At 66.1% G+C, this 56,737-nt stretch carries 48 protein-coding genes and 1 tRNA gene (1 of these 49 cut by a window edge); 26 read left to right on the forward strand and 23 right to left on the reverse strand.

Annotation, left to right across the window (positions count from 1 at the left end):
• The 6 genes from KBI52_RS27585 to KBI52_RS27610 all read right to left on the reverse strand — a co-directional run.
• Nucleotides 1-173: GTP-binding protein (locus KBI52_RS27585; protein ID WP_305797871.1), on the reverse strand; the 173-nt coding region annotated here is incomplete at its 3' end.
• Between the two features lie 140 nt (nt 174-313).
• The gene (locus KBI52_RS27590; RefSeq protein ID WP_210812382.1) at nt 314-1,240 is read right to left on the reverse strand and encodes a metal ABC transporter substrate-binding protein; all 927 of its coding nucleotides are present in this window, start codon (nt 1,238-1,240) and stop codon (nt 314-316) included.
• A gap of 25 nt (nt 1,241-1,265) precedes the next feature.
• Nucleotides 1,266-2,132, reverse strand: a complete 867-nt coding sequence (gene aztB, locus KBI52_RS27595; RefSeq protein WP_173946055.1) for a zinc ABC transporter permease AztB — start codon at nt 2,130-2,132, stop codon at nt 1,266-1,268.
• Nucleotides 2,133-2,144: 12 nt separating this feature from the next.
• Nucleotides 2,145-2,894, reverse strand: coding sequence for a zinc ABC transporter ATP-binding protein AztA (gene aztA, locus KBI52_RS27600; RefSeq protein ID WP_210812383.1), 750 nt, complete (start codon nt 2,892-2,894; stop codon nt 2,145-2,147).
• A gap of 3 nt (nt 2,895-2,897) precedes the next feature.
• Nucleotides 2,898-3,059: a hypothetical protein gene (locus KBI52_RS27605; RefSeq protein WP_173946057.1), complete on the reverse strand. Its 162-nt coding sequence runs from the start codon at nt 3,057-3,059 to the stop codon at nt 2,898-2,900.
• Between the two features lie 262 nt (nt 3,060-3,321).
• A complete protein-coding gene (locus KBI52_RS27610) occupies nt 3,322-4,899 on the reverse strand; it encodes a glucan biosynthesis protein (protein WP_173946071.1) in 1,578 nt (525 codons plus the stop codon).
• Between the two features lie 170 nt (nt 4,900-5,069).
• On the opposite strand from KBI52_RS27610, the gene KBI52_RS27615 reads away from it, so the two are divergent.
• The 3 genes from KBI52_RS27615 to KBI52_RS27625 all read left to right on the forward strand — a co-directional run bounded on the left by KBI52_RS27615 (nt 5,070) and on the right by KBI52_RS27625 (nt 8,770).
• A complete protein-coding gene (locus KBI52_RS27615; RefSeq protein ID WP_173946072.1) occupies nt 5,070-6,023 on the forward strand; it encodes a TAXI family TRAP transporter solute-binding subunit in 954 nt (317 codons plus the stop codon).
• A gap of 87 nt (nt 6,024-6,110) precedes the next feature.
• On the forward strand, nt 6,111-8,402 hold the full coding sequence (locus KBI52_RS27620; RefSeq protein ID WP_173946058.1) for a TRAP transporter permease: 2,292 nt from the start codon (nt 6,111-6,113) through the stop codon (nt 8,400-8,402).
• A complete protein-coding gene (locus KBI52_RS27625; RefSeq protein ID WP_173946059.1) occupies nt 8,402-8,770 on the forward strand; it encodes a DUF1850 domain-containing protein in 369 nt (122 codons plus the stop codon). Before KBI52_RS27620 ends, KBI52_RS27625 begins: the two co-directional genes overlap by 1 nt.
• Here the strand turns inward: KBI52_RS27625 and KBI52_RS27630 are convergent.
• Complete coding sequence (locus KBI52_RS27630; protein WP_173946073.1) at nt 8,767-8,964, reverse strand: hypothetical protein; 198 nt, start codon at nt 8,962-8,964, stop codon at nt 8,767-8,769. The two genes, KBI52_RS27625 and KBI52_RS27630, sit on opposite strands and share 4 nt — an antisense overlap.
• Nucleotides 8,965-9,112: 148 nt before the next feature.
• On the opposite strand from KBI52_RS27630, the gene KBI52_RS27635 reads away from it, so the two are divergent.
• Complete coding sequence (locus KBI52_RS27635) at nt 9,113-10,711, forward strand: gamma-glutamyltransferase family protein (RefSeq protein ID WP_210812384.1); 1,599 nt, start codon at nt 9,113-9,115, stop codon at nt 10,709-10,711.
• Here the strand turns inward: KBI52_RS27635 and KBI52_RS27640 are convergent.
• Both KBI52_RS27640 and KBI52_RS27645 read right to left on the reverse strand, forming a co-directional pair.
• Nucleotides 10,708-11,724, reverse strand: a complete 1,017-nt coding sequence (locus KBI52_RS27640; protein WP_210812385.1) for a nickel/cobalt transporter — start codon at nt 11,722-11,724, stop codon at nt 10,708-10,710. The two genes, KBI52_RS27635 and KBI52_RS27640, sit on opposite strands and share 4 nt — an antisense overlap.
• Nucleotides 11,715-12,356 carry a DUF1007 family protein gene (locus KBI52_RS27645; RefSeq protein WP_173946062.1) on the reverse strand — a complete coding sequence of 214 codons (642 nt, stop codon included), beginning with the start codon at nt 12,354-12,356 and terminating at the stop codon, nt 11,715-11,717. Before KBI52_RS27645 ends, KBI52_RS27640 begins: the two co-directional genes overlap by 10 nt.
• A 209-nt stretch (nt 12,357-12,565) precedes the next feature.
• Between KBI52_RS27645 and KBI52_RS27650 the strand changes: the two genes are divergently transcribed.
• Both KBI52_RS27650 and KBI52_RS27655 read left to right on the forward strand, forming a co-directional pair.
• Nucleotides 12,566-16,066, forward strand: a complete 3,501-nt coding sequence (locus KBI52_RS27650) for an indolepyruvate ferredoxin oxidoreductase family protein (protein WP_210812386.1) — start codon at nt 12,566-12,568, stop codon at nt 16,064-16,066.
• A 134-nt stretch (nt 16,067-16,200) separates the two neighbouring features.
• A complete protein-coding gene (locus tag KBI52_RS27655; RefSeq protein WP_210812387.1) occupies nt 16,201-16,962 on the forward strand; it encodes a DUF2243 domain-containing protein in 762 nt (253 codons plus the stop codon).
• 72 nt (nt 16,963-17,034) lie between these two features.
• On the opposite strand, the gene KBI52_RS27660 is transcribed toward KBI52_RS27655, so the two are convergent.
• Both KBI52_RS27660 and ung read right to left on the reverse strand, forming a co-directional pair.
• Nucleotides 17,035-18,243 carry an amino acid aminotransferase gene (locus KBI52_RS27660; RefSeq protein ID WP_247654695.1) on the reverse strand — a complete coding sequence of 403 codons (1,209 nt, stop codon included), beginning with the start codon at nt 18,241-18,243 and terminating at the stop codon, nt 17,035-17,037.
• A gap of 106 nt (nt 18,244-18,349) precedes the next feature.
• The gene (ung, locus tag KBI52_RS27665; RefSeq protein ID WP_210812388.1) at nt 18,350-19,057 is read right to left on the reverse strand and encodes a uracil-DNA glycosylase; all 708 of its coding nucleotides are present in this window, start codon (nt 19,055-19,057) and stop codon (nt 18,350-18,352) included.
• Nucleotides 19,058-19,254: 197 nt separating this feature from the next.
• Between ung and KBI52_RS27670 the strand changes: the two genes are divergently transcribed.
• The 5 genes from KBI52_RS27670 (at nt 19,255) to KBI52_RS27690 (ending at nt 25,898) form a co-directional block, all read left to right on the forward strand.
• Nucleotides 19,255-20,766 carry a bifunctional UDP-sugar hydrolase/5'-nucleotidase gene (locus tag KBI52_RS27670; protein ID WP_247654696.1) on the forward strand — a complete coding sequence of 504 codons (1,512 nt, stop codon included), beginning with the start codon at nt 19,255-19,257 and terminating at the stop codon, nt 20,764-20,766.
• A 234-nt stretch (nt 20,767-21,000) separates the two neighbouring features.
• Nucleotides 21,001-23,208 carry a sensor histidine kinase gene (locus KBI52_RS27675; protein ID WP_210812389.1) on the forward strand — a complete coding sequence of 736 codons (2,208 nt, stop codon included), beginning with the start codon at nt 21,001-21,003 and terminating at the stop codon, nt 23,206-23,208.
• 142 nt (nt 23,209-23,350) lie between these two features.
• Entirely contained in the window at nt 23,351-24,412 is a 1,062-nt protein-coding gene (gene hemH, locus KBI52_RS27680; RefSeq protein ID WP_173946067.1) for a ferrochelatase, read from the forward strand.
• A gap of 59 nt (nt 24,413-24,471) precedes the next feature.
• A complete protein-coding gene (locus KBI52_RS27685) occupies nt 24,472-25,452 on the forward strand; it encodes an SPFH domain-containing protein (protein WP_173946068.1) in 981 nt (326 codons plus the stop codon).
• Nucleotides 25,449-25,898, forward strand: coding sequence for an NfeD family protein (locus KBI52_RS27690; RefSeq protein ID WP_173946069.1), 450 nt, complete (start codon nt 25,449-25,451; stop codon nt 25,896-25,898). The genes KBI52_RS27685 and KBI52_RS27690 overlap by 4 nt, the downstream gene beginning before the upstream one ends.
• On the opposite strand, the gene KBI52_RS27695 is transcribed toward KBI52_RS27690, so the two are convergent.
• The gene (locus tag KBI52_RS27695; RefSeq protein WP_173946070.1) at nt 25,899-26,894 is read right to left on the reverse strand and encodes an SIS domain-containing protein; all 996 of its coding nucleotides are present in this window, start codon (nt 26,892-26,894) and stop codon (nt 25,899-25,901) included. It lies immediately after the preceding gene.
• A gap of 54 nt (nt 26,895-26,948) precedes the next feature.
• Nucleotides 26,949-27,815, reverse strand: coding sequence for a UTP--glucose-1-phosphate uridylyltransferase (locus KBI52_RS27700; protein WP_210812424.1), 867 nt, complete (start codon nt 27,813-27,815; stop codon nt 26,949-26,951).
• A 347-nt stretch (nt 27,816-28,162) separates the two neighbouring features.
• Between KBI52_RS27700 and KBI52_RS27705 the strand changes: the two genes are divergently transcribed.
• Together KBI52_RS27705 and KBI52_RS27710 are read left to right on the forward strand one after the other, a co-directional pair.
• Nucleotides 28,163-29,389 carry a lytic murein transglycosylase gene (locus KBI52_RS27705; protein WP_210812390.1) on the forward strand — a complete coding sequence of 409 codons (1,227 nt, stop codon included), beginning with the start codon at nt 28,163-28,165 and terminating at the stop codon, nt 29,387-29,389.
• Between the two features lie 57 nt (nt 29,390-29,446).
• Complete coding sequence (locus KBI52_RS27710; RefSeq protein ID WP_210812391.1) at nt 29,447-30,691, forward strand: DUF459 domain-containing protein; 1,245 nt, start codon at nt 29,447-29,449, stop codon at nt 30,689-30,691.
• Between the two features lie 71 nt (nt 30,692-30,762).
• On the opposite strand, the gene KBI52_RS27715 is transcribed toward KBI52_RS27710, so the two are convergent.
• Together KBI52_RS27715 and gltB are read right to left on the reverse strand one after the other, a co-directional pair.
• On the reverse strand, nt 30,763-32,184 hold the full coding sequence (locus tag KBI52_RS27715) for a glutamate synthase subunit beta (RefSeq protein ID WP_173948077.1): 1,422 nt from the start codon (nt 32,182-32,184) through the stop codon (nt 30,763-30,765).
• A gap of 18 nt (nt 32,185-32,202) precedes the next feature.
• Entirely contained in the window at nt 32,203-36,864 is a 4,662-nt protein-coding gene (gltB, locus tag KBI52_RS27720; RefSeq protein WP_210812425.1) for a glutamate synthase large subunit, read from the reverse strand.
• Nucleotides 36,865-37,594: 730 nt separating this feature from the next.
• Between gltB and KBI52_RS27725 the strand changes: the two genes are divergently transcribed.
• Nucleotides 37,595-38,671 (forward strand): low specificity L-threonine aldolase, encoded by a 1,077-nt coding sequence (locus KBI52_RS27725; RefSeq protein WP_210812392.1) that lies wholly within the window; start codon nt 37,595-37,597, stop codon nt 38,669-38,671.
• Nucleotides 38,672-38,834: 163 nt separating this feature from the next.
• On the opposite strand, the gene KBI52_RS27730 is transcribed toward KBI52_RS27725, so the two are convergent.
• Nucleotides 38,835-39,293 (reverse strand): Hsp20 family protein, encoded by a 459-nt coding sequence (locus KBI52_RS27730; protein ID WP_173948075.1) that lies wholly within the window; start codon nt 39,291-39,293, stop codon nt 38,835-38,837.
• Nucleotides 39,294-39,481: 188 nt separating this feature from the next.
• Between KBI52_RS27730 and KBI52_RS27735 the strand changes: the two genes are divergently transcribed.
• Nucleotides 39,482-40,543, forward strand: a complete 1,062-nt coding sequence (locus KBI52_RS27735) for an alpha/beta fold hydrolase (protein ID WP_210812393.1) — start codon at nt 39,482-39,484, stop codon at nt 40,541-40,543.
• Here the strand turns inward: KBI52_RS27735 and hisN are convergent.
• On the reverse strand, nt 40,463-41,245 hold the full coding sequence (gene hisN / locus KBI52_RS27740) for a histidinol-phosphatase (RefSeq protein WP_173948073.1): 783 nt from the start codon (nt 41,243-41,245) through the stop codon (nt 40,463-40,465). The genes KBI52_RS27735 and hisN overlap by 81 nt on opposite strands.
• A 117-nt stretch (nt 41,246-41,362) precedes the next feature.
• Here hisN and KBI52_RS27745 point away from each other — a divergent pair, with 117 nt between their 5' ends.
• A complete protein-coding gene (locus KBI52_RS27745; RefSeq protein WP_173948072.1) occupies nt 41,363-42,622 on the forward strand; it encodes an MFS transporter in 1,260 nt (419 codons plus the stop codon).
• A gap of 218 nt (nt 42,623-42,840) precedes the next feature.
• Here KBI52_RS27745 and KBI52_RS27750 read toward each other — a convergent pair whose 3' ends face one another.
• Nucleotides 42,841-43,731, reverse strand: coding sequence for an N-formylglutamate amidohydrolase (locus KBI52_RS27750; RefSeq protein ID WP_173948071.1), 891 nt, complete (start codon nt 43,729-43,731; stop codon nt 42,841-42,843).
• Between the two features lie 174 nt (nt 43,732-43,905).
• On the opposite strand from KBI52_RS27750, the gene cpdR reads away from it, so the two are divergent.
• The 5 genes from cpdR to KBI52_RS27775 all read left to right on the forward strand — a co-directional run bounded on the left by cpdR (nt 43,906) and on the right by KBI52_RS27775 (nt 46,267).
• A complete protein-coding gene (cpdR, locus tag KBI52_RS27755; RefSeq protein WP_036361886.1) occupies nt 43,906-44,262 on the forward strand; it encodes a cell cycle two-component system response regulator CpdR in 357 nt (118 codons plus the stop codon).
• An 89-nt stretch (nt 44,263-44,351) separates the two neighbouring features.
• Nucleotides 44,352-44,426 (forward strand) — tRNA-Val (locus KBI52_RS27760).
• A gap of 44 nt (nt 44,427-44,470) precedes the next feature.
• Nucleotides 44,471-44,596, forward strand: coding sequence for a type B 50S ribosomal protein L36 (gene ykgO / locus KBI52_RS27765; protein ID WP_009763379.1), 126 nt, complete (start codon nt 44,471-44,473; stop codon nt 44,594-44,596).
• Between the two features lie 69 nt (nt 44,597-44,665).
• Nucleotides 44,666-45,271: a M48 family metallopeptidase gene (locus KBI52_RS27770; protein WP_210812394.1), complete on the forward strand. Its 606-nt coding sequence runs from the start codon at nt 44,666-44,668 to the stop codon at nt 45,269-45,271.
• Between the two features lie 15 nt (nt 45,272-45,286).
• Entirely contained in the window at nt 45,287-46,267 is a 981-nt protein-coding gene (locus tag KBI52_RS27775; protein WP_210812395.1) for an alpha/beta fold hydrolase, read from the forward strand.
• On the opposite strand, the gene pyk is transcribed toward KBI52_RS27775, so the two are convergent.
• The 3 genes from pyk to KBI52_RS27790 all read right to left on the reverse strand — a co-directional run bounded on the left by pyk (nt 46,258) and on the right by KBI52_RS27790 (nt 49,298).
• Nucleotides 46,258-47,694, reverse strand: coding sequence for a pyruvate kinase (pyk, locus tag KBI52_RS27780; RefSeq protein WP_173948084.1), 1,437 nt, complete (start codon nt 47,692-47,694; stop codon nt 46,258-46,260). The two genes, KBI52_RS27775 and pyk, sit on opposite strands and share 10 nt — an antisense overlap.
• Nucleotides 47,695-47,696: 2 nt before the next feature.
• The gene (locus tag KBI52_RS27785) at nt 47,697-48,158 is read right to left on the reverse strand and encodes a DUF1036 domain-containing protein (protein WP_173948068.1); all 462 of its coding nucleotides are present in this window, start codon (nt 48,156-48,158) and stop codon (nt 47,697-47,699) included.
• A gap of 201 nt (nt 48,159-48,359) precedes the next feature.
• Nucleotides 48,360-49,298, reverse strand: a complete 939-nt coding sequence (locus KBI52_RS27790) for a DMT family transporter (RefSeq protein WP_210812396.1) — start codon at nt 49,296-49,298, stop codon at nt 48,360-48,362.
• Nucleotides 49,299-49,409: 111 nt separating this feature from the next.
• Here KBI52_RS27790 and KBI52_RS27795 point away from each other — a divergent pair, with 111 nt between their 5' ends.
• The 5 genes from KBI52_RS27795 (at nt 49,410) to KBI52_RS27815 (ending at nt 53,974) form a co-directional block, all read left to right on the forward strand.
• The gene (locus tag KBI52_RS27795) at nt 49,410-50,249 is read left to right on the forward strand and encodes an N-formylglutamate amidohydrolase (protein WP_210812397.1); all 840 of its coding nucleotides are present in this window, start codon (nt 49,410-49,412) and stop codon (nt 50,247-50,249) included.
• 4 nt (nt 50,250-50,253) lie between these two features.
• Entirely contained in the window at nt 50,254-50,559 is a 306-nt protein-coding gene (locus KBI52_RS27800; RefSeq protein WP_210812398.1) for a DUF1244 domain-containing protein, read from the forward strand.
• A 61-nt stretch (nt 50,560-50,620) separates the two neighbouring features.
• Nucleotides 50,621-50,878, forward strand: a complete 258-nt coding sequence (locus tag KBI52_RS27805; RefSeq protein WP_173948064.1) for a DUF2312 domain-containing protein — start codon at nt 50,621-50,623, stop codon at nt 50,876-50,878.
• A 986-nt stretch (nt 50,879-51,864) separates the two neighbouring features.
• Nucleotides 51,865-53,013, forward strand: coding sequence for a plasmid replication protein RepC (repC, locus tag KBI52_RS27810; protein WP_173948063.1), 1,149 nt, complete (start codon nt 51,865-51,867; stop codon nt 53,011-53,013).
• Between the two features lie 100 nt (nt 53,014-53,113).
• A complete protein-coding gene (locus tag KBI52_RS27815) occupies nt 53,114-53,974 on the forward strand; it encodes a DUF1989 domain-containing protein (protein WP_210812399.1) in 861 nt (286 codons plus the stop codon).
• A 63-nt stretch (nt 53,975-54,037) separates the two neighbouring features.
• Here the strand turns inward: KBI52_RS27815 and KBI52_RS27820 are convergent, their stop codons facing one another.
• Both KBI52_RS27820 and KBI52_RS27825 read right to left on the reverse strand, forming a co-directional pair.
• Entirely contained in the window at nt 54,038-55,690 is a 1,653-nt protein-coding gene (locus KBI52_RS27820) for a DUF882 domain-containing protein (RefSeq protein ID WP_262265653.1), read from the reverse strand.
• Between the two features lie 134 nt (nt 55,691-55,824).
• Nucleotides 55,825-56,737 carry the 3' portion of a murein L,D-transpeptidase gene (locus KBI52_RS27825; protein ID WP_210812400.1) on the reverse strand. 851 nt of this gene lie beyond the right edge of the window, so 913 of the gene's 1,764 nt are visible here — the last part of the coding sequence; its start codon lies off the right edge, out of view; its stop codon occupies nt 55,825-55,827.

A 56,737-nucleotide genomic window follows, 5' to 3' on the forward strand; every position in this document is an offset into this window, starting at 1 on the left:
ACTTCCTCGTCGGCGCCGACGACGAGTTCGTTGTCGATGCCGATCTCGCCGAACTCGTTGACGATCACGGCATATTTCTTGCCGTGCTGCTCGGTCAGGATGCGGTTGAGGAGGGTGGTCTTGCCAGCGCCGAGATAGCCTGTGAGGACGGTGACGGGAATCTTGTCGGTCATCGGAGCTTCCAGAATGGGTGGTGTCATCCCCGGCGGCCCGGGAGGGCCGGGAAGGGGATCCAGGCTTCGGGAGCCGACCTGGTTTCCCTTCCCTCGCTGCGCGCCGGGAATGACACCGGACGCCGCAGCGATCAGGGCTTTCAGCTCGACAAGGCCGCGCTGAAAGCCCTTATATTGTGTCTCATCATGTCAATGTAAGTCCCGGCGGGCCCGCCGGGCTCGGAGAGCGCGTCCGAATAGACTCGCGAACCGATCCTGGCGCCGGTTTCCTTGGCGATGCGCTCCATCAGTCGGGCGTCGGAGACGTTCTCCACGAAGACGGCGGCGATCCTCTCGCGCCTGATCTGCTGGATGATGCGGGCCACGTCCTTGGCCGAGGCCTCCGCCTCGGTCGAGACGCCCTGGGGCGCCACGAAATCGATGCCGTAGGCCTCCTCGAAGTAGCGGAAGGCGTCATGGGAGGTGATGATCCTGCGACGCTCGGGCGGGATTCCGGCGACGAGCCCCTTCACCTCCGCGTCCAGGTCGTCGAGCTGCTTGAGGTAGGCGGCGGCATTGGCCTCGTACGTGGCCCTGCCGGCTCCGTCCGCGGCGATCAGGGCGTCGCGGATATTGGCCACGTAGATCTTCGCGTTGCCGATGCTCTGCCAGGCATGAGGGTCGGCGCCGCCATGGCCGTGATCGTGGCCATGCCCGTGTCCCTCGTCCTCGCCCCTGAGAGCCTTCACGCCCCTGCCGGCCTCGATCGTCGCGGCCCTGGTGCCGGAGGACTTCACGAGACGGTCGATCCATCCCTCGAACTTCAGGCCGTTGGTGAAGACGATGCGGGCCTCGGCCAGACGCCGTCCGTCGGCCGGGGTCGGAGAATAGACATGGGCATCGCCGTTCGGGCCGACGAGGGTCGCGACCTCGACGCGTTCGCCGCCGACGTTGCGCACCATGTCGCCGAGAATCGAGAACGTCGCGACGACCTTCAGCCTGTCGGCGCCCTGCGCCATCGACGGTGTGGATGCGGCAAGGGCGAGGCATCCTGCCAGAAGGGATACGGCAGCTCTTCGCGTCAGCATGGGTGTTGGTCCTTCATGAAGGAGGTCAGGCTTCCAGATGCCTGCCGGGCCAGGCGAGCCACAGCAGGCCGCCCTCGCGCCCGAGCACGAGGGACACGACATAGACCGCGCCGGCCGAGAGAATGATCGCCGGTCCCGCGGGCAGCTCCGCATGGAACGAGAGCAGAAGGCCGCTTACGCCCGACGCGATGCCGATGACGATGGAGACCAGCATCATCATGGTGATGTCGCTGGTCCAGAACCGGGAGGCGGCCGCGGGCAGCATCATCATGCCCACCGCCAGCAGGGTCCCGAGCGCATGGAAGCCGCCGACGAGGTTCATGACCACGAGCCCGAGGAAGATCAGATGCGTGGGCGTGCCGGCGCGGCTCACCGAGCGCAGGAAGACCGGATCCACGCATTCGAGCACCAGTGGCCGGTAGAGCACGGCGAGCGCCAGCACCGTCAGAGTGGAGATGGAGGCGAGCAGCAGCAGGGTATCGTCGTCGAGTGCCAGCACCGTGCCGAACAGGACGTGCAGCAGGTCCACGTTGGAGCCGCGCAGCGACACGATGGTGACGCCGAGCGCCAAGGACAGCAGGTAGAAGGCGGCGAGGGAGGCGTCCTCCTTCAGGGAGGTGAAGCGGGACACGAGGCCGGCCGCCACCGCCACGACGATTCCGGCAAACAGACCTCCGATCGTCATGGCCGGGAGGGAGAGGCCGGCCAGAAGATACCCGACCGCCGCTCCGGGCAGGATCGCGTGCGCCATGGCGTCGCCGGTCAGGCTCATGCGGCGCAGCATGAGGAACACCCCGACAGGGCCGCCGCCAAGCGCGATGGCGATCACCCCCACCAGGGCGCGCTGCATGAACTCGAATTCGGCGAAAGGCGCATAGACCAAGTCGAGCATGAGAGGACGTCCTTACGCGACGTTGCGGTGGCAGACATCCGCATGCGGATCGTAGGCTTCGACCATGCGCCGCGCCTTGAGGAGGTTCTCAGGCTGCAACACGTCGGGCGTCTCGCCCCAGGCCACCGGTTCGCGGGCGATCAGCAGGCTCTGCGGGAAGGTCCGTCTGACCATGTCGAGATCGTGGAGCACGGCGACCACCGTGCGGGATTCCGCGTGCCAGCGGCGCACCAGATCGAGCAGATCCGCGGTGGTCTTGGCGTCGATGGCGGTGAACGGCTCGTCGAGCAGGATCACGGGAGCATCCTGCAGCAGGAGGCGCGCGAACAGCGCGCGCTGCATCTGCCCGCCGGACAGGGTCGAGATCGGGCGCCGTTCGAATCCGATGAGCCCCACGGCCGCCAGCGCCTCCTCGATCTTCGTCCGGTCGCGCCGCGCGATGCCGCCGAACAGGCCGGAGCGGGACCAGAGGCCCATGGCCACGAGATCGTAGACCGAGAGCGGGAAGGACCGGTCGATCTCCGCCGCCTGCGGCAGGTAGGCGATGCCAGGAGAGGAGCCCTTCAGGCGGATGTGGCCCTCGAGGGGCTTGAGCGTGCCGACAATGCCCTTGAGCAGGGTGGACTTGCCGGCCCCGTTGGGCCCGACCACGGCGATCAGGCTGCCGGCCGGGATCTCGCCGTCGAGGTGATGGACAGCGGGCCTGCGGCCGTAACCGAGGGTGACTTCGTCGAAACGAATGGCGGCCGATGCTGCGGACATGCGTTACCCCGTCACGCTGAAGACGAGCAGCCACAACCCGGCCAGCACGACGGCCGTTGCCGTCAGGCGCTGCCCGACCGATAGGCGCAGGAGCGAAAAGGTCGGGGCGGCGGCAACCGCCCGATGCTCGTGCCCGTGATGATGATGGTGGTGGCCATGCGACATGGTCCATTACATAGACCGGTTCGAGGGTGATTTCCAGGGGCGTATAGTATTTTATACGCAACCCTCAAGGCTATGGTTTACAAGACCAATCCCGACATTCTGCGTGTTGGCGATTCCACCCTCCTCTTGTCATGACCGGCTTCGTGCCGGCCATCCCGATACGAAAGAGCGCGGCGCCTCACGATATCGGGATCACCGGGACAGGTCCGGTGATGACCGAGGGGCGGACGTGATGGCTCCGAGCCGCCGGGGAGACGGAGACTCAGAATGTCGGATGGTACTGATAGAGCCAGGTCTCGCTCAAAACCTCGTTCTCGTTGCGCAGGTAGCAGCGCATCTCCACCGGCTCAGTCCCGGTGACCGTCAGGTCGAACTGGGTGCGCCAGTGGCCGGGCACGTTGTTGGGCACGGCCTCGGTCAGGATGTTCGAAAACTCGCCCCGGGAGGCGCTCAGCACGGGCTTGGGGATCACGCCGCTCGGCAGCTTGGTCAGGGGCTGGCCGATGAACTCGACCATGAACTTGCGCACGCCCTTCGGGCGCGCGGTGCCGGCCTGCCCGCCGTTGCCGAGACGGGTGGCGACCACCCGGGCGAGCGGCGTCGGATAGGGCTCCTCCGCCGCCCAGTGCATCCGGTAGCGCTGTTCGATCGCCTGACCGGCCCGCACCGGCTCGGACGGCACCCACATGACCACGATGTTGTCGTGGATCTCGTCGTCGGTCGGGATCTCGACGAGCTGGATGGAGCCCCGGCCCCAGGTGCCCTGCGGTTCGATCCAGAGGGAAGGGCGGCGGTCGTAATAGACGCCGTCGAGGTAATGGTCGAAGTTCCGGTCGCGCTGGAGTAGGCCGAAGCCCTTGGGGTTCTCGTCCGTGAAGGCCGACGTGATGATGCGCGGCGGGTTGTTGAGGGGACGCCAGATCCGCTCCCCGGTTCCGGTCCACATGGCCAAGCCATCCGAGTCGTGGATCTCCGGGCGCCAGTCGATGGCGGTGGTCTTCGCCTTCTCCGAATACCAGTACATGGAGGTGAGGGGCGCGAGGCCGAGGCGGCTCACGTCCTGGCGCATGTAGACGGCGCTCTCGATGTCCATGATGACGGAAGCGGCCCGCTGCATGACGAAGCGATAGGCGCCGGACACACTGGGGCCGTCGAGGAGGGCGTAGACGGTGACCGTGTTCGAGCCCGGCTGCGGCGTCTCGAAATAGACGTGGGTGAAGTCGGGGAACTCCTCGTTCTTCCCGAAGACCGCTACGTCAACGGCGAGGCCGCGGGCGGAGAGGCCGTACTGAAACAGCTCGCCGATGGCGCGGAAATAGGAGGCGCCCAGGAAGGCCACCCAGTCGTTCTTCCTCCAGTCGAGCTTGCCGCCCCGCGCCTCCTGGAACCGGAACCCGGCGAAGCCCGAATTGTCCGGCAGCTTCCGGGCGGGGGAATCCGGCGGCATGTCGAAATAGTCGCTGTCGTAGATGATCTCGCGCGCCTGCCCGCCTTCGACCACGTGCATGCGCACGGGCTTCTGGAAGAAGCGGCCCAGGTGGAAGAACGTGACGGGGAACTCGCTGGGGCCGTCGGCCCAAAGGGCCAGATCCGTCTTGAAGCGGATCTTGCCGTGGGCGTCGTAGTCGATCTGGTACAGGATCTCGGGGGAGGGGCTCTGCGGCGCCACATAGGCGGAGCGCGCCATCTCCTGTGCGCGCTTCTTCAGATCCTCAAACGAGAACGGCGCGGGAGCTCCCGTCTTCAGAGCCTGCTGGGCCAGGGCTGCACCGGAAAAACCTTGTGCGGCAAGGGCGGCCGTGGCGGTGGCGGTTTGGAGAAAGCGGCGGCGGTTGATCATGGATGAGCGCATGTGATCTCTGGGAGGACGCACCCCTACCGACCAAGGTGGCAGGATTAAGTCTCTCATAGCCTCTTGAGAAATCTTCGTCAGCGGGCAAAGTTACCCCACACACAGGCGTAGGAATAACTGCGCCATCAGATAGGGAGTACGCCATGTTTCGGAAAGTCATGCGCCGCGCCGTCGGCGCTGCGGCCGCCCTTGCGCTTGCGGGAACCAGCCTGCCGGCCCAGGCCCAGGACTTCATCAACGTCCTCACCGGCGGCACCTCGGGCGTCTATTACCCGCTCGGCGTCGCCCTCTCCAAGGTCTTCACGGACAAGGTCCAGGGCTCCCGCCCCTCGGTCCAGGCCACGAAGGCCTCGGTGGAAAACCTCACCCTCCTGCAGCAGGGCAAGGGCGAGATCGGCTTCACCCTCGGGGACAGCCTCGCCATGGGCTGGGCCGGCGATGAGGAGGCCGGCTTCAAGAGCAAGCTCGACAAGCTGCGCGGCATCACGGCGATCTATCCCAACTACATCCAGATCGTGGCGACGCAGGAATCCGGCATCAAGTCGCTCGCCGACCTGAAGGGCAAGCGCCTCTCCGTCGGCGCGCCCAAATCCGGCACCGAGCTCAACGCCCGGGCGATCCTCCAGGGGGCCGGCCTGACCTACAAGGATCTCGGCAAGGTCGAGTACCTGCCCTTCGGTGAATCCGTCGAACTGATGAAGAACCGCCAGCTCGACGCCACCCTGCAATCGGCCGGCCTCGGCGTCTCGTCCATCCGCGACCTGGCCACCTCGGTGCCGATCGTCGTGGTGGAAATCCCGGCCAGCGTCGTGGACAAGGTGGGCACGCCCTACGTGAAGGCCACGATCCCGGCCAACACGTACGGAGGCCAGACCGCTCCCGTGCAGACGGCCGCGGTGGTGAACTACCTCGTCACCCATTCGGGCGTGAAGGACGAGACCGTCTACCAGATGACCAAGGCGATCTACGAGAGCCTGCCGGATCTCGCCGCCGCCCATGCGGCCGCCAAGGACATCAAGCTCGAAAGCGCGCTCTCCGGCATGCCCGTCCCGATGCATCCGGGCGCGCAGCGCTATTTCGACGAGAAGGGCATCAAGAAGCAGGGCTCCTAAACCCTTCGGCCGATTTACATTCCAGCCGGAGCAGGTGAACTGCTCCGGCTTTTTTGTGACAAGAAGAACAACCGTTGAGGAAGCGTCATGAGCCAGGGAGCGAACAGTTCCGAACTCGCCCAGATGGAAGCGCCGGCTGACACCGTGAACCCGGAACACGGCCTGCCGGAGAGCTTCGGCGAGGGTCTGACGGGCAGGGTCCTTTTCTGGATCGCCGTCGCGTTCTCCACGTTCCAGATCATCACGTCCTTCGGCATCCCGCTCGATCAGCCCTTCATCGCGTCCTTGAACCTCACGCATCTCTGGGCCGTGGCCATGGCGGCCTGGGCCGCGTGGCTGATCGGGCTCGCCGTGCGCCGCCGCCGCATCCTCGACGGCGTGCTCGCCTGGATCGCCATCGCGGGCGCCTTCGGGCTCGTCCTCTGGTTCGGCGGCAGCATGCCGAGCCAGGTCGTGCGCACGATTCACGTGGGCTTCCTGTGCCTCGTGGCCGGAGCGATGATCGCCAACCACCGGTCCGGGTCCTCGTCCTTGCGCGCCGTTGGGTGGATCGTCGGCGTCACGAGCTTCCTGGTGGGCCTGTACCACTGGGCGCTTTACGAGGAGCTGGTCATCCGCGCGGGTGAGCTCACCACCCTCGATCTTGTCGTCGGCATCGCCGGGCTCGCAATCCTCATCTATCTCATCTGGCGCGTCATGGGACCGGCGCTTCCCATCGTGGCCGGCCTGTTCCTGTCCTATTGCCTGTTCGGGCATCTCCTGCCGGCTCCCCTCGATCATCGCGGCTATTCGCTGGAGCAGGTGATCGAGCACATGTCCTTCGGCACGGAAGGCATCTACGGGACGCCGACGCTGGTCTCGGCGACCTACATCTTCCTGTTCATCCTGTTCGGCGCCTTCATGGAGAAGGCCGGTGTCATCGACTTCTTCAACGACATCTCGATGGCGGTGTTCGGCGACAAGCAGGGCGGGCCCGGCAAGGTCTGCGTGGCGTCCTCCGCCCTGATGGGCACCGTCTCGGGCTCGGGCGTCGCCAACGTGGTGGCGTCGGGCCAGTTCACGATCCCGCTCATGAAACGCTTCGGCTTCACCTCGGCCTTCGCGGGCGGCGTCGAGGCGACCTCGTCCATGGGCGGCCAGATCATGCCGCCGGTCATGGGCGCCGTGGCGTTCATCATGGCCGAGACCATCGACGTGCCGTATTCGAAGATCGTCGAAGCGGCGATCATCCCGGCCGTCCTCTATTTCGCCGCCTGCTACCTCGCGGTGCATCTCGAGGCCGGCAAGCGCAACCTGCGCGGCCTCCCGAAGTCGGAACTGCCGAACGCCTGGACCGAGCTCAGGACGAAGTGGTTCCTCATCGCCCCGCTCGGCGTTCTCGTCTACCTGCTCTTTACCGGCTACACGCCGCTCTTCGCCGGGGCCGTCGGCCTGTCGCTCACCGTTGCGCTGATCCTCGGCACGGCCATCGTGGCCGGCTTCGCGACGCCGGCGCTGCGGATCGCCTTCTGGATCGGGCTCGCCCTGCTCTCGGCATACTCGCTCGCCTCGACCGTGACGCTCGTCGTTCTCGTGGTGGCCGGCCTGTGCCTGTGGAACGCCTTCTCGGGACGGGGCCGCACGACCCTGCAGGCCTGCGTGGACGCGCTGGCGGACGGGGCCCGTCAGGCGCTTCCCGTGGGCCTCGCCTGCGCGGTGGTCGGCATCGTGATCGGCACCATGACGCTCACCGGCCTCGGCACCATCGTGGGCACCTGGATGATCTCGATCGGCAAGGAGAACATCTTCGCGGCCCTCGTGCTCACCATGATCTTCAGCCTGATCCTCGGCATGGGCATCCCGACGATCCCGAACTACATCATCACCTCGTCGCTGGCCGCTCCCATCCTGCTGCAGCTCGACGTTCCGCTCATCGTCTCGCACATGTTCGTCTTCTATTTCGGCATCATGGCGGACCTGACGCCGCCGGTGGCGCTTGCGGCCTTCGCGGCGGCCCCCATGGCGAAGGAATCGGGCCTCAAGATCGGCATCCAGGCCGTCAGGATCGCGCTGCCCGGCTTCGTCATTCCCTATATGGCCGTCTATGACCCCACCCTGATGCTGCAGCCGGTGCCTGGGCTCGAGGGGGCGGGCTACTGGCTCGCGGTGGTCTACATCGTGCTCAAGGCGACTCTTGCCATGACACTCTGGGGCGTGGCCTCCGTGGGCTATTTCCTTAAGTCCGTAAGTTGGTGGGAGCGCCTCTGGGCAGCGGTGGCGGCGGCCTTCCTCGTGGCGGCGATCCCGCTCACCGACGAGGTTGGCTTCGTGCTCGCGGGTCTTTTCGTCGGCTTCCACGTCTGGCGGTCCCGCCAGGTCGCCACACCCGCCATCGGCTGATGATCTGCCTGATCGCCGGCGCAACGGTCGCGCCCCTCATGGCGGGCGCGATCACGCTCGCCTGGACCCATTCGGTCGAAAGGATCGTCTGGGAGGAGCATTGGCGCTCGACCCCAGCCGGGCTCGAACTCGTCGAGGCGCGGGTGCGCGGCTCCGGGGCCGGCATGGAGCCTCCGCCAGAGGCCAAGTTCATCAACGGGGTCTGGTCGTGGAAGCCCAGCCTGCCGCCCCTAGCCGAGGTGGTCATGCGCCGCTCGGGCGCGACGGCGGATTGGCGGATCTGCATCGCGGGCGAATGCCGCCCGATGGAGGCCTATGTGCCGCCCGGGGCCGATCCGATCGTCATGAAGGCGTGCGAGGGCCCTTAAGCCCGTCCGGTCAGGGGCTCGACGGCGACGCAGCGGCGCCAGAGATGGACCAGGATGTAGATGGCGAACAGGCTGAACAGAACCATCAGCGCGTAGCCCACGTAGTCGCCGAGCTCGAACAGGCCGGCGATGGCCCACCCGGCGGCGATCGCGACGCCGAAGACCTCCGCGCCCACCAGGATCATGATGCTCATGATGGTGATCACGTTGCGCCAGTTGGTGCTTTTCGCCTGAGCCACTTTTGCCTAACTCCGTTTGCTGCAAAGGGGACTACCCTAAACGCCCCCTCGGGTGCAAGTTCTCCCCGAATCTCATTCTGTCGCGCCTCACATTCAAGAGCCCATGCCCGAAACCCACGTCTTCTCGACGGCCGCCGTTGCGGCCCCTCACATTCTTGCGGCCGAGACCGGCCAGACCATTCTCGCCGCCGGCGGCAACGCGGTCGAAGCCATGGTGGCCATGGCGGCGACGATCGCCGTGGTCTACCCGCACATGAACGGCCTGGGAGGCGACGGCTTCTGGCTGGTCCGGGAGCCGAAGGGCCGCGTCCACGCCCTCGATGCCTCAGGGCCGGCCGGTTCCCTCGCCACGATCAAGCGGTACCGGGACAAGGGCTACGACGCCGTCCCGCCGCGAGGGGCCGATGCGGCGCTCACGGTGGCCGGGGCGGTGGCCGGATGGGGGCTGGCGCTGGAGCTCGCCAGGGCGCTGGGCGGGACTCTCCCTGTCGACCTCCTGCTGGGCGACGCCATCCGCTTCGCCCGCGACGGCTACCCGGTCTCCCGCTCCGAGGAGTGGTTCAAGACCGGCGAGGAGGCGGCCCTCTACGGGGTTCCCGGTTTCGCCGAAGCCTTCCTGGTCGAAGGCAAGAGAGCGCCGGAGGGCACCCAGAGGCGGACGCCGCGCCTCGCCGACACCCTGGAGCAGCTCGCCCATGCGGGTCTCGGCGATTTCTACCGGGGCGATGTGGGGCGGGAGATCGCCCTGGATCTCGAGCGGATCGGCAGCCCGATCACCCGTAAGGATCTCGAGACCTATCGTGCCCGCGTGGTGGAGCCTCTGTCGGTTCGATTGAATCGCTCCACGATCTACAACCTGCCGCCGCCGAGCCAGGGACTGGCCACCCTGCTGATCCTGGGCATGGTCGAGCGGCTCAAGGGGCTCGGAGGCGAGACGCCTGAACGCCATCACGGGCTCATCGAGGCCTCGAAGCGCGCCTTCTCCCTCCGCGACCGGGTGGTGGCTGACCCGCGGAACCTCGTTCGTGACCCGGCCTCCTTCCTGACGCCCCAGGCGCTGGAACGGGAGGCTGCCCTCATCGACATGACGCGGGCTGCGCCCTTTCCCCTGCCGCGCCCCATCGACGGCGACACGATCTGGATGGGCGCCATCGACCGTGACGGTCTTGCCGTATCCTATATCCAGTCCGTGTTCTGGGCCTATGGCTCCGGCTGCCTGCTACCGGCGACGGGTGTCCTCTGGCACAACCGCGGCACGGCCTTCTCGCTCGATCCGGCAAGCCGCAACCGTCTGGAGCCCGGCCACCGGCCGCTCCATTCCCTCAATCCGGCCATGGCCGTGTTCGACGACGGGCGAGTGCTGTCCTTCGGCGCGATGGGCGGCGAAACCCAGCCCCAGTTTCTCAGCCAGATCTTCACCCGCTATGCGGATGCCGGCATGAACCTCGCCGACGCGGTGGAAGCGCCCCGCTGGCTGCTGGATGCGAGATTGCGCGAGCGCGAGGTCGTGCTGAAGGTGGAAAGCGGTTTCGATCCCGGCCTGATCCGCGGCCTCTCACGGCTCGGCCATGCCGTCGAAGAGACGGAGGAGGCCTATTCCGGACGCTTCGGTCATGCGGGCATGCTGGTGAAGCACCCGCGCAACGGTCGCGTCGAGGCGGTGCACGATCCGCGCTCCGACGGCGGATCATTGGGACTCTAGCCGCCTGCCCGGAGACCGTAGAGGAGGCTTCCTCCCAGCACCAGCACGAACGCGGCGGCCAGAAGCTCCAGGCCCGCGATGGCGACGGCGCCCGAGGCTCCGCGTCCGCCGGCGATCCTCAGGGCCATGGCCTTGAAGAAGACCGCGAGCGCCGCGATGGCCCCCGTGGTGAGCGCCGTGCCGAGTGCCATGGCGAAGGTCGCCGCGATGCCGGCCGCGAAGAGGCCCTGGGACAGGGAAAAGACCAGCACGATGAGGGCGCCCGCGCACGGGCGGATGCCGGCGGCGAGCGCCACGCCGGCCATGTCCCTCCAGCCTGTCAGGCGGCCGAGCTCCTGTGGCGGCGGCATGTGGACATGGTCGCAATCCTCCTGGACGGGCGCATAAGGGTTCCGGGCGAGCGCCATCACGCCGAGAACCTTGCCGGCCTTGCGCCAGGTCATGACGGCGCCGAGCAGGGCGACGGCCAGGAAGCTCGCCACTTCCACGTTCATGGCGAGCCTGTTCATGGTGGACGCCGTGGCGCGCAGCGCGAGGCTTACGACGGCCACGATCGCGATGGCGACCAGCGCCTGCACGAGGGCGGCCGCCAGGCTCAAGAGGAAGCCCTTGCGCAGGGCCTTCTCGTCGGCCACGAGATAGGCCGAGATCACGCCCTTGCCGTGCCCGGGCCCGGCCGCATGGAAGACCCCGTAGGCGAAGCCGACGAGCAGCAGGGAGAACAGGGCGGAGCCGTTCTCCTTCATCGCCCGCACGCCGGCCTGCAGGCTGCCGTAGAAGCCCGACTGCACGGACAGGATCCAGGCCCCGAGACTGCCCGAGGGCGTCGCCTCGCGCAGGCCCATGCCGAAGGGGTTGCGCGGCGGCGCCTTGCCGATCGGACCCAGCCACAGGCCGATCAGCCCCATGGCCAGGGCGACGATCGCCACGGCAGCCAGCGCGAGGCCGAGCCGGCGCCACAACGGCGTCCGGCCCGCGCCAGGAAGGGCAGGGGCGTCCGACGTCAGGGACATGCGATGATGGCCCGGTTGGAATATTCGACCCCGATATCCTGAGGCTGGATCGCGCCTTCGTTCTGCAGGATCTGCTGCATGGAGGCCTCGAGCGGCTTGGCCTTGGCGATGCTCGTCACGCAGCCCTGCGGGGCATTGGCGAGCGACACGGCCGTCTGGCCGTCCGACAGGCTGAAATAGACGAAGAACGTCGGATCCTCGATCTCGATGGACACGGCGCCCGAGGGGAGCGCCGGCGCCTTGAGCGGCAGGAAGAACGACATGGCGACCTGGGTCTTCTCCATGGTCATCCGAGCGTCCCGGGGCGAGTCGAAGCTCTGCGGCTTGCCGCGGGCCTTCAGCACCGTGAAGTAATCGAACTCGTTCAGAGAGGCGGCATTCTCGTTCGCCAGGTCCTGGAGCTCCTCCGGGGAGAGCTTGCCGTCGCCGTTGGTGTCGAGGCCCTGGGTCACGTAGGCCGTGTAGGCCTCGTCGAAGGTCCAGTGATGGCGCACGCCCGTCACCTTCCCATCCGGCGCGAATACGATCTCAGCCTTGGCGGTGACCCAGACATGGGGGTGCGCAAGGGCCGGCGAGGCCGCGCCCAGGACAAGAGCCGCCACGGCGGTTTTCAGACCAAGATGTCGTATCATGCATGGACCCTGGAACAGCGACGCTTCCGGCAGAATCCGGATATCGGGAGCGGTATGCGGGTTTCGTGGTTAACAGAGGCGAAACGAAGGCGCGCCCAGCTGCGCATCGATTGACGGGCTCCGGAAGATATGTCAGCATTACTGACATATCTCACCAGAATAGACCGGAACACCGGCAGCGGAGCCATGGCTCCAGGAGGAAACGGATAATGACCGAAGGTCATGGCGCGCTCCGTCACGTCACGCTCGACGACAAATACGATCTGTCCAAGGATCACGTGTTCATCACCGGCACCCAGGCGGTCATCCGCATGCTGCTCATGCAGCGCGAGCGGGACCGGCTGGCGGGCCTCAGCACGGCCGGCTTCGTGTCCGGCTACCGCGGCTCGCCCATCGGCGGCCTCGACCAGAACCTCTGGCGTGCCCGGAAATGGCTCGAGGCTTCCAACATCGTGTTCCAGCCCGGCCTCAACGAGGAACTCGCCGCGACGGCGGTCTGGGGCTCGCAGCAGGCGGAAATCCGCGGCGACGGCAAATATGATGGCGTCTTCGGCCTCTGGTACGGCAAGGGGCCGGGCGTCGACCGCTCCGGCGACGTCTTCCGCCACGCCAACATGGCCGGCTCTTCGGGGAACGGCGGCGTGCTCGCTCTGATGGGCGACGATCATACGGCGGAATCCTCCACCGTCGCCCACCAGTCCGAATTCCACTTCGTCGACGTGATGATCCCGATCCTGAACCCGGCGGGCGTTCAGGAGATCCTCGATTACGGCCTCTACGGCTATGCCATGAGCCGCTTCTGCGGCACCTGGGTGGCGTTCAAATGCGTGAAGGACAACATTGAATCGACCGCCTCAGTCGATGCGTCGCTGGACCGGGTGAAGATCGTCATTCCGGATGATTTCACCATGCCGCCGGGCGGCCTCAACATCCGCAACCGGGACGGCGTCCTCGATCAGGAGGCGCGGCTCCAGGACTTCAAGCGCGACGCCATGCTGGCCTTCGTGCGCGCCAACAATCTCAACCGCATCGTCCTGTCCGGCGGCCGCAATCCGAAGATCGGCATCATCACGGTCGGCAAGTCCTATCTCGACGTGCGCCAAGCCCTCGACGAGCTCGGCCTCGATGAGGTCAAGGCGAACGACATGGGGCTTCGCCTCTACAAGGTCGCGTGCCCCTGGCCTCTCTCGCAGCGCGAGCTCGTGGATTTCGCGCGCGGCCTCGACAAGGTGATCGTCGTCGAGGAGAAGCGCTCCCTCATCGAGGTGCAGCTGCGCGAGGAGCTCTACGGTACGGCCAATCAGCCGCTCTGCATCGGCAAGAAGGACGAGGAGGGCCGCTGGCTCTTCCCGGTGAAGGGCGCGCTCGATCCCAACGACATCGCCGTCGTCATCGGCGAGCGGCTGCTCGCCTATCACAACAACGACGACCTGCGCGGCCGCGTAGCCCGCCTTCGCCATGCGCAGGACGTGCTGGCGACGACCGGCGACGTGGCGACCCGCGTGCCGCATTTCTGCTCCGGCTGCCCGCACAACTCGTCCACCAAAGTGCCGGAGGGCATGCGCGCCTATGCGGGCATCGGCTGCCACTACATGGTGCAATGGATGGACCGTTCCACCGAGGGCTTCACCCAGATGGGCGGCGAGGGTGCGAACTGGATCGGCGAGGCGCCGTTCTCCAAGCGCGGCCACGTGTTCCAGAACCTCGGCGACGGCACCTACAACCATTCGGGCATCCTGGCCCTGCGCTGGGCGATCCACACCAGGACCCACGTCACCTACAAGATCCTCTTCAACGATGCGGTCGCCATGACCGGCGGTCAGCAGCACGAGGGCGGGCTCACCGTCGACATGATCGCCCGTCAGGTGCGCGAGGAGGGCGTGGAGCGCATCGCCCTCGTGACCGACGAGCCGCACAAATATCCGAAGGAGATCCGCTGGCCGGCGGGCATGACGATCCATCACCGCACCGAACTCGACGCGGTGCAGCGCCAGCTCGCCGAAGTGCCCGGCGTGACGGTGATGATCTACGATCAGACCTGCGCGTCCGAGAAGCGCCGCCGCCGGAAGCGCGGCGAGTTCCCGGATCCGGACAAGCGCGTGATCATCAACGATCTCGTCTGCGAGGCCTGCGGCGACTGCTCGGTGCAGTCGAACTGCGTCGCCGTGCAGCCGGTGGAGACCGAATTCGGCCGCAAGCGCCAGATCGACCAGTCGAACTGCAACAAGGACTTCTCCTGCGTGCAGGGCTTCTGTCCGTCCTTCGTGACCGTGCATGGCGCCAAGATCCGGAAGGCCGTACCCGAGGCCGCCGCGGCGGACGGCATGACGTTCAAGCCGCTGCCGGATCCAGCCATCCCGGCCATCGACCGCACCTTCAACGTGATCGTGACGGGCGTCGGCGGCACGGGTGTCGTAACCATCGGGGCGATTCTCGGCATGGCCGCCCATCTCGAGGGCAAGGGGCTGGGCATGATCGACATGGCGGGTCTCGCCCAGAAGGGCGGCGCGGTCTACAGCCATGTGCGGCTCGCCAACCGCCAGGACGACATCCATGCCATCCGGGTCAGCGCGGAATCGGCCCATCTCGTGCTCGGCTGCGACCTCGTGGTGACAGGGACCAAGAAGGTGCTGGCCTCCGTGAAGGAGGGACAGACCGCGCTTGTCGTGAACACGGCAGAGGTCATGCCGGGCGAGTTCACCCGCAATGCGGATTTCTCCCTGCCGACCGAACGCCTGAAGCGGGCGATCAAGTCGGCGGCCGGCCAGGAGGGCGTGTCCTTCGTCGATGCGACGGCGATCGCCACCGCGCTCCTCGGCAATGCCATCGCGGCCAACATGTTCATGCTGGGCTATGCCTATCAGACCGGCCGCATTCCGCTCTCGGGGGCCGCCATCGAGAAGGCGATCGCGCTCAACGGCGAGGCGGTGAAGATGAATCTTTCCGCCTTCACCTGGGGGCGCCGCGCAGCCGCCGAGCCGGAGCTGATCGCCGCCATGATGAGCGAGCTCAAGGCCCCGACGGAATCGCGCAAGCTGTCCGAGACGCTGGATGAGGTGATCGAGCGGCGGGTGGCGTTCCTCACCGCGTACCAAAGCGGGCGGTACGCCGGCCGCTACCGCGTTCTCGTGGAGCGCGCGCGCGCGGCCGAGGAGCGGGCGGTGCCGGGCTCGACCGCGCTGACCGACGCGGTGGCGCGCTCGCTGTTCAAGCTCATGGCCTACAAGGACGAGTACGAGGTCGCGCGTCTCTACACGAACGGCCATTTCGAGAAGCAGGTCGCGTCCACGTTCGAGGGCGAGAACCTGGCTTATGAGTTCCACATGGCCCCGCCGATCCTCGCCAAGAAGGATCCGGTCACGGGCCTGCCCCGCAAGATGAGCTTCGGGCCTTGGATGCTCAAGGCCATGGGCGCTCTGGCCAGGTTCAGGGCGCTGCGCGGCACGCCGCTCGACGTCTTCGGCTACACCCACGAGCGCCGCACCGAGCGCCAGCTCATCCGCGAGTTCGAGGGCCGGATCGAAGAGATCACCGCGAAGCTCGATGCCGGCAATCATGCCGTGGCGATCGCGCTCGCCGGCATCCCGCAGAAGATCCGCGGCTTCGGCCACGTCAAGGAGCGGAACCTGACAGCCGCCAGGGCCGAGGAGGCCGATCTTCTCGCCAAGTTCCGCGCAGGTCCGCAAACCCTGCCGATCGCCGCGGAATAGATGTCCTTCGGCTCCGGCGGATCCGCCGGAGCCGACCCCTCATGGAACATCGGGCAGGTGCCCGGCTTGACGTCTCGGGCCGGGCGCCTTGCGCTCGCACGGGCGACGCAGCCGGCGCATGATGGAGGTCAGCCATGGGAGCAACCGGAGCCGACCGGCGCCTGCGATGGTCAGGCTGTCTGCTCGGGTTTGCCCTCGGCGGGTTCTTCGACGGCATCCTGCTGCACCAGATCCTGCAGTGGCATCATCTTCTCAGCGCCATCGACCCGGACAACGCGCGGTTCCAGGTTGCCGCGGACGGGTACTTCCATGCGCTCATGTACGTCATCGCGGCGGCGGGCCTCTGGATGCTGGCGACATCGAAACGGGGATCCGTCCGCCTCCTGCTGGCCGGCATGCTGATCGGATTCGGCCTGTGGCACGGGGTCGATGCGGTCCTGTCCCATTGGACGCTCGGCATCCATCGCATCCGCATGGACAGCGCCCATCCGCTTGCCTGGGATCTCGGATGGTTCGGGGCCTTCGGTCTCGTGCCCATGATGGCCGGATGGGTGATGTGGCGCAGGTCCGGCCAGGACGGAGACGGCGGACTGCGCTCCGCCACGACGGCGCGCCTCATGGTCGCTCTTCTCGTTGCCGCGGCAGGCTACCAAGCCCTCCGACCGCAGGGCGGCGCGTTCACGACGGCGCTGTTCGCGCCCGGAACCGACCAGGCGCATGTGATGAGAGCCGTCGCTTCCGTCGGCGGGGAGCTCGTCTGGACGGACCGGACCGGCGAGCTCGTGATGATCCGCCTCGCCGGCGCGGCCTCCGGGTGGAGGCTGTTTCGCGAAGGCGCCATCCTGGTCAGCGGGGCGGGTCTGCCCCCTGGATGCTTCGACAATCTGCGCACCTGAGCGGCGCATTCCGGAAAAGACCACGAAGGGACAGCGAGGGCCGCCCCTTCCTGCTGTCGTCGGCCCCGGGGCTCAGCCGCGTGTCGCCTGTGCGGCCTCGACGAAGCTCGTCGCGACCTTCGGCACGTTCGCTTCGTTGAGACCCGCCACGCACATGCGGCCCGATCCCACGAGGTAGACGCCGTCCCGCTCGCGCATGGCGCGAACCTGCGCCTCGCTCAGGCCCGTGTAGCTGAACATGCCGCGCTGGTTGAGCAGGAAGCCCACGTCGACTTCGTTCGACAGGGCGCGGATCTCGTCGGCGAGGCGCTTGCGCATGGCGTCCATGCGGGTGCGCATCGTCCCGACCTCGCCGACCCACTGGGCCCGAAGGTCGTCGTTTCCGAGCACGGTCGCCACGAGAAGCCCACCCGTCATCGGCGGGCTCGAATAGCTGCGGCGCACGGCGAGCTTCAGCTGCCCGAGCACGCGCTCGGCCTCGTCGGCATCGCGGCAGACGACGCTCAGGCCGCCGCAGCGCTCGCCGTAGAGCGAGAAGTTCTTCGAGAAGGAATTGGCCACGAGGCAGCTCGCGCGCTCCGCGTAGCGCCGCACGAAGGCCGCGTCCTCGTCGAGGCCGTTGCCGAAGCCCTGGTAGGCCATGTCGAACACCACGATGTGGCGCTTGGCGATCAGCACGTCGGTAACGGCGTCCTGCTGGCGCTCGTTGAGGTCGACACCGGTGGGGTTGTGGCAGACGGGCTGCAGCACGACGATGGAGCCATTCTCCGCCGCCTCGAGCGCCTTGATCATGCCGTCGAAATCCACGGACCGGCTGGCGCTGTCCCAATAGGGATAGGTGGCCGTCTCGAAGCCCGCGCGCTGGAACAGGCCGTGATGGTTCTCCCAGGTCGGATCGCTGACGAGCACGGTGCGGCCCGGGGTGTGCTTGGCCAGGAAGTCGGCCGCGATGCCCACCGCGCCAGTGCCGCCGAGGGTCTGGATGGTGGCGACGCGCCGGTCAGCCACCGCCGGATGACCGGCGCCAAAGACGAGCTTCTGAACGCCCTCGCGATAGATCGCGTGCCCTTCCATGGGCAGGTATGGGCGCTCGGCGAACCCGACGCGCTCGTGGCCGGCCTTGACCGCGCCCAGCACCGGAATGCGGCCATTTTCGTCCGTGTAGACGCCGATGCTGAGATTGACCTTCTCGGACCTGGGATCCGCCTTGAAACTGTCGTTGAGCGAAAGGATCGGGTCGCCGGCGAAGGGCTCGACCTGTCCGAACAGGGGTTCCGTCATGATCATCTCCAAGCCTGTCGCGGCGGGCAGCCGGCGACTGCGTCGTTGCGCGTGAGGCGAGACCTATCCCTTGCAATGGTCTCTCGGCAAGCGCCTTCGTCGAGCCTCATGTGTCCAGCCGCCAATCCACCGGCTCCAGTCCCTTCTCGGCGAGCCAGGCATTGGCGCGGCTGAAGGGCCTCGTGCCTCTGAAGTCGTTGAGCCGGTTGAGCGGGGAGGGGTGCCCCGCCTCGATCACGAGGTGCTTCGTCCGGTCGACCAGCGCGGCCCGCTTGCGGGCCGGGCCGCCCCAGAGCAGGAAGACGACGGCGGGCTGCTGCGCCGAGATGGCCGAAATGGCCTGATCCACCAGGGCGGACCAGCCGAATTTCATATGCGCGCCCGATTGCCCGGCCTCGACCGTCAGCGCCGTGTTGATGAGCAGCACGCCCTGCTGCGCCCATTTCGACAGGTCGCCCGATTTCGGCATCGGTACGCCCAGGTCCTCCGCCATCTCGGCCAGGATGGTGCGCAGGGAGGCCGGCAGCCTCCGGGAGCCGCGATAGGAGAAGGCGAGGCCGTGGGAATCGCCCGGTGTCGGGTAAGGATCCTGGCCGAGCACGACCACCTTGACCCGGTCGAGAGGCGTCAGGGAGATGCTGGTGAACACGGCCTCGGGCGGAGGCAGCACCTGCGCGCCGGACGCGATGACGGCATCGACCTTGGCGGCGACGGCCTCGGCGCTTCCATCCTGGAAAAAAGGCAGTCGAAGCCATCCGGCGCCCCGGGGCTTGGCGCGGAATTCGGCGAGGGCTTGGCTGATGGGTCCGGTCATGGGAGGGCGCGTCTTTCTGAAGGGCGGGCATGGTTGCTGGGCCGGCCAGCCGAGGCGGCGGCGATCGATGAGAAAGGCATCAGCCGTGCCGCGGAACCGGGCGCCGAGGCCGTCGACAGGATGTTACTTCTGTGACACGTTGCCGGTCTAGGTTCCAGGGCCGTGAGCCATGGTTCCAACCTTCTACGAGGACCTTCATGATGTTTCAGAGCCGCCCTTCCGCTGCGTTTCGCGCCGGGTTTCTCGGATTGTCCATGCTTCTGTCGGGCACGGCCCTGGCGCAGGAGGCCGTGACCATCCGCTTCGTTCAGACCAACGATATCGACCGCATGAGCCCGGAGAAGGGTCGTGGCGGCTTCGCCAAGCTCGCCACCGTGATCAAGGAGGAGAAGGCCAAGGGGAATGCCTTCTTCATCCATGCGGGCGACACCATCTCCCCGTCGCTCCTGTCGGGCTTCGACAAGGGCGCCCACGTTATCGACATCCTGAACCGGATGGGCGTCGACGCCATGACGCCGGGCAACCACGAATTCGACCTCGGCGACGCTGCCTTCCGGGCCCGCATGGCGGAGGCCAAGTTCGACGTGCTCGCCACCAACGTCGTCGACGGCAACGGCCTTCCGGCCAATACCAAACCCGACAAGATGATCGACGTGCAGGGCGTGAAGGTCGGCTTCTTCGGCCTCACCACGGAAGATACCCCGATCGCCTCGAGCCCCGGCACCATCAAGTTCTCCTCCACCATCGACACGGCCCGTGCCAAGGCCAAGGAGCTGCGCGAGAAGGGGGCCGACATCGTCGTGGCAGTTGCCCACACCCCTCTCGAGGTGGATATGATCATCGCCCGTTCGGCCGGGGTCGACGTGATCATCGGCGGCCATGACGAGCACCTCCTGGCCTTCTACGACGGCAAGGTCGCGCTGACCGAGTCGGAATCGCAGGGCAACTACGTCGTCGTGACGGAGCTCGCCGTGACGAAGGCCACCAAGGACGGCAAGACCACCGTCACCTGGACGCCCAATTTCCGCATCGTCGACAGCGCCACGGTGAAGCCCGATCCGGAGATCGAGGCCGTGGTGAAGGGCTACGAGGACAAGCTTTCCAAGGAACTCGACGTCGAGATCGGCATGACGGAAACGCCCCTCGACAGCCGCCGCGCCACGGTCCGCGGGGGCGAGGCCGCCATGGGCAATCTCGTGGCCGACGCACTCAAGGCCTCGGTCGGCGCCGACGTGGCCATCACCAACGGCGGCGGCCTGCGCGCCGACAAGCAGTACGAGGCCGGCCAGAAGCTGACCCGCCGCCATATCCTGGCCGAGATGCCCTTCGGCAACACCACGGTGCTGCTCGAGGTCACCGGAGCCCAGATCAAGACGGCGCTCGAGAACGGCGTCAGCCAAGTGCGCGAGCTCGGCGGCCGCTTCCCGCAGGTTTCCGGCATCGTGGCGGAAGTCGACGTGAAGGAGCCGGTCGGCAGCCGGGTGAAGTCGGTCAAGATCAACGGCGAGCCGCTCGATCCCGCCAAGACCTACAAGCTGGCCACCAACGACTTCATGGCCCGCGGCGGCGACGGCTACCGCGTGTTCACGGAAGCCAAGTCGCTGGTCGATGTCTCGGCGAGCCAGCTGATGGCCACGCAGGTGATCGACTACGTGGCCAAGACCGGAAAAGTGTCGCCGAAGGTCGAGGGCCGCGTCGTCCTGCGCTGACCGCATCGGTCGGCGATCATTGCTGCGCCGGGGTTCCTGCGAACTCCGGCGTTTTTCGTGGAACAGTGTAGCGGACGTGACGTTCGGGCGCATTTGTCGCCGATCTGCGGCGCGATAGTTCGCCTGCCTCTGGTCAACCGGAAAGCGAGACGTAAATTCCCTCTCCATCAAAGGCGTTTGCTGTGCCATTCTGGCCGCGCAACGGCGAATCTCCCACACTAAAGCGATCTCCCCTTGCAGTATTACACGCGCCCTGAATCGATGAGCCTGTCCCAGAAGCGGCGTCGCCGTTCCCTTGCGCGCGGGCGTCTCACTCTGTTCATGGGCCTGTTCGGTGTCGCGTTCATTCTCCTGACCTTCGGCTACATCGCCTGGGAACAGCGCAACCGCCTGATCCAGCGCAACGAGGACGACCTTCGAAACGCGGCCTTCTTTCTGGCCGATCATACGGCCCGACTCCTGGAGGTGACGGATCTGACGCTGAAGCAGACCACCGCCCTCATGCAGGGACAGAGCTGGGATCAGGTGGAAGGCTCGACGGTCTTGTGGCAGCAGATCCACGCGGTTCAGGAGGCGTTACCCTATATCGAGGACGTCTGGCTCAACGACTCGAGCGGACGACTGCGCCTGACGTCGGCGCAATTCCCGGCCCCGAAAACGAATCTGTCCGGACGGGACGTCTTCAATGCGCAGATTGCCGCCGATCAGGGCTTGTTCATCGGGGAGCCGATCCTGGGTCGGGTCACGAAGACACCGACCTTCATGATCAGCCGCCGTCTCCAAGCCGGCAGCGCGGAATTCGGCGGCACCGCGGCGGTCACCGTCTCCCTGTCCTATTTCTACGATTACTGGTCGAAGATCCGACTGCCGAAGGGCAGCCGGGTCGCCCTGTTGCGCGCCTCCGATGCCACGGTCATCGCGCAGCATCCTCCGCCGCCCGATGGCCTCTCCTTCGCGCCCATCGACAAGGCGGCGTTCGACACGGCGCTCGCTTCGGCGAACCGGGCCGGGCTCTATTCCTTCATCAGCATGAACCAGGAGCGTGTCGGAGCCTATCGCCAGGTCGGCGCAATGCCGCTCTACATCAATGTCAGCATGCCGGAGGATGCGTACTGGACGCCCTGGTTCGTCCAGACCCGACTCTATGGGGCCTTCGCACTGATCGCCCTTCTGGCGCTGCTCGCGCTCACGGTGCTGGCGTCCGAGCAGTTCCAGGAGCAGGCCGCCAACGCGGCGCTGCTCGAGCGGCAGGTGGCGCTGCGGACAAGCGAATTGCGGACGGAAACCGCGGCCCTGGAAGTCCTCAACCGTACGGGCAGCGTGCTTGCGGCCGAACTCGATCTCGACCGCATCATCGAGAGCGTCGTCGATGCCGGGATCGAGCTGACCGACGCACAGTTCGGTGCCTTTTTTTGCGGCGCATCCCAGGAGGGAAGCGAGCATTACGGCAAGTTCGAGCCCGCCGGGCTCCGCGACGCCTTTGCCCTCGTGAACATCCGGGAGATCTGCGCTCCGGCGTTCCGGGAGGGCAGGACGGTTCGTCTTGACAATATCGCCGTGGAGCAGGGGCACGACGGCACGCCCTTCACGATGGATGCGACGGCGGACGCGCCCGTGATCCGCAGCATCCTGGCCGTGCCGGTGGTTCTGCGGACAGGGGACGTCCACGGCATTCTCGTCTTCGGGCACGAGAGGGCGGGCATGTTCAATCGCCGCTCCGAGCGCCTTCTGGCCGGTCTGACCGCCCAGGCGGCCATCGCACTCGAGAACAGCCGCCTCTACCGCAATGCTCAGGGCGAGATCGAGGAGCGTAAGCAGGCGCAGACGCAGCAATCCCTGCTGATCCGCGAACTCCATCACCGGGTGAAGAACACCCTGGCCACGGTCCAGGCGGTGGTGGGCGCGACCGCGCGCTCCGCCCTGAGCATCGACGATTTCTATCAGGCCTTCGTCGGGCGCATCATCTCGCTCGCCAACACGCATTCCCTGCTGACCGAAGCCGTGTGGCAGACCGCGTCCCTGCGCGAGATCCTGGAGAAGGAGCTTCGGCCCTACAACGACACCCGGGGCGAGAGAATCGTTCTCGACGGTCCTGCCGTTGATCTGCCCTCCGAGGCGGCCGTACCCATCGGCATGGCGATCCACGAACTGACGACCAACGCGGCGAAATACGGAGCGCTGTCGGTCCCCGGCGGTCACGTGGCCATCTCGTGGGAAGCGGAGCCGGCGGAGGACGGGACCCGGCTCAGGCTCACCTGGGAAGAGCGGGGAGGCCCGGCCGTGTCGGCCCCCACCCGACAGGGATTCGGCTCGCGCCTGCTGCACCGGGTGCTGGCCACGCAGCTCAACGCCAAGGTGGAAACCGATTTCAATCCGACGGGATTGCGCGTTGCCATCGACGCCGTGCTCAAGCAGGCGCGGTTTCCGGAAATGGGCGTCTGACCCAGCTGGCGTGCAAAGCCTGTTTGCAGCCGATCCCGACGATGCGATCAGGCGTCCTGTTGGCGGAACAGCCTGAAACTTCTATCTAAGCGGCAGCGAAAGCGGGATTCGTGTCTCGGATCCCGCGGCCAAGGGGCTATTCATGAACGAGAGTGTGAGTCTGACCGATCTTCGCCAGGGCGTGCGCCCGGTGGACCACCCGGCCGTACGAACCGGGCGGATCGGCGTGCTTCTGATGAACCTTGGCACGCCCGAGGGCACCAGCTACTGGCCCATGCGCGCCTATCTGAAGGAGTTCCTGTCGGACCGGCGCGTGATCGAGACGCCCCGTCTCCTGTGGTGGCCGATCCTCAACCTGATCATCCTCACCAAGCGCCCCGGCCCCAAGGGCCGCGACTACGCCACGATCTGGAACAACGAGCGCGACGAGGGCCCGCTCAAGACCATCACGCGCAACCAGGCGGAGAAGGTCACCGATCACCTGAAAAGCGTTGCGGGCGACAGGATCACGGTCGATTGGGCCATGCGCTACGGCAAGCCGGAGGTTCGCGAGCGCATTCAAGCCCTGCTCGACCAGGGCTGCGACCGCATCCTCCTGGTGCCGCTCTACCCGCAATATGCGGCCGCCACTTCGGCGACGGCCTGCGACCAAGCCTTCCGGGCGCTGATGGACATGCGCTGGCAGCCGAGCGTGCGGGTCTCGCCGCCCTACCACGACGATCCCGTCTATATCGATTCGGTCGTGGCCTCGATGAAGAAGGAGCTGGCGAAGCTCACCTTCGAGCCGGAAGTGATTCTCGTGTCGTTCCATGGCGTGCCCAAGGAATACCTGCTGAAAGGCGACCCCTATCACTGCCAGTGCGTGAAGACCTGGCGCCTGATGCGGGAGGCCTTCGGATGGTCGCCGGACCGGTTCCGCATGAGCTTCCAATCCCGCTTCGGCACGGCGGAATGGCTCCAGCCCTATACGGACAAGACCGTGGAGGCGCTCGCCAAAAGCGGCGTGAAGCGCATGGCCATCGTGGCTCCCGGTTTCTCGGCCGATTGCCTGGAGACCCTGGAAGAGCTCAATGGCGAGAACCGCGAGATCTTCATGCACAACGGCGGCGAGGAATTCGCCTATCTGCCCTGCCTGAACGACAGCGACGACGGCATGCGGGTCATCAACCACATCGTCGAGCGCGAGCTGCAAGGCTGGATCTAGGACTCCAAGCCTCTTTGCGCTAGCGTGAGCCCTCTGCAACGAGGTTGCCCGGGGGGCTCATGCTGCTGAGTGGTTTCGACATCTTCGTCATCGTTCTGGTGCTCGTCGTCGTGGTGACGATCGCCATGGGCATCAGGACGGTTCCTCAGGGCTATGCCTATACGGTCGAGCGGTTCGGGCGCTATTCGCGCACGCTCACCCCGGGCCTCGGCCTGATCGTGCCCTATATCGATCAGATCGGGAAAAAGGTGAACGTCATGGAGCAGGTGCTCGACGTTCCGAGCCAGGAGGCCTTCACCCGGGACAATGCCGGCGTGACCATCGATGCCGCGGCCTTCTATCAGGTGCTCGACGCCGCGAAGGCTTCCTATGAGGTGGCCGATCTGAACCAGGCGCTCCTGGTCCTGACCATGACCAACATCCGCACGGTCGTGGGGTCCATGGATCTCGATCAGCTTCTCTCCCATCGCGACGAGATCAACGAGCGGCTCCTGCGGGTCGTCGATGCCGCAGCCTCCCCCTGGGGGGCCAAGGTCACCCGGGTCGAGATCAAGGACATCCTCCCGCCTCAGGATCTCGCCGGCGCCATGGCGCGGCAGATGAAGGCGGAGCGCGAGAAGCGCGCCGCCGTGCTCGAGGCGGAGGGTCTGCGGCAGGCGGAAATCCTGCGGGCCGAAGGTCAGAAGCAATCGCAGATCCTCGCGGCCGAAGGCCGGAAGGAAGCGGCGTTCCGCGACGCGGAGGCCCGCGAGCGGCAGGCGGAGGCCGAGGCCAAGGCCACCGGAATGGTCAGCGAGGCCATCACCCGGGGCGATCTCGCAGCCGCCAACTTCATCGTGGCGGAGAAATACATCGACGCGATCCGCGCGCTGGCCTCGGCGCCGAACCAGAAGGTGGTGATCGTGCCCATCGAGGCGGCGGGTCTTGCCGGAACCCTCGGAGGTATCGCGGAATTCACCAGATCGGTCTTCGGCGAGGGCGGGGCCGGCGTTAAGCCTGTCCGCAGCGTCCCGGTCGCGGGTGGAGCGGAGCGCTCATGATCGCCGATGCGTTCATCGGCCTCGGGGCCTGGGCGTGGATCATCCTCGGTGTCGTCCTGATCGGAATCGAGCTTCTCGCTCCGGGCTCGTTCTTCCTGTGGCTCGGTCTAGCGGCCGTCGCCACGGGACTGCTGGATGCGGTGCTCGGCCTGTCCTGGCAGGCCGCGGCGCTCCTCTTCGCGCTCCTGTCCGTCGGAGCGGTGATCCTGGGGCGGTACGTCACCCGCTCGAAGACGCAGCCGGACGCCGCGGCCGCGCCGCTGAATCAGCGCGGCCAATCCCTCGTCGGGCGGGTCTTCACCCTCGAGACGCCGATTAAGGACGGCGAGGGTCGGATCCGGGTGGACGACAGCTCCTGGCGGGTGACCGGCGCCGACCGATTCGCCGGCGCCAAGGTCCGCGTCGTGCGGGTCGAGGGAGCGACGCTCGTGGTCGACGATCCCTGATCAGGCCGCGCCTGCGCGCAGCAGGTCGAGGTAGTGCACGAGGCCCACGGGGCGGTTGTTCTCGACCACGATCAACGCGGTGATCCGGGACGCCTCCTCCATCTCGAGAGCCGTCGCCACGAGGGCGTCCGGAGCGATCGTGCGGGGCGTCTTGGTCATGATCGCCGTCACCGGCAGGGTCATCAGGTCCGGTTTCAGGTTGCGGCGCAGGTCGCCATCGGTGACGATGCCCGCGAGGGTGCCGTCGCCGTTGACCACGATCACGGCCCCGAAGCCTTTGCGGCCGATCTCGCCGATCGCCTCGTCCATGCGTGCCCCGACGCCGACGACCGGCAGGCGCTCGTCCTTGTGCATGATGTCGCGCACCAGCTTGAGCCGGGCGCCGAGCTTGCCGCCGGGGTGGAATACCTTGAAGTGCTCCGCCGTGAAGCCGCGTTTCTCCAGAAGGGCGACCGCGAGGGCATCTCCGAGGGCGAGCTGGATGGTGGTCGAGGTGGTGGGCGCCAGCCCGTTGGGGCAGGCTTCCTTGGCCTTGGGCAGGGTGAGGCAGATGTCGGCGGCACGCCCAAGCGTCGATTCAGCGCTCGACGTGAGAGCGATCAGCGGCACCCGGAAGCGCCGAGAATAGCCGATGATGTCGGCGAGTTCCGCAGTCTCTCCCGACCAGGACAGGGCGATGATCACGTCGTCCGTCTGGATCATGCCCAGGTCGCCGTGGCTCGCCTCCGCGGGATGGACGTAATGGGCCGGGGTCCCGGTCGACGCGAACGTGGCGGTGATCTTGCGGCCCACATGGCCGGACTTGCCCATGCCGGTCACGATGACACGGCCTTTGGCGTCGGCCAACGTTTCGACCGCGGCCGTGAAGAGCGGGCCGAGGCCGTTGCCGATGGCCTCCATCAGGATCGTCAGGCCGTCCCGCTCGGTTTCGAGCGTGCGCAGGGCCGAGGCGACGGCCGGATCGGGAGAATGGGGGGCTGGTCTTGCAAGTGCCATGCCCGCCCTCTAACACAGAGGGGCGGGCATGAGGAACCCTCGGCGGGTCTTCGCTTACTTCTGACGCAGCAGCGCCTCGAGCTCCCGCCGGAACTCGGCGGACAACTCCTCGCGCTCCATCGCATAGGCCACGTTGGCCATGAGGAAGCCGATCTTGGAGCCGGTGTCGTAGGTCTTGCCCTGGTACTTCATGCCGAAGAACGGCTGATCCTTCATCAGGCGGATCATGGAATCCGTGAGCTGGATTTCGTTGCCGGCGCCGCGCTCCTGGGTGGAGAGCAGGTCGAAGATCCCGGGCTGCAGGATGTAACGGCCGGAGATGATGTAGTTGGACGGGGCGGTGCCCTTCGGGGGCTTCTCCACCATGCCGGTGATCTCGAAAGTCTGGCCGAATTCCTGGCCGACCGACACGATGCCGTACTGGTGAGTCTGGTCCTCCGGCACCTCCTCCACGGCGATGATGTTGCCGCCATGCCGGTCGTAGGCGGCGATCATCTGTTCCATGGAGCCGCGGCTGAGCATGTCGGGCAGGATCACCGCAAAGGGCTCGTCGCCCACGAGCTCGCGGGCGCACCAGACCGCGTGGCCGAGGCCGAGGGGCTCCTGCTGGCGGGTGAAGCTCGTCTGGCCGGCCCGGGGCTGGTCCTTGGCCAGGATCTCGAGCTCCTTCGTCTTGTTGCGGCTCTCCAGGGTCCGGTTCAGCTCGTACGCGATGTCGAAATGGTCCTCGATCACCGCCTTGTTGCGGCCGGTGACGAAGATGAAGTGCTCGATTCCGGCGGCGCGCGCCTCATCCACCACATGCTGTACCACGGGGCGGTCGACGACGCAGAGCATCTCCTTGGGAACGGCCTTGGTGGCAGGCAGGAACCGGGTGCCGAGGCCGGCGACGGGAAGGACTGCTTTGCGGATACGCTTCATTGATCGGGCCATGATTGAGCATCAAGAGGGAGGAGTAATTTAAGTCAGGGCGAGCAAAAAGAAACCGGTAACTGTCAAGCTTCGGCCCCTTCCAACGCGGGAGCGCTGCCGAGGTTTCATTGTCGCGTGCGCCTCATTGCAGCTCAGGACCTGACTGAACGATGAGTTCCTGTGGTTAAGCTGCAAACATGGGCGGTTTTGAGGAGGACGCCCAGCCGGATTGTCCGGACCCCGGCACCTCGGCACATATGGACGCACTCTCAAATGGGGGAGCTATCAACCGGCTGTTAACCTGCTTAGTGTCGCATTGGCAGGGCAGATCTGTCCTGTTTCCAAGAGCGACGTCCATGCGCCAGCCGCTGTCCCTGGTGCGCCGAATGTCTGGCGCACTCCTTCTCGGTCTGACCCTCACCGCAGGTGCGGCGTGCATTCCTCTTCCCGTGCAGGCGCAGGAGGCCTCCCGGGCCGGGTTCCAGGGCTTCGTGCAGGGACTCTGGCCGGCGGCCAAGGCGCGGGGCGTGTCGCGAGGGACATTCGAGGAGGCGTTCCGGGGCGTCGAGCCTGACGCCAAGATCGTCGCGCTCACGAAAAAGCAGTCGGAATTCGTCCGGCCGATCTGGGATTACATCAACGGCGCCATCTCGGCCCAGCGCCTGAAGCGCGGTCAGGACATGGCGGCCGAGTGGTCCAAGACCCTGGCTGCGGTCGAGCGTACCTATGGCGTCCCGCGTTCCGTCGTGCTCGGCGTCTGGGGCATGGAGACCAATTTCGGCAGCTTCACCGGTTCGATCTATGCGGTCCGTGCGCTGGCGACACTGGCTTATACCGGCTACCGGGGCGACTTCTTCCGGGAGGAGCTTCTCACCGCCCTGCAGATCCTCGAGGGCGAGCACATCGACCGCTCCAAGATGCTGGGATCCTGGGCCGGCGCCATGGGCCAGACCCAGTTCATGCCCTCGAGCTTCATGAAGTTCGCCGTCGATGGCAACCAGGACGGGATCCGGGACATCTGGTCCTCAGTGCCCGACGCCATGGCGTCGACCGCCAATTACCTGCGCCAGCACGGCTGGGAGCCGGGCCTGCCCTGGGGCTTCGAGGTGGCGCTGCCGCGCGGCTTCGACTACCGGCACCTGAGGCAGGACTTCGCCCGCTGGCAGGCCGTGGGCGTCCGGCGCGCCGATGGAAAGGCGATGCCCCGCTCGGGCGAGGCGACGCTGTTCCTGCCGGGCGGTGCCGGCGGTCCCGCCTTCCTGGTCACCCGCAACTACGACGTGATCAAGGCGTACAACTCCTCCGACGCCTATGCCATGGGCGTCGCCCATCTCGGCGACCGGATCCAGGGCGGGCTGCCGATCCAGGGGGCTTGGCCCAAGGACCAGCCCATGCTCGACAAGGATCAGCGCCAGGAACTGCAGGAGCGGCTGGCGGGCCTCGGGTTCTATGAAGGCACCACCGACGGCAAGCTCGGCTCCAGGACCCGGGAAGCCGTCCGGAACTTCCAGCTGCGCCGTGGCTTGATCCCGGATGGCTATGCCGATTATGCGGTCCTGCGCGAATTGCGCGCGACCCGCTGACGGAGTTCCTAACAGGCTCTATACTCGAGGCTGGTCCGGAATGAAGTGGAACCGCCTATGACCCTGGTGCCGATCCTTCGCTGCGCGACCCTCGCCCTGCTTCTTGCCGGGACCGGGGGTGCCCTGGCCCAGTCCGGGTCTTACCAGCAGCCCGGCCAGCGCGATCTGCGGGCCTATCCTCCGGGCTATTATCCGGGAAAGCTCGTGCAGCCCGCGCAGCCTCAGCCGCAGCAGGGCTTCAGCCTCCGGCGCTTCTTCGGAGTTCCCGACGAGCCTCCGCCGGCCGCCCGTGCGCCCGTCGCCCGCCCCCGCAAGTCTGCCCCGCCAGCCGCTGCGGTGGCCAAGCAGGAAAAGCCGAAGGTCGATCCGAGCACCCATGTGGTTGTGTTCGGGGATGCCTTGGCCGGATATGCCCGCCAGGGACTGGACGCGCATTTCGCCGAGAACCAGGATGTGGCGGTCGTGCCGAAGACCAGGGACGTCAGCCTCGTCCGGACGGATGCGGCCGATTGGCCCAACTTCATCAAGGCCACCCTCGATGGCGGGCAGAAGGCCACCGTGGCGGTCGTCATGCTCGGCACCAGCGACCGGCAGGCGATCCGGGAGGGCGAGGAAACCGTCGAGCCCCTGACCGACCGGTGGAAGGAGCTTTACCGCCAGCGTGTCGATGCCATCGTGAACACCTTCAGGGAGCGCAAGATCCCCTTCGTCTGGATCGGCCTGCCGCCGATGAAGAACAGCAAGGCGACGGAGGATCTGGTTGCCATCAACGAGATCTACAAGGAGAGCGTCCAGCGGGGCGGCGGCGCCTATGTGGACATCTGGCCGGGCTTCGTGGACGACGAGAACCGCTACACGGCCGAGGGGCCCGATGTGGACGGCGAGCCCGCCAAGCTGCGCACCAACGAGGGCATGTTCTTCACCCGCGCCGGCGCGCGCAAGGTCGCGTTCTTCGCCGACACCGAGATCAAGCGGATCCTGGGCCAAGGCGGAACGGCGACGGCAGCCGTTCCCAGACCCGCCGACATCACCCCGGCGGATGGGTCTTCAGCGCCCTCCATCGAAGCGGCGATCCCGGCGCCACCGGAGGCCGCCGCACCGGTCACGCTGCCCTCGAAGCCGCTGATCGGGCCCGTCCTGCCGCTCACCCGCCAGGACGTGGCTCCCGGTGGAACGCTGGTTTCGGCCCCGCCGAAGCTCACCGGGGACAGTGCCTACACGGTGCAGCGCGCGCTGAGGGTAGGAATCGCCCCCGGCTCACGCCCCGGTCGGGCGGACGATTTTCGCTGGCCTCATCCGTAGCGATACCCAGACAACAAGAAAGGCGGTTCATTTCGCATGAACCGCCTTTTGCTTGCACGCACGCCGTCGGCTCACACCGGCAGGCTGCTCTGACCCATCAGGAAGCTGTCGATCGAGCGGGCGGCCTGGCGGCCCTCCCGGATGGCCCAGACCACGAGCGACTGGCCGCGACGCATGTCGCCGGCCACGAACACCTTCTCGCTCGACGTCCGGTAGCTCCTGTCGTCCGCCACCACGTTGCTGCGACGGTCCAGGGCGACGCCGGATTCGTCCAGCAGGCCCGCCTTCACCGAACCGGCGAAGCCGATGGCGATGAAGACGAGATCCGCCCTGAGCAGGAACTCGCTGCCGGGAATCGGCTGGCGCTTCTCGTCCACGCGGGCGCATTGCACGCCGATGACGCGGCCCTTCTTGCCCTCGATGCCGAGCGTTGCCGCCTGGAACTCGCGCTCCGCACCTTCCGCCTGGGACGAGGACGTGCGCATCTTGGTCGGCCAGTAGGGCCAAACGGTCAGCTTGTCCTCGCGCTCGGGCGGCTTGGGACGGATGTCGAGCTGCGTGACGGAGAGCGCGCCCTGGCGGAAGGCGGTGCCGACGCAGTCGGAGGCCGTGTCGCCGCCGCCGATCACCACCACATGCTTGCCGGCCGCGAGGATCGGATCGGCGGTGACGTCCTCGTTGCCGACGCGCTGGTTGGCCTGGACAAGATAGGGCATCGCGTAGTGTACCCCGGCGAGATCCTGCCCCGGCAGGTTCGGGTTGCGCGGGTCCTCCGCGCCGCCGGCGAAGAGCACCGCGTCGAATTCATTGTGCAGCGACGCGAAGCTCTTGTCGACGCCGACATTGACGCCGCAATGGAAGATCACGCCTTCCGCCTCCATCTGCTTCACGCGGCGGTCGATGTGGTACTTCTCCATCTTGAAGTCGGGGATGCCGTAGCGCAGCAGCCCGCCGGGCTTCGCCTGGCGCTCGAACACATGCACCTCATGACCCGCGCGGGCGAGCTGCTGGGCGCCCGCCATGCCGGCTGGGCCCGAGCCGATGACGGCCACGCGCTTGCCGGTCGAGATGTCCGCCGGCTCTGGCTTCACGAAGCCCATCTCCCAGGCCTTGTCGGCGATCGCCTGCTCGATGGTCTTGATGGTGACCGGCTGGTTCTCGAGGTTGAGCGTGCAGGCTTCCTCGCACGGAGCCGGGCAGATGCGGCCGGTGAATTCCGGGAAGTTGTTGGTGGTGTGGAGGTTGCGCGCAGCCTCCTCCCAGTCGTCGGACCAGACCAGATCGTTCCAGTCCGGGATCTGGTTGTGCACCGGACAGCCCGTCGGACCGTGGCAGAAGGGGATGCCGCAATCCATGCAGCGCCCCGCCTGCTTCTTCAGGTCGTTGTCGTCCAGCGGCAGCGTGAACTCGCGGAAGTGGCGCACGCGTTCCCCGGCGAGCTGATACTTCTGCTCCTGCCGGTCGTATTCGAGAAAGCCTGTGACCTTGCCCATCGGTTTGCCCCTTAATCCTTATTCCGCCGCCTGCAGGTTCCGGAGACGGTCCATCTCCTGGAGCGCGCGGCGATACTCGACCGGCATGACCTTCACGAACTTGGTGCGGTAGGTCGTCCAGTTCTCGAGGATCTCCTTGGCGCGCGTCGAGCCCGTATAGGTGTGGTGGTTGGTGATGAGCTGCATCAGGCGCTCTTCATCGGGGCCGGACATGTTGGCCATGATGTCGATGCGGCCCTTGGTCTCCAGATCGCCGCCATGATGGTGGAGACGGCGCATCAGGTCCTCCTCCTCCTCGACGGGCTCGAGATCGACCATGGACAGGTTGCAGCGCTTCCCGAACGTGCCGTCCTCGTCGAGCACATAGGCGATGCCGCCCGACATGCCGGCTGCGAAGTTGCGGCCGGTCTGTCCCAGCACGACCACGAGGCCGCCGGTCATGTATTCGCAGCCGTGATCGCCCGTTCCCTCGACCACCGCGATAGCGCCCGAGTTGCGCACGGCGAAGCGCTCGCCCGCGACACCGCGGAAATAGGCTTCACCGGCAATCGCCCCGTACATCACCGTGTTGCCGACGACGATGGAGTTCTCAGGGAGAGCCTTCGAGGCCGAGGACGGGCTGATGATGATCTTGCCGCCCGACAGCCCCTTGCCGACATAGTCGTTCGCCTCACCCTCCAGGTTGAGCGTCACGCCGGCCGCGAGCCATGCGCCGAAGCTCTGGCCCGCGACGCCTTTCAGCTTCACGGTGATCGTGTCGTCGGGCAGGCCCTCGTGGCCGTAGCGCGTCGCCACCTCGCCGGACAGCATGGCGCCCACCGTGCGGTCGGAGCTTTTCACCTGCGACTCGATGGTGACGGCCTCGCCGTTCTCCAGCGCGGGACCAGCCTGCGCGATGAACGTGCGGTCGAGCACGCTGGCGATGGGGTGGATCTGCCGTTCCTGATGACGGATCGCCACGCTCGTGGGCACGTCCGGCTTATGGAACAGCTTCGTGAAGTCGAGGCCCTTCGCCTTCCAGTGATCGATCGCGGCGTTCTTGTCGAGGAGATCGGACTGACCGATCATCTCGTCGATGGACGTGAAGCCCATCTCGGCCATCAGCTCGCGCACTTCCTCGGCGACGAAGAAGAAGTAGTTGATGACGTGTTCCGGCAGGCCCTTGAAGCGCTTGCGCAGCACCGGATCCTGCGTGGCGACGCCGACCGGGCAGGTGTTGAGGTGGCACTTGCGCATCATGATGCAGCCGGCGGCAATCAGGGGGGCGGTCGAGAAGCCGTATTCGTCGGCGCCGAGCAGCGCTGCGATCACCACGTCGCGTCCGGTGCGCAGACCGCCATCGGCCTGCAGGGCGACACGCCCGCGCAGGCGGTTGAGCACGAGGGTCTGCTGGGTCTCGGCGAGACCGATCTCCCAGGGTGAGCCCGCATGCTTGAGCGAGGTGAGGGGCGAGGCGCCGGTGCCACCCTCGAAGCCGGAGATCGTGATGTGATCGGCGCGCGCCTTGGCGACGCCCGCCGCAACCGTGCCGACGCCCACTTCCGCCACGAGCTTCACCGACACGTCGGCCGCCGGGTTCACGTTCTTCAGGTCGAAGATCAGCTGCGCCAGATCCTCGATGGAGTAGATGTCGTGGTGTGGCGGCGGTGAGATCAGGCCTACGCCGGGAGTCGAGTGGCGCACGCGGGCGATCTTCACGTCGACCTTGTGACCGGGCAGCTGGCCGCCTTCGCCGGGCTTGGCGCCCTGCGCGACCTTGATCTGCATCATGTCGGCATTGACGAGATATTCCGTCGTCACGCCGAAGCGGCCGGAGGCCACCTGCTTGATGGCGGAACGCTTGGAGCGTCCGTCGGAGAGAGGCCGGAAGCGCTCCGGCTCCTCGCCGCCTTCGCCGGTATTGGACTTGCCGCCGATTGAGTTCATGGCGAGGGCCAGCGTCTCGTGCGCCTCCTTCGAGATCGACCCGAACGACATGGCCCCGGTGGAGAACCGCTTCACGATCTCCTGCGCCGGCTCGACCTCGCTCAGGGCGACGGGCGCACGGCCCGCCTCGTCTGCCGTCTTGATGCGGAAGAGGCCGCGGATGGTCTTGAGCTCGTTGTCCTGCTCGTTCACGAGGCGGGCGTATTCGCGGTACCGGTCCTGCGCGTTCAGGCGAACGGCGTGCTGCAGCGTCGCGACCGTATCGGGATTCCAGGCATGGACCTCCCCGCGCTGGCGATAGGCGTATTCGCCGCCGACATCGAGCGCGTTGCGGTAGATCGGTGCGTCGCCGAAGGCGTCGCGATGGCGGCAGACGTTCTCCTCCGCCACCTCGTCCATGCCGATGCCTTCGATGGTCGTCGCGGTGCCGAAGAAATCGCGCGCGACGAATTCGGACTTCAGGCCGACCGCGTCGAAGATCTGCGCGCCGCAATAGGACTGGTAGGTGGAGATGCCCATCTTGGACATCACCTTGAGCAGGCCCTTGCCGATGGACTTGATGTAGCGCTTGATCGCCTCGTCGGCATCCACCTCTTCCGGCAGCTCGCCGGCCTCGAGCATGGCCGCGATGGTCTCGAAGGCGAGATACGGGTTGATCGCTTCCGCGCCGTATCCGGCAAGGCACGCGAAGTGATGGATCTCGCGCGGCTCGCCGGACTCGACCACCAGGCCCACCGAGGTGCGCAGGCCCTTGCGGATCAGGTAGTTGTGCACGGCCGCGGTCGCCAGCAGCGCCGGGATCGGGATGCGGTCCGGGCCGACCATGCGGTCGGACAGGATGATGATGTTGTAGCCGCCGTGCACGGCCGCTTCCGCCCGGTCGCAGAGGCGGTCGAGCGCCCCGTCGAGAGCGGCGGCTCCGAGTTCCGCGTCATAGGTGATGTCGAGGGTCTTCGTGTCGAAGCGGTCCTCGAAATGCCCGATGCAGCGGATCTTCTCCAGATCCTCGTTGGTGAGGATCGGCTGGCGCACTTCGAGCCGCTTGCGGCGCGAGGTGCCTTCCAGATCGAGGATGTTCGGACGCGGGCCGATGAACGAAACCAGGCTCATGACGAGCTCCTCGCGGATCGGATCGATCGGCGGGTTCGTCACCTGGGCGAAGTTCTGCTTGAAATAGGTGTAGAGCAGCTTCGGCTTGTCGGAGAGCGCGGAGATCGGCGTGTCCGATCCCATGGAGCCGACCGCCTCCTGACCGGTGACGGCCATGGGCTGCATGAGAAGCTTGAGGTCCTCCGCCGTGTAGCCGAAAGCCTGCTGGCGGTCGAGGAGCGACACGTCCGTGCGGGACTCTCTGGCCTGAACGGGCTTCAGGTCCTCGAGCACGATCTGCGTGCGCTTCAGCCACTCCTTGTAGGGGTGCGCCTGCGAGAGCTGCTGCTTGATCTCGTCGTCGGAGACGATGCGGCCTTCCTCGAGGTCGATGAGCAGCATCTTGCCCGGCTGCAGGCGCCACTTCTCGACGATCCTTTCCTCCGGGATCGGCAGCACGCCCATTTCGGAGGCGAGCACCACGAGCCCGTCATCCGTCACGAGATAGCGCGCCGGACGCAGGCCGTTGCGGTCCAGCGTCGCGCCGATCTGCTTGCCGTCGGTGAAGCACACGGCCGCCGGGCCATCCCACGGCTCCATGAGGGCTGCGTGATACTCGTAGAACGCGCGCCGATCGTCGTTCATGAGCGGGTTGCCGGCCCAGGCCTCCGGGATCAGCATCATCATGGCGTGCGAGAGCGAGTAGCCGCCGCGCACCAGGAACTCGAGGGCGTTGTCGAAGCAGGCGGTGTCGGACTGACCCTCGTAGGAGATCGGCCAGAGCTTCGAGATGTCGTTGCCGAACAGCTCGGAATCGACGGAGGCCTGGCGGGCCGCCATCCAGTTCACGTTGCCCCGCAGGGTGTTGATCTCGCCGTTATGGGCGACCATGCGGTAGGGATGCGCGAGCTGCCAGGTCGGGAAGGTGTTGGTGGCGAAGCGCTGGTGCACGAGCGCGATGGCGCTCTCGAAGCGCTCATCCTGCAGATCGAGATAGTAGTCGCGCAGCTGCGTGACGAGCACCATGCCCTTGTAGACGATAGTGCGCGAGGACAGGCTGACCGGGTAATAGCCTGCGGTGCGCCCATCCTTCATGTCGTAAACGGCGTTGGAGATCACCTTGCGGGCGATGAACAGGCGACGCTCGAAGGTCTCGGCATCGTCCATTCCCTTGCCCTTGCCGATGAAGATCTGGCGGTGCTGCGGCTCGGTGGCCTTCACGCTCTCGCCGAGATCGCTCGAATCGACCGGCACGTCGCGCCAGCCGAGAACCTGCAGGCCCTCATCGGTGATCGCCTTGGTGACGATCTCCTCGACGAGTTGGAAGCCTTCCGGGTCGCGGGGCATGAACAGATGACCGACACCGTACTGTCCCTCCTCGGGAAGCCAGATGCCGACCTTGGCGCATTCGGCGGCAAAGAACTTGTGCGGGATCTGAACCAGGATGCCGCAGCCGTCGCCCATCTTGGGATCGGCGCCGACCGCGCCGCGGTGATCGAGGTTGTGCAGGATGGACAGGCCTTGCTCGACGATCGCATGCGACCTGCGGTTCTTCATGTCGGCGATAAACCCGACACCGCAGGAATCCTGCTCGTTAGACGGGTCGTAAAGCCCTTGAGCAGCCGGCAGGCCCGGATCGCGCACCACTTTGACCGTATCCGCCATCGCGGCCGTACGGCTTGGCACTTGGGTTTCCAGGCTCTTGGTCGGCTCATCGCTCATGGCAGATCCTCACATCCGAACACGTCATCTCGGCATCGGCTCCAAAAGTGGCGCCCACTTTTGGGATCAACCCGATGCACCGTTTCTAGCCTGCGCATGGTTCGTAGGAAAAAAGCGTTCACTTTTCCGCACGAACGATGCGCTGTTCTTTGAGGCGGCTTTTGGGCCCACCGGATGATCGGATCGTCCGGGCGCCCGCCGCTTCTTCGGGTTTCGAGGGGTGGGTCCGGCAGGGGAGCCCGCACCTCGCGGGCACCTTTGGGCTGTCGTCAGCCCAGAGTCGCCCGTTCCGCCCACGTTTTGCGGGCGGCTTTCTTGGTATCTCGTTTCGTTCGCGTCAGGCGAAGCATCAAGAAAACCCCAGGGCGAAAGTCAGGGTGAGCACACCCCAAAAGGGACAGCATGGCTGTCCTAATAAGGGCAAAGTGCCAGAGATCAACGCAGCGCACAAGAGGGTTTAGAAAGATTTTAGACAAAAGTTACAAGCAAACGACTCGGAATGTAACAAAAGCAGCTTTTACCCCATGGGGACGAAAGTCTCCACCGATGGGTCAATGATCTTGACATGTTGGCTGCGATGCAGCGTTTCGGCACATTCCCAGCAGGAGGAGCATCCTGGCCATGCCCAGAACAGGCATTCCCCTTTCCCAGCCGATGCTCTAGGAAGCCGTTCATGAATTTCGCCAGCGACAACATCGTGGGAGCCAGCGCTCCCGTTCTCCAAGCCATCATGCAGGCCAATGCCGGGGCCATGGCGGCCTACGGCAACGACGAGATCTCCTCCCGCGTCAGGACGCGGTTCAACGAGATCTTCGAACGCGAGATCTCGGTGTTCTTCGTCACGACCGGGACGGCCGCCAATGCGCTTGCCCTGTCGGCCGCGGTGCCTCCCTACGGCCTTTGCGTCTGCCACCGCGAGGCGCACATCATCGACGATGAATGCGGCGCACCGGAATTCTTCATGCACGGGGCAAAGCTCGCAGGGCTGCCGGGTGTCGGCGCCAAGCTGACGGCCATGGACGTTGCCGCCTATCTCAGGAGCCTGCCCAAAGCGGTCAAGCAGATGCCCCCGAAGGCGCTGTCGGTCTCGCAGGTGAGCGAGTGCGGCCTCGTTTACGGGCTCGACGAGCTCTCGTCCCTGGGAGCGGTCTGCCGCGAGCATGGACTGTCCTTCCACATGGACGGAGCGCGCTTCGTGAACGCGCTCGTCTCCCTCGGCTGCACCCCGGCCGAGATGACCTGGAAGCAGGGCGTGGACATCCTGTCCTTCGGGGCCACCAAGAACGGCGGCCTGATGGCCGAGGCCATCGTGGTGTTCCGGAAGGACCTGGCGGAGGCGCTCGACTATCGTTCCAAGCGCGCCGGCCAGATCATCTCCAAAGGCCGCCTCATCGGGGCGCAGTTCGAGGGCTATTTCGCGGACGACCATTGGATCGCCAATGCGCGCCACGCCAACCGCATGGCGGGACGTCTGTCGGACGGGCTCTCGCAGCTGCCGGGCGTGCGCCTCGCCTGGCCGACCCAGGCCAACGAGGTTTTCCCGATCATCCCGAAATCCCTTGATCAGGCGCTGAAGGCTGCCGGAATCCACTATCATTCCTGGACGGAGCTGAGCCTGCCGGAGGCCGAGGGGGTCGCCGATCACGAGGTGTTGATCCGTCTCGTGACCTCCTGGGCCACAAGGGAAGAGGACGTGAACCGGCTCCTGGAGGTCGCTTCTTCCGGGGTAGCGCGCCAAGCCGCCGAGTGATTGCCCTATCCCTGCCGCAATCACCCGCGATTCCTTGTCGCCAGAGACCCTTGACCGACGGGGCCCCTCCAGCCCCAGCGGGATACCAAGGACCAGGATCCGACAATAAAAAAAGCGCCCCGGACGAACCGGGGCGCTCTTCGTTTGGGGCTCTGGAATCCGGTTACGCAGCCTGCTTGGCTTCGATGGTCCGGGCGCCGTTCGAGGAAATCGGGATGAGCTTCGGCTTCTTGGCCTCCGGAATCTCGCGCACGAGGTCGAGGTGGAGGAGGCCGTTCTCGAGGGCCGCCCCCGTCACCTGCACGCCATCGGCCAGCTGGAAGCGCCGGTCGAAGCTGCGCGCCGCGATGCCCTGATGGAGCACGTCGGCCTTGCGCTCTTCGGAGGGCTTGCGGTCGCCCCGGACGGAGAGGGTGTTTTCCTTGACCTCGATGGTCAGGTCACGGTCGGTGAAGCCGGCAACCGCGATCGAGATGCGATAGGCATTGTCGCCGGTGCGCTCGATGTTGTAGGGCGGGTAGCTCGGAGCCGCATCGACGCTGACGAGCTGATCGAGCATCGAGAACAGACGGTCGAAACCGACCGTATTGCGGTAGAGGGGAGCAAGATCGTACTGTCGCATGGCATATCCTCCGCTTGAAGCGACATGCAGAACAAGAATCCACCTGAAGAGGCTGGATCCGGGTTAGGGTGCCGCCGTCATGGCCCGCACGATTTCGATGTGGGAGCGGATACGATTGCTTTCAAGAGGCTCGTTTCCTAAGCTCGGACCGCCCTATAAAGGCTAGTGTTTTCGAGTTGGAACCCGCCGTGGAATTCATCACCACCCCCGATAATCCCGTCCCTGGCGACCCCAAGCTGGTCACCGTCACGGCCCGCGACGGCATCAAGATCCGGGCCGCCACCTGGATGCCGGAAACGGAGGAGCCGCAGGGAACGGTCTGCATCCTCCAGGGAAGGGCGGAGTTCATCGAAAAGTACTTCGAGGTCGTGGGCGAACTGCTCGACCGGGGCTTTGCCGTCGTCGCCTTCGACTGGCGGGGGCAGGGGCTGTCCGGACGGCAGGTGGGCAATCCGCGTAAGGGCCATGTCCGGCGCTTTTCGGATTTTCGGCACGACCTGGAGGCGATCCGCGACCAGATCCTTGTGCCGCACATGCCCCAGCCGCATTTCGGCTTGGCCCATTCCATGGGCGGTGCCATTGCGCTGAATGCCGCCTATGAGACTTGGCTGCCCTTCCGCCGCCTCGTCACCACGACACCCATGATCGCGCTGTGCATCATCAGGCGCACCCGCACCTCGGCGATTTTTGCCCGAATCCTGAAATTTCTCGGAATGGGCGGCATGTTCGTGCCCGGCGGGGGCGAAACGTCGATCTCCACCATGCCGTTCAAGGGCAACCGCCTGACCGGCGATCCCGTCCGCTATGCCCGCAATGCCGAGGCGGCGCATGCCATCGGGGCCGGAGCCGTGGGCGCGCCCACCGTCGCCTGGCTCGACGGCGCCTTCCGCCTGATGAAGCGCTTCGCCGATCCGCGCTATGCGGTGAAGATCCGCCTGCCCACGCTCATCGTGGCGGCCGGCGCAGATCCGGTCTGCGCCACGCCGGCGACCGAGCGCTTCGCCTCCCGGCTCAAGGCCGGCTCCGTCATCGTGATCCCGGGCGCCCGGCACGAGATCCTGATGGAGCGTGATCCGATCCGGGAGCAGTTCTGGGCCGCCTTCGATGCCTTCATCCCGGGGTCCCCGGATCCGGACGGGGGGGCGAAGCGCGATCTTGCCGCGGTTGGCTTAACGGCTGAGCAGCTCGACGGCGGCGGCATGGACCCGGCGGTCGCCCGCCGCGACGATGCGCCCGCCATCGGCCGCTGAGCCGCCCTCCCAGGTGGTCACGACGCCACCGGCCCCTTCGATGATCGGCACGAGAGCCGCGATGTCGTAGGACTTGAGCCCGGATTCGACCACGAGGTCGATGTGGCCCGCGGCCAGCATGCAATAGGCATAGCAATCGCAGCCGTAGCGGGCGAGGCGGGCGACGCTCTCCACCCGGTCGTAGGCGCGCAGCTCGTCGCCGGCGAAGAGGCGCGGGCTCGTGGTGGAGATGACCGCGTCCTTCAGGGAAGCGCAGCGGCGGGTCATGAGCTTGCGCTCGCCGCCGGGACCCCGGTAGGTCGCGCTGCCGCCGTCGCCGAAGAAACGCTCGCCGGTGAAGGGCTGGTGCATCATGCCGAAGACCGGGCGGCGCCTGTAGGTCAGCCCGATCAGCGTGCCCCAGGTGGGCAGACCGGCGATGAAGGCCCGCGTGCCGTCGATCGGGTCGAGAACCCAGACGTAATCCGCATCCTCGCGCTCGGCGCCGAACTCCTCGCCGACGATGCCGTGGGTGGGAAAGCTGCGCTTGATGAGGTGACGCATGGTCGCCTCGCTCGCCCGGTCGGCTTCCGTCACCGGATCGAAGGCGCCGCCGCGGGACTTGTCCTCGGTGGCGATCGCCGTGCGGAAGAAGGGAAGGATCGCCTGGCCCGACTGGGTCGCGAGCTCGTTGACGAAATGCGTGAAGTCGATGAGCCCCATGGCTGAGCGGTATCCTCTTAAAGGCTAATGCGGGCAGCCTTGGCCCGGTTGCGATCAGCTTTTATCAAGCGCTTGGCGCGCGGCAAGAGAGCGATTGCGCCAAGGGATATGGCATCGATGAATTTTGCGCCCAGGCTTGGCACCACCCGCTCGGAAACGGCGCTGCTCCTGATCGCGGTGCTCGCCGCCCTCTATGCGGTCAGCCAGTTCCTGCGCAATTCCATCGGCGTCATCGCCAACGACTTGGCCCGAGAGCTTGATCTCTCGGCCACCCAGACCGGTCTCCTGTCCAGCGCTTTCTTCTTCGCCTTCGCGGCGGTCCAGATCCCTATCGGCATCCTGATCGACCGGTACGGGCCCAAGCGGACCATGGTGGCGACCGCCGTGGTGACGGTGGCAGGAACCGTCCTGTTCGCTCTGGCTCCGTCCGCCTCCTGGCTCATCGCGGCCCGGGCCCTCATGGGACTCGGCTGCTCCACCTTTTTCATGGCACCCCTCGTGATCTATGCCCGGCGCTTCCCGCCGGAGCGGTTTGCCGGGCTCACGAGCCTGCAGATGGGCTTGGCCAATCTCGGCACCCTGGCTGCGACGGCTCCCCTGGCGGCCGCGTCCGCCGCCTTCGGCTGGCGCCCCTCGTTCCTCGCGGTCGCAGTTCTGACGGTCGTGATCGTGCTGGCGATCCTGTGGATCGTGCCTCGGGATTCCGACTCGGCCCGGCCGAAGGAATCCTGGGCGGCCGCCTTCCAGGGCGTGGCCGCCGCCCTGAAGGCACCGTCTTTCTGGCCGGTGTTCTTCATGCACCTGACCACCTATGGATGCTTCGCTTCCGTGATCGGGCTCTGGGGCGGGCCTTGGCTGTCGGATGTGCACGGGGCGGATCTTCCCACGAGAGGAAACATCCTGCTCCTGGGTGCCACGGCGCAGATCTGTGGCATGCTGCTCTGGGGGGCGATGGACCGGTTCTGGAGCAGCTACAAGAAACCCGTCCTGATCGGCAGCTCGGCGACGATCCTTCTCCTGAGCGTCCTCGTCCTCGCGCCCCTCGACCGGACCTCCGCAACAATCTGGTTTCCGCTCTTCGGCCTCTGCGTCGCCTATACGCCCATCCTCACCAGCCATGGAAAGTCGCTGTTCCCGGCGACACTGACAGGCCGGGGCATCACGCTCATGAATATCGGCACCATGGGCGGCGCCTTCCTGTCCCAGAGCGTGACGGGCATGCTGATCGACCTCATGGGGCGATCCGACCAGGGCCTCTACCGGCCCGAGGGATATAGGCTCGTTTTCGCTGCCTTGGCGGGTTGGCTGCTGCTGAGCCTTGCCTTCTATGTCAGGGCCATCGATCCGCATCCCAGCAGCCATGCAGATAAGGCATGACAAAAGCCAAGATTTTGGTTGCAATTTGTGCGATGCGGCGTAATTATTGCAGTGCGATATGGCGATGGCGTCGCTTTATCGTAGCCCTTCTTGGGCGTTTCCTCCCTAAACTTCGGGCCGCTGGCAACAGTGGCCTTTTTTCTTGCCCGGACGAGAGTGCGAGGCACGGTGCGCCGATGCGGACCTAGTTGCCTGTCAGCGGGATATGCGCGTCGGGATCACTCCGCCGCAATGGACCGAATCGTCAGCTCACCCTCGATCTCCGAGATGACCTGGGCGAAGGCCTGCGTCAGGTCATCCGCCAGGACGGCGAAGCCGGGTTTTCTCTGCATGCTGCGCTCGTCCATGTAGAGCGCCCGGTTGATTTCGATCTGGAGCGCATGGCGCCCGAGAGCGGGCTCCCCGTAATGTTCGGTGATGAAGCCGCCCGCGTAGGGCTTGTTGCGGAGGACGGTGTAGCCGCGTCCCCTGAGCGCTGCTTCCACAAGGTCGACCAGCAGGGTGGCGCAGCTCGTGCCGTAGCGATCGCCCAGGACGATATCGGCCTTGGCTCCGTCCTCGCGGCTGACGCTGGAGGAGGGCATGGAATGACAGTCGATCAGGACCGCGTGGCCGAAATGCTGGGACGTATGGCGGACGAGGTGTCGCAGGGTCCGGTGATACGGCTTGTAGAGCCATTCGATCCGCTGCAGGGCCTCCTCCACGTGAAGGCGCGTGCGGTAGATCTCCTGCCCGTCGGCCACGATGCGCGGAATGGTCCCCAGCCCTCCGGCCACCCGCATGGAGCGGGTATTGCTGAAGGGCGGCAGGCGGCCGTCGAACATGCGGGAATCGAGTTCGTAGGGTTCCCGATTCAGGTCCAGATAGGCCCGGGGGAAGCGGGCGGTCATGAGAGGAGCCCCGAGTTCGGTCATCGCGGCGAACAGCTCGTCCACGAAGGCGTCTTCGGATCGCCTCAGAGCGATGGCGTCGAGCCTGGACGCGGCTAAGAAGGCGGCCGGATAGACGGCTCCCGCATGCGGCACGTTGAACACGAAGGGGATCGTCTGGGCCGAAGGCTCGGTGACGATGAAGGGAGGGTCGAACTCATCGACGATGGCTGGCCGCATCAGAAATCTTGGCTGTGTTGGAAGGAAGCGGATCGTCGCGCTAGTGTAAGGCAGCCCCGCCGCCTGTCCATGACAATATCGTAGCAAGGCTGCGTCGTACTTTCACGGCTTGTTTACCCTCGATCCGTCATGAAGGGCGTAAGACCATCCGCCACGATTCGGGATTGGCAACCGATGAAGATCCTTCTTGCCGAAGACGACAACGACATGCGCCGCTTCCTCGTGAAGGCGCTCGAGAACGCAGGCTACGACGTCGCCTCGTTCGACAACGGCCTATCCGCCTATAACCGCCTGCGCGAGGAACCTTTCGAGCTCCTGCTGACGGACATCGTCATGCCGGAGATGGACGGGATCGAGCTGGCCCGCAAGGCCACCGAGCTCGACCCGGAGATCAAGGTGATGTTCATCACCGGCTTCGCGGCCGTTGCGCTCAACCCGGATTCCCAGGCCCCGCGGGACGCCAAGGTCCTGTCGAAGCCGTTCCATCTGCGCGACCTGGTGAGCGAAGTCGATAAAATGATGGCTGCCTAAAAAAGGGCGGCCTTCAGGCTTGCGCCAGAGCCCGCTTGTGGGTATATCGCCCCCACAGCCGAAGCGGGACGTCAAAATCACCGTTTCCCGGGCGCGTAGCTCAGCGGGAGAGCACTACGTTGACATCGTAGGGGTCGCTGGTTCGATCCCAGCCGCGCCCACCATTTTCTTTTTTCCGGCCTTCCCGAGGGGCCGCAGGAGACCGGATATGAAGATCCGTAACTCGTTGAAGTCGATCCGCGGCCGCCACCGCGACAACCAGCTGGTTCGTCGCAAGGGCCGGGTCTACATCATCAACAAGACCCAGAAGCGCTACAAGGCTCGCCAGGGCTAAGTTCGCTGCGGCAATGCCGCACACGAGAATCTGAATTGACCGCGCATGCCGGGATCCTAAAATCCCGGCATGCGCTTTTTCGCGTCCATACTGATCTTATCCCTGAGCTTCGCGTCCTACACGGCCGGTGCGCAGGAGCCCGCACGTCCCAAGGATCCGAGGGAGCAGGCCCAGCCGCCTCAGGCGCGTCCCCGGGCTTCCACCCTGGACGAACTCTTCGAACGCCTGGGCAAGGCCCAGACCGAGCGTGAGGCGGAAGGCATCTCGTCCCTGATCGAGCGGCGCTTCGCCCGTTCGGGCTCCGATACGGCGGATCTTCTCCTGAACCGCGCGGCCGAGGCCTTCGGCAAGAAGGATTATCCGCTCGCCATCGAACTGATCGACCGGGTCCTGGTGCTTCAGCCCAACTGGGCGGAGGCCTGGTACAAGCGGGCGACGGTCTTCTACCAGCTCGACGACCCGGTCGGCGCCATGGCCGATCTTCACCGGGCGCTGAAGATCGAGCCGCGCCATTTCAATGCCTGGACCGGGCTCGGCCATATCCTCATGGCGTCCGACGACAAGGCGAGGGCCCTCGACGCCTATCGGAAGGTGCTCGCGATCAATCCTCAGATGTCCGACGTGAAGACCATCGTGAACCGTCTCGGCCCGGAGGTTGACGGGCAGGATCTCTAAAGCCACGTAGCAGGGATGTCCCTGCTTCTCGTTCCTCTGGTCCCGCTCGCGCTCCTCGTCCTGGGAGCCGCCTTCACCTACGCCTATGCCTGGGCCATCGAACGGCGGTATCCGCCGACCGGCCGGTTCATCGCGGTCGACGGCCGCCGGCTCCATTACCGGGAGGAGGGGCCGAAGGGCGAGCCGCTCGGGACCGTCGTCCTGTTGCACGGCGCCTCGTCCAATCTCGTCGAATCCATGCTGGGAATCGGTGGGTCCCTCTCGGATCGCTATCGCGTCCTCGCCTTCGACCGTCCCGGCCATGGCTGGAGCGAACGCGGACAGGGCCTGAGCGAAGCGGAGCCTGCCCGGCAGGCGGCGCTCATCGCGGGGGCCTTGAGTCAGCTCGCTGTGCGCGACGCCGTCATCGTCGGGCATTCCTGGTCGGGCACGATCGTGCCGCATTTCGCCCTCGACCATGCCGACGTGACCGGAGCGATCCTGGTCCTGTCCGGCATCACGTCGCCCTGGCCCGGCGGCTATATCGGCTGGTACCGGCGCCTGATCGATTCCCGGGCGGGCTGGCTTCTGCTGCGCACCCTGGCCGTGCCGGTACTCCTCGTGCTCCGGCCCTCGATGAAGAGAAAGACGTTCTGGCCCCAATCAGCCCCGAAAGGCATCGTGAGGAAAGGCTTCATTCCGCTTGCCTTCCGGCCTCGCGCCTACGAGGCCAACATGCAGGACTTCGCCGTCATGTACCATGCGGTCCTGCGGCAGAGCGCGCGCTACCGAGACATCCGCGTGCCCGTGACCGTGGTGGCGGGCGACCGGGACGAGATCGTGTGGACGGACCTTCACAGCCTGTCCTTTGCCCGGGAGGTGCCGGGCGCGCAGCTGATCGTGATGCCGGGGATCGGCCATATGCCGCAATACGCCGATCAGAGAACGGTCCTGGAAGCCATCGAGGCCCTGGCCGACCGCGTCGCGCCGGCCAGGGTCGGGGCAGATCAGGCCTGAGCGGCGTGTTCCTGGTTGACGAAGGCGATGCGCACCATGTTGGTGGCGCCGGGTGTCCCGAAGGGCATGCCGGCCACGACGATGATGCGATCGCCAACGGTCGAATAGCCCTCGCGCAGGGCGAACTTGCAGGCGCGGAACGCCATGTCGTCGATGTCGCTGGCATCCTTCGTGCGGATCGAGTGAACGCCCCAGACCAGCGCCAGGCGCCGTGCCGTGTTCACGCTGGGTGTGAGCGCGACGACCGTGGAGTTCGGCCGCTCGCGGGCGATGCGGAAGGCGGTCGAGCCGGAGAAGGTCCAAGCGGCCACCGTCTTGATGTTGAGGGTGTCGGCGATCTGGTGCGAGGCTGCCGCGATGGCGTCCGATCCGGTGGCCTCCGGTTCCGCGTTGAGGGTGCGCATGATCGACCAGTAGTTCTGGTCCTGCTCAACCTCCTCGGCGATCCGGCTCATGGTGGCGACCGCGTCGATCGGGTACTGGCCCGAGGCGCTTTCCGCCGAGAGCATCACGGCATCGGCGCCGTCGTAGACGGCGGTGGCCACGTCGGAGACCTCGGCCCGGGTCGGCACCGGCGAGGTGATCATCGATTCCAGCATCTGGGTCGCCACCACCACGGGCTTGCCGAGGCGGCGGGCCGTGCGGACGATGCGCTTCTGGATGCCGGGCACCTTTTCCAGCGGCATCTCGACGCCGAGATCGCCGCGGGCGACCATGACCGCATCAGAGATCTCCATGATCTCGTCGAGGCGCGCGATGGCCTGCGGCTTCTCGAGCTTGGACATCACGAGGGCGCGCCCGCGCGCGACCTTCTTCACCTCGGCGACGTCCTCGGGGCGCTGCACGAAGGAGAGCGCGATCCAGTCGACGCCGGCATCGAGCGCCGCTTCGAGATCAGAGCGGTCCTTGTCGGTCATGGCCGCGACCGGGATCGTGGTGTCGGGCAGGCTCACGCCCTTGCGGTTCGAGATCTTGCCCGCGACCTCGACCGAGGTGGTGGCCGATCCCTTCTTCACGCTTTTCACCCGCAGCCGCAGCTTACCGTCGTCGATCAGCACCGTGTGGCCGGGCTCGAGGGAGGACAGGATCTCGGGATGGGGCAGGTGCACGCGGTCCTTGGTGCCCGGCGTCTTGTCGGCGTCGAGAATGAAGGTCTGGCCCGGCACCAGCATGGCGCTGTCACCCTCGAAGGCTCCCACGCGCAGCTTCGGACCCTGCAGGTCGGCGAGGATCGCGATGGGACGCTTGAACTTGGCCTCGATGGAACGGATCATCTCGACCCGCTCCTTCAGCTTCTCGCGGGGCAGATGGCTCATGTTCAAACGGAAGACGTCGGCGCCGGCCTGGAACAGCTTGGCGATCATCTCCGGGTTCTCGGACGCCGGTCCCAGGGTTGCAAGGATCTTGGTGCGCCTCTCGCGTCTCATCGTCATGGCCCCCCTGGCCGGTTCGTTTCGGTGAGCTGGATCGTCCAGCTCTTCTGTTCACCTGTATCGACTTCGAAAAAGCCGCTGCGGTCAAAGCCTCGGGCGAGGCAGTCCTCCGTGCCACGGATCGTGAACTCACGCTCCCTGGTGCACATGAAGGAGCGTCCGCTCCACTCGCCGCCCCGGTCGTAATCGATGGCATAGATATAGTAAAAGCGTCCGCCGAGCTGGCCCTTGAGCAGGGTCTCGCAGCCGCGGGCGTTGAGATTCCACCAGCCCTCCGTCACCCATCCCTGCGCATCCCGGTAACCGAGCGCGATGCCGATTCGGCTCGGCGTCATGTTGCACAGACGCAGGTCCGCTTTGGCGGGCGCTGCCGCGAGAAGGCAGCCGCCGACGAGAAATGTTGCGAGCGCAAGGCTTCGCCGCCAGCGGGGAGACGATGTGAGAGAAGCGGCCTTCATGGGTGCGGTATGGTCGAATCGAAAGGAATGAAATCGCACAATGCGGTGAGAACTATGTCGAATCGTTGTCGGCCAGAAGATCAGCGGGAGCAAGAGTTTACAGCAGGGCTGCTGCAGATTTTGCAGGCTTCATGGCCTTTACGACACGACGAGGCGGCTTGGAGAGGGCCTTTGCCCTCCATTCGAAGGGGGCTCGGGATCTCATCCACCGGGTGTATCGGCCTTGGGTCTGGCGATCCAGATCCCAAACAGGATCAGAGCGCCGCCCAAGCTCTGGACCGGGGTCAGCGCCTCGCCGAGAATCGCCCAGCCGAACACGGCTGCGGCGATCGCCTCCAGGAAGATCACCAGCGACGAGAAGACGGCCGGTAGCCGCCCGAGCGCAATGGCGAGCAGTCCCTGGCCGCCTGCATGGCTGACATAGGACATGGCGAGAAGGGCCGCGATGCCCTGCGCGGTCCGCGGCACCACCCGCGTGTCGAAGAGAAGCGCGACGACGAGAAGGATCGCCGAGGTGATCAGCCCGGCTTCGAAGGTCACCTGCGCGGCGCCCGCCGTCTTGCGCGCCCGGCTCGCGGCCAGGAAATAGAGGCCGAAGAAGAAGGCCGTGGCGAGCCCGTAGAGATCGCCTTCGATCCGCGCGGAATCCGCCTGGAGGCTCTGGCCGATCAGGGCAGCACCGCCCAGAAGGCACAGGGCGAGACCCATGAAGGTTCCCCGCGACACCTGCTGCCGGAGCACGAGCCAGACGATCAGCACGACGAAGAGCGGGGCCATGGTGGCGAAGAAGGTCGCGTTCGCCACCGTGGTCTTGAGAATCGCCAGGTGCCAGAAGAGCAGGTCCCCGGCGAATACGATGCCGCCGAAGACGCTCGCCTTCGAAAATCGGACCTTCGGGGCGCCGGCGGGCGCGCGCCTTTCCTCGATTCGCATCCAGGCATAGAGCAGGGGCAGGCAGAGCGAGACGCGCCAGAACGCGCTGGCGAACGGCCCCACATCGGCCGGCACCCCGTCCATGCCGGCGGAGGCGAACCGCACGAAAATCGGGGAAATCCCCATGGCGACGGCGCCGAGACACAGAGCGGCAAAAGCGCGGGCGACGCCCGGCTCGAGCCGGGCCGTTGTGGATGGGACAGCCATGAAGGTCGTGAAAGTGTGTTGCGCGGAAGGTCGCGTTGTCAGGGTTGGAGGGGCAGGGTAAGGCTTTTCCTCCGCCGTTCAATCCACCTTGTCTGAAATCCGTTCCTCGCCATGTCCGCCTCCGCCGCGCTCAAGCTCGACGATCCCCGTCTGGAGCCCTGTCCCGTCGAGACCATCCCAGGCTCCATCGAGACCGGAATCCTGATCCTGTGCGACCACGCGTCCAACGCGGTACCGCCGGATCTCGGCGATCTCGGCCTCCCAGCCTCCGAGTTCGAGCGCCACATTGCCTATGATATCGGGGCCGCGGCCGTCACCCGGTCGCTCGCCCGCCGCCTGGGCGCACCGGCCATCCTGACCCGGATCTCGCGCCTCGTCATCGATCCCAACCGGGGCCGGGACGATCCGACCCTTGTCATGCGCCTGTCCGACGGCGCGGTGGTGCCGGGCAACGCCCGGGTGGACGAGACCGAGGTGCAAAGGCGCATCGCCCGGTTCTACGATCCTTACGACGACGCCATCGCGGATGCGATCCACAAGGCCACGGCGGCGGGCCACCCGCCTGTCGTCGTGACCGTCCACAGCTTCACGCCCGTCTGGCGCGGCTGGCCTCGGCCCTGGCATGTGGGAATCCTGTGGGACGCGGACGACCGCTTCGCCAGGCCGCTGCTGGAAGGCCTTGCGGCCGAGGACGGACTCGTCGTCGGCGACAACGAGCCTTATGATGGGGCGCTCGCTGGCGATACGGTCGACCGGCATGCCACCATCCGGGGGCTAGCCAACGCGCTGATCGAGATCCGTCAGGATCTGATCGCCCCGGAGGCAGGGGCCGGGGAATGGGCCGAGCGCTTCGCCCGGCTCCTCAAGCCTCTCGCCGCCCGGCCAGAGCTTCGGGAACCCAGGATCTTCGGGACACGCACCCGGGATCGCCTACGCCAGCATGGAGGATAGGCCGATGAAGGATATCGACGGGAAGACGCAGGTCGAGCTGGAGGCCGCCGCCTTCCGCAGGCTCGTCGAGCACTTGCGGGAGCGAACCGACGTTCAGAACATCGACCTCATGAACCTGGCGGGCTTCTGCCGGAATTGCCTGTCCAACTGGCTGAAGGAGGCGGCGGACGAGCGCGGCATCGCGCTCTCCAAGGAAGAAAGCCGAACCCATGTCTACGGCATGCCCTACGAGGAATGGAAGGATCGCCACCAGGGCGAGGCCTCGGCCTCCCAGCGGGCTGATTTCGAGAAGTCGAAGTCCGGGCATTAAAACGGCTTCAACCAAATGACCATAACACTGGCGCCAATGCCATCAATCAGGGGCTTCATTCATGGATGACGCAGCTTTCAACACCGAATCCGTCGCGGCCGACCAGCTAAAGGCCTTCATCGAGCGCATCGAGCGCCTCGAGGAGGAAAAGGCCGGCATCGCGGGCGACATCAAGGACGTCTACGCCGAGGCAAAGGGCAACGGCTTCGACACCAAGGTCCTGCGCAAGATCGTCTCCCTGCGCAAGCGCGATTACGCCGAGCGCCAGGAGGAGGACGCGATCCTCGAACTCTACATGCAGGCGCTCGGGATGCAGTAAGAGGCTGGAGCCGTTGTGCAGGATCGCGTATCGCGCACGACACCGCTCCATTTAACGTTCAATATCGGTCGCCGCGACCCGAAGCCGGAGCCTGGTCTCCGGCTTTCGACGTTCATGGGTGAGGAACCTGGGAGCTGATCTCTCCCCCGCCACGCCGGGGAGCAAGCGCGGAAGAATGACCCCGCTGGCAACTTCATCATGCCGGTCGGCAGATCGCAGGTCCGCTCCGCAGGCATAGGAACGCATCGCTCAAGATCCGCAATTCTGAATCGATGCTGGATCCGCATGCGATTCGAGGGTGAATCCTTCGAGGCGGATTATGTCTTGCTGCGCCAGTCCGGTTTGAATCTGCAATAGACGGTGTGCTCTCGCCAGTATTACTCGACAAATGCTGGTTTCGCTGCAGTAGAAGCGGCATCTCACATGAATCGAGCCGATATGACTTCGTCAATGTCAGCTTTGTCTTGACTCGCCGGTTCTCCCCTGACGAATCGCACAACTGCCGTTTCTTCAACAATTGTGTGGTCAGCCTTAACCAATTCTTACGGATCGACTCCACCCGCACGGCCGAATCGGACATCTCTGACGGCGTTACGAGACATTGGAGTTTGCACCGACGGCGCCCTGAGCGCCGCGGTCGTCAGCGCTTCCGAGAAGCCCCTCACGCGGTGGCCTCCGGGAGGCTGATGTGCTTGGCATCCGGACTTCTCCGCGTGGGTTCGACATCCACGCGAGAGGGCATCAGATCAGCCGGCGCGCATGCCTCCCTGGTCCCGCAACGCTCTTCGAGCAGGAGACGACAGACGTGAACTGAGGCTAGGCAAAGCAAAAGGCCCACGAAGCGGGAACTTCGAGGGCCTTTGGAGTCACCGAGGGACGGCAACGGATTCGTTTGGCGACAATCCTTATGCCTCCCGACAAGCTGAGTGTCAACGACATCGGTTCCGGTGAACGCTCCCGCTTTGCCCTCACATGGGAGGGATACGATGCAGCTTGCATCGTCTGGAGGCCGGCGGCTGAGACATGCTGCTTTGGCCGCGAGGAAGTTCGCGCTCGAAACCGGGCGCACGGTCACACGTAAAGAACTCTCGGCGTCCGCTCGCGAAGCCGAGAAGGCGCTCGGCCTCAGCGCGCCGCAGCGTCTGGTGTTGAGCCAGCTGGTGGCGTGCTGGGGCGAGCTTGCGATGGATCGGCTGCTTGTTTGGCCGTCCAATCAGCGCCTGATCTCGACGACGGGCCTGTCGGAGCGCGCCGTGCGCAATGCCGTTCGGGCCCTCATCGAATGCCAGCTCGTCATTCCGAAGGATTCGCCTAACGGCAAGCGCTACGCCGTGCGCGATGCCGCCGGCACCGTTGTGGACGCCTTCGGGTTCGACCTCACGCCGCTCTATGCCCGCCGCGGCGAATGGACGGCGGTCCTGGCCGAGCAGAAGCGCCAGACGGAGAGCTTGAAGCGCTCCTTCGACGAGATCACCATCTGCCGCCGCGCTGCCGAGGAGGCCTTGAGCGCGCTGGCCCAGTACCATCCGGCGGTCGATCGCGGGCCCATCGAGAGCCGCCTGTCCACGCTCAGAGCCCGGACCCCGAAGCGCTCCGGAACAGCCCTTCCGGAGGGCCTGCTCGATGCGTGGAAAGAGATCCGGCAACGCGCCGAAGATGCCTTCTACCAGGCGGGCTGTGGCGGCACGCAATGCCGACAAATAGAACCAGAGAAAGGATCTCCGAGTGAGACTTGTGACAAGGGCATTCGGGTTGAAGCGCCGTCCGAGGACCCGGCTCCGTCCCGGCTGCCGCCGCTGCTGCCCGCCCTGGTCGCCGAAGCATGTCCGGTGGTGTCCGCCTGCGCTCATCCGATCAGCGATGCGGTCGATGTGGTCGCGGCAGGCCGCTTCCTGCGCGCATCCCTCGGAGCCCATCCGAGCGCCTGGAACGAGGCCGTCGCGGCGATCGGCGCCCTCCGGGCGGCGACAGCCGTGATCTATGTCCTGCAGCTCTACGACGACGACGTGTCGAGCGGCCGAAACCGGATCCGGAATCCGGGCGGCTATTTCCGATCCGTCGTGCGCATGATCGAGGCTGGTCGAATTGATATGGAACAGGAGTTGCTGAGTTTGAGGCGCCGCAGGATGGTCTGAGGACTGGGGGAGGTGGGCTTTGCCAGCGCCGGCGCTTCGCGCTCGCCTGTGCCGATCCGGTTCCCTATAAGGAAGCGACAACGACAAGCTGGAGACAACCATGAAGCTCGCCCGGGACCAAGTGTCCGATCCTGCCGACGCGCAAGCGCGTCGGAGCGTTGCTCCCGTCATCTGCTATCCGGTCGAAACCCTGCCGCGGCCCGATCTCGCGGCTTACCGGGTGGCGCGTGAGGGCTGGGAGAAAGTGGACGAGGTCGTCGTCCCGGCCAGGGACGCGCGCTGCTTCAGCGTGCCCGCCGGCTGCTTCTTCCGGATCGTCAGCATCGAGGGCCCGCAGGTGGGCGACCTCAATCTCTGGGCGGCGGACGATCTCGACGAGCGCTTCTTCTCCGGCAAGACGCGGGCGCTCAACGGCACGCATGTGTCCACCGGAGACCAGCTCTGGTCGTCCCTGCCGTACTTAAGGCCGATGGCGACGATCACGCACGACACTCTCGACTGGTACGGCTTCGACCAGTTCGGCGGCTCCGTGCACGACGTGATCGGCACGCGGTGCGATCCCTACACGCATCGTCTGCTCTCGGGCCAGGACTACCATTACTGCTGCCACTCGAACCTGACCCGTGCGCTCGCCCATCGGCTGGGTCGTCCCAAGGCTGAGGTCGAGCCGGCGGTGCACGACGTGCTCAACGTGTTCATGTGCACCGGCTTCACCCGCGATACGGGGCAGTACTTCATGAAGGCAAGCCCCGTCAGACCGGGCGACTACCTGGAGTTCTTCGCCGAGATCGATCTGCTCGGCGCGCTCTCCGCCTGCCCGGGCGGCGATTGCAGCGCGGAGCATTCGAGCGATGCGGCGGTCTGCCATCCGCTGCTGGTGGAGGTGTACAGGCCCAAGGCGCCGCCGCGGGACTGGACCCCGCCGGCGCGCAATGCCTATGGCCGGCAGCACGGCGAATGAAGAGGCCCTCATCGGCGTGCCGATCCGGTGAAACGAAAAGGGGCTCCGCAGGGAGCCCCTCTCTTATCGCACCGCGTTCAGCGGTTTGACCGCCGGTCCGGTGAAGCGGTTCGTCGCCAGATCGCCCGCGGGCTTGCTCGAGAAGCCCATGTGCAGGCTGGGCTCCGCCGACATGAGGGCGCTCAGCGCCGTCGGCGGCTTCTTCGGAGCCGGGGGAGACTTCGCCTCAGGTGCGGCGGCGGTCTTCGCCTTCGTGACCTCTTTCGGGGTCGACCCGGTGACCGGAATATCGACAGGGCCCGCGGCGGCGACAACGATGGGGCGCAGGTCGGGCCGCGGCGGCGGGAGCGGAACGGCCGCCATCTCCACGGGGCCGCGCAGCTCCGGGACGCCGGGAATCGGGTTCGTGGCGGCGAGAGAGCCCGGACGGGCCGGCGGGAGCGGGGCATAGGCTATGGCGAGGGTTCCGGCGACGGGCTCGACGTCCGTGTCCTCCGCATCCGGCCGCCGCGGCGGCATCGGCGCGAAGGCCATGCCCTTGGCGATGGACATCTCGGATTGCGCGTCCGGTCCCTGCTGCCAGGCCAGGGCCGGACCGGACGCCGTCTGGACGGTGCTGGGCGCACCGTTGATCCGGGTCGGCGGCAGAGGCGCGGAGGCCGGCGGGGTCAGATCCTCACGCAGGGCCGGTGCGATGGCGGCCATGACGGCTGGAGCGGGCGGTTCGGGACGCGGCTGGATCGCCACCGGAGCGCGGCGGGCCGGCTCAGGTGCCGGAGCCGGCTGCAGCGCCGCATAGACCGACGCGTTGGAATCGCTGGCATAATAGTTCTGCGCCGGCTGGGACTGTGGTTGCGGCTGACGGGACGCCATGATGGTCCGGCTGGGCCGCGAGGCGACACGGATCTCCTCCGCGTCCTCGTTCTCGTCGTCGTCGAGGCCGAACAGGGTGGCCCAGAAGCTCTTGCGGCGCGGCTGGGTGGCGACGGCCTCCTCGGCATCTGCATAGGCCGTGTAGCCGGCCACCGAGCCGCCCCTGGCGAGCACCTCGGCGCGGGCCTCGTCGTAGCCGGGCAGGGGGCGGCCGTCCGACGGGATGTGAACGGTCTTCCCGTCCGGGAAGATGCTCGCGAGCTGGGAGCGGGTCATGCGCGGCCAGGCGCGCACGCTGCCCACGTCGAGATGGACGAACGGCGTGTAGGCATTGGGATAGTAGCCGACGCCGCCGTTCTGCAGCCGCATGCCGATGGCGCGCAGGCGCGCGGTCGACACGTCCGGCAGGTAGAAGTCCATGGCCTTGCCCTGCATGTGCTGGCTGTTCTTGGCCACCACGCTCGATCGCCGGCGGAGCATGGAATTGGTCTGCGGCGAGCGATAGCCCGAGTTCACATGCACCGGCTCGTTCGAGCCGGACTCGCGGTAGACCTCCCACACCGTATCGAACAGGCGCGGGTCCATGCGGGTCGGCTCGTCGCGCCGCCAGTCGCGCAGGAACCAGTTGAGCTGCTGCAGGGCGCCGGAATCGTATTGGCCGTTGCGCCGGAAGGTGACGGTGAGGCTTTCCTTGGTGTTGTTGTTGTAGAGGCTCAGGGTCCGGGTATCGCCGTTGGCGACGGCATCCTGCGTGCCGCGCACCCCGCCCACCATGACGGCCAGAATGGCCGCAAGACCAATGCCGGCGCGATGCGCCAGGCGGTCCGTACGCAATACTCTCACTGTGATACTCGTCTTTACCGGGCCGCATCCGGGGATGCGGCAATCCTTATAGTGAAAGGATCTTTGCCGAAGACGGTTACCTTCGCGTTAAGTCAGGGTGAGAATTTCGTTGAAAACGGAACGGGATTTGGGAGCTATTCGGACAGGTTGAGGGCGGCCCGGACCTTGCGGTCGAGACCGTAGATGTCGTCGAACCGCTTCACCTCGCCCTTCTCGTCGATCGCGAGCGTGAAGTAGGTCAGGTGCACGGGCAGGGGATTGCTCAGCTGCACGGTGCGCTCGCCCTTGCCGATGAGCCCCCGCAACCGCTCCTCGGTCCATTTGCCGTCCCGGCCCATGATCTCCTCGGCGAGTTCGAAGGGCTTCTCGACGCGCACGCAGCCATGGCTGAAGGCGCGCTTGCTGGCCGAGAACAGGTTGCGGTTGGGCGTATCGTGCAGATAGACCGCGTGCTGGTTGGGGAACATGAACTTCACGAAGCCCAGTGCGTTGCGCTCGCCGGGCGGCTGCTGCACGACGATCCGGTCGCCCCGGCGGATGACCTTGTAGCCCTTGCGCGCCGCGTAATAGGGATCGTTGGCAAGCGCCGGCAGGATCTCCTTCTTCATGATCGACGGCGGGATCGTCCAGGATGGATTGACCACGAGATACTTCATGGTCTCGGAGAAGATCGGCGTCTGCGACTGCTCCTTGCCGACGATCACGCGGGTCTGGTGGACGACGGTGCGGCCATCGACTACCTGCAGGCGGTATTCTGGCACGTTCACCATGATGTGCCGCTGTCCCAAATCCGCAGGCAGCCACCGCCAGCGCTCCATGTTGGCGATCAGGTCCGACTGCCGTTGTGCCACCGATGGGCCGGACAGAGCGGCGATCGTCTGAGAATTGAGAACGCCCGTATCCGGCAGGCCCTTTTCCTTTTGAAAGGCAGCCACGGCGGAGGCCACGCGCTCGTCATAGACCGTCTGATTGTCCGGATCCTTCGTGAGATTGAACCGGGCGCGGATCAGAGGCACACGCGGATCCTTCATGCCCACGCGCAGGATC

Source organism: Microvirga sp. HBU67558, from assembly GCF_018069605.1.
Taxonomy (GTDB): Bacteria; Pseudomonadota; Alphaproteobacteria; order Rhizobiales; family Beijerinckiaceae; genus Microvirga; species Microvirga terrae.

What these genes read in the sequence shown, in the direction of transcription:
- KBI52_RS27690 (WP_173946069.1), top strand. Translation starts at nt 25,449, where the DNA reads ATGATCGCCGATGCGTTCATCGGCCTCGGGGCCTGGGCGTGGATCATC.
- KBI52_RS27785 (WP_173948068.1), bottom strand. Translation starts at nt 48,158, where the DNA reads ATGAAGGCCGCTTCTCTCACATCGTCTCCCCGCTGGCGGCGAAGCCTT.
- cpdR (WP_036361886.1), top strand. Translation starts at nt 43,906, where the DNA reads ATGAAGATCCTTCTTGCCGAAGACGACAACGACATGCGCCGCTTCCTC.
- ykgO (WP_009763379.1), top strand. Translation starts at nt 44,471, where the DNA reads ATGAAGATCCGTAACTCGTTGAAGTCGATCCGCGGCCGCCACCGCGAC.
- KBI52_RS27795 (WP_210812397.1), top strand. Translation starts at nt 49,410, where the DNA reads ATGTCCGCCTCCGCCGCGCTCAAGCTCGACGATCCCCGTCTGGAGCCC.
- KBI52_RS27655 (WP_210812387.1), top strand. Translation starts at nt 16,201, where the DNA reads ATGGGAGCAACCGGAGCCGACCGGCGCCTGCGATGGTCAGGCTGTCTG.
- aztB (WP_173946055.1), bottom strand. Translation starts at nt 2,132, where the DNA reads ATGCTCGACTTGGTCTATGCGCCTTTCGCCGAATTCGAGTTCATGCAG.
- KBI52_RS27660 (WP_247654695.1), bottom strand. Translation starts at nt 18,243, where the DNA reads ATGACGGAACCCCTGTTCGGACAGGTCGAGCCCTTCGCCGGCGACCCG.
- KBI52_RS27615 (WP_173946072.1), top strand. Translation starts at nt 5,070, where the DNA reads ATGCGCCGCGCCGTCGGCGCTGCGGCCGCCCTTGCGCTTGCGGGAACC.
- KBI52_RS27790 (WP_210812396.1), bottom strand. Translation starts at nt 49,298, where the DNA reads ATGGCTGTCCCATCCACAACGGCCCGGCTCGAGCCGGGCGTCGCCCGC.
- pyk (WP_173948084.1), bottom strand. Translation starts at nt 47,694, where the DNA reads ATGAGACGCGAGAGGCGCACCAAGATCCTTGCAACCCTGGGACCGGCG.
- KBI52_RS27700 (WP_210812424.1), bottom strand. Translation starts at nt 27,815, where the DNA reads ATGAAGCGTATCCGCAAAGCAGTCCTTCCCGTCGCCGGCCTCGGCACC.
- hemH (WP_173946067.1), top strand. Translation starts at nt 23,351, where the DNA reads ATGAACGAGAGTGTGAGTCTGACCGATCTTCGCCAGGGCGTGCGCCCG.
- KBI52_RS27725 (WP_210812392.1), top strand. Translation starts at nt 37,595, where the DNA reads ATGAATTTCGCCAGCGACAACATCGTGGGAGCCAGCGCTCCCGTTCTC.
- KBI52_RS27635 (WP_210812384.1), top strand. Translation starts at nt 9,113, where the DNA reads ATGCCCGAAACCCACGTCTTCTCGACGGCCGCCGTTGCGGCCCCTCAC.
- KBI52_RS27605 (WP_173946057.1), bottom strand. Translation starts at nt 3,059, where the DNA reads ATGTCGCATGGCCACCACCATCATCATCACGGGCACGAGCATCGGGCG.
- KBI52_RS27750 (WP_173948071.1), bottom strand. Translation starts at nt 43,731, where the DNA reads ATGCGGCCAGCCATCGTCGATGAGTTCGACCCTCCCTTCATCGTCACC.
- KBI52_RS27685 (WP_173946068.1), top strand. Translation starts at nt 24,472, where the DNA reads ATGCTGCTGAGTGGTTTCGACATCTTCGTCATCGTTCTGGTGCTCGTC.
- hisN (WP_173948073.1), bottom strand. Translation starts at nt 41,245, where the DNA reads ATGGGGCTCATCGACTTCACGCATTTCGTCAACGAGCTCGCGACCCAG.
- gltB (WP_210812425.1), bottom strand. Translation starts at nt 36,864, where the DNA reads ATGGCGGATACGGTCAAAGTGGTGCGCGATCCGGGCCTGCCGGCTGCT.
- KBI52_RS27815 (WP_210812399.1), top strand. Translation starts at nt 53,114, where the DNA reads ATGAAGCTCGCCCGGGACCAAGTGTCCGATCCTGCCGACGCGCAAGCG.
- KBI52_RS27730 (WP_173948075.1), bottom strand. Translation starts at nt 39,293, where the DNA reads ATGCGACAGTACGATCTTGCTCCCCTCTACCGCAATACGGTCGGTTTC.
- aztA (WP_210812383.1), bottom strand. Translation starts at nt 2,894, where the DNA reads ATGTCCGCAGCATCGGCCGCCATTCGTTTCGACGAAGTCACCCTCGGT.
- KBI52_RS27670 (WP_247654696.1), top strand. Translation starts at nt 19,255, where the DNA reads ATGATGTTTCAGAGCCGCCCTTCCGCTGCGTTTCGCGCCGGGTTTCTC.
- KBI52_RS27650 (WP_210812386.1), top strand. Translation starts at nt 12,566, where the DNA reads ATGACCGAAGGTCATGGCGCGCTCCGTCACGTCACGCTCGACGACAAA.
- KBI52_RS27800 (WP_210812398.1), top strand. Translation starts at nt 50,254, where the DNA reads ATGAAGGATATCGACGGGAAGACGCAGGTCGAGCTGGAGGCCGCCGCC.
- KBI52_RS27745 (WP_173948072.1), top strand. Translation starts at nt 41,363, where the DNA reads ATGAATTTTGCGCCCAGGCTTGGCACCACCCGCTCGGAAACGGCGCTG.
- KBI52_RS27610 (WP_173946071.1), bottom strand. Translation starts at nt 4,899, where the DNA reads ATGATCAACCGCCGCCGCTTTCTCCAAACCGCCACCGCCACGGCCGCC.
- KBI52_RS27590 (WP_210812382.1), bottom strand. Translation starts at nt 1,240, where the DNA reads ATGCTGACGCGAAGAGCTGCCGTATCCCTTCTGGCAGGATGCCTCGCC.
- KBI52_RS27705 (WP_210812390.1), top strand. Translation starts at nt 28,163, where the DNA reads ATGCGCCAGCCGCTGTCCCTGGTGCGCCGAATGTCTGGCGCACTCCTT.
- KBI52_RS27710 (WP_210812391.1), top strand. Translation starts at nt 29,447, where the DNA reads ATGACCCTGGTGCCGATCCTTCGCTGCGCGACCCTCGCCCTGCTTCTT.
- KBI52_RS27805 (WP_173948064.1), top strand. Translation starts at nt 50,621, where the DNA reads ATGGATGACGCAGCTTTCAACACCGAATCCGTCGCGGCCGACCAGCTA.
- KBI52_RS27645 (WP_173946062.1), bottom strand. Translation starts at nt 12,356, where the DNA reads ATGATACGACATCTTGGTCTGAAAACCGCCGTGGCGGCTCTTGTCCTG.
- KBI52_RS27770 (WP_210812394.1), top strand. Translation starts at nt 44,666, where the DNA reads ATGCGCTTTTTCGCGTCCATACTGATCTTATCCCTGAGCTTCGCGTCC.
- KBI52_RS27620 (WP_173946058.1), top strand. Translation starts at nt 6,111, where the DNA reads ATGAGCCAGGGAGCGAACAGTTCCGAACTCGCCCAGATGGAAGCGCCG.
- KBI52_RS27640 (WP_210812385.1), bottom strand. Translation starts at nt 11,724, where the DNA reads ATGTCCCTGACGTCGGACGCCCCTGCCCTTCCTGGCGCGGGCCGGACG.
- KBI52_RS27715 (WP_173948077.1), bottom strand. Translation starts at nt 32,184, where the DNA reads ATGGGCAAGGTCACAGGCTTTCTCGAATACGACCGGCAGGAGCAGAAG.
- KBI52_RS27625 (WP_173946059.1), top strand. Translation starts at nt 8,402, where the DNA reads ATGATCTGCCTGATCGCCGGCGCAACGGTCGCGCCCCTCATGGCGGGC.
- KBI52_RS27630 (WP_173946073.1), bottom strand. Translation starts at nt 8,964, where the DNA reads ATGAGCATCATGATCCTGGTGGGCGCGGAGGTCTTCGGCGTCGCGATC.
- repC (WP_173948063.1), top strand. Translation starts at nt 51,865, where the DNA reads ATGCAGCTTGCATCGTCTGGAGGCCGGCGGCTGAGACATGCTGCTTTG.
- KBI52_RS27695 (WP_173946070.1), bottom strand. Translation starts at nt 26,894, where the DNA reads ATGGCACTTGCAAGACCAGCCCCCCATTCTCCCGATCCGGCCGTCGCC.
- ung (WP_210812388.1), bottom strand. Translation starts at nt 19,057, where the DNA reads ATGACCGGACCCATCAGCCAAGCCCTCGCCGAATTCCGCGCCAAGCCC.
- KBI52_RS27775 (WP_210812395.1), top strand. Translation starts at nt 45,287, where the DNA reads ATGTCCCTGCTTCTCGTTCCTCTGGTCCCGCTCGCGCTCCTCGTCCTG.